Below are 42110 nucleotides of genomic sequence, written 5' to 3'. Positions count from 1 at the left end.
AGTCCCACCACCGGGACAACAACGAGTCCCACCACCGGGACAACAACGAGTCCCACCACCGGGACAACAACGAGTCCAACACCAGCGACCACAACTCCCACACCAGCTACTACAACTCCCACACCAGCGACCACAACTCCCACACCAGCGGGGACAACAACGAGTCCCACCACCGGGACAACAACGAGTCCCACCACCGGGACAACAACGAGTCCCACCACCGGGACAACAACGAGTCCCACACCAACAACGGGGACATTGCCGACACAGGTTCCGAGTCCGAGTCCGACTCCGACTTCGGGCGGGACAACTCCGAGTCCGAGTCCTTCCATAGTCCCGACTCCAACTGCGACAACCCCAACTCCTCCACCTTTCGGCGGGGGGCCGACTCCGCCCGGTTTTACATCTCCGACTCCTAACGAGCCGCCGATCGTGGAAACTGGGAAGACGTTGACTGGTTTGCAAAATTTGCCTCTGTCTCTGAGCATTTCGGCCCCCAGCGACCCGGAGGGCCAGCAACTGTCGATCGGGGTAGTAGGACTGCCCAATCCTACTTTCGGTCAGGTAATTACGGGTACGAACCCGATCGCCCTGAACCAAAAATTGACCGTTCAGGAATTGCTCGGGCTGACATTTCAACCTGCAACTAACGCGATCGGGCAAGCGGGCTCTTTCAGCTACAGCGTAGCTGACGACCAAGGCGGCACGGCAGCAGCGTCAGTGGCGATTAACATCAACTCTTTCGATACCTCCGTAAGTGTTCCAACTATCCTGTCGCCGATCGTTGTTGATGACGGCATCGTATTTACAAATACGAATAATTTGCTGCCCACTTTCATCGACGTACTGGCGAACGATTCCAGCCCGCAAAAAGGGCCGCTCAACATTATCAATGTCAGCACACCGCAACTGGGGATAGCTGTAAATCTTGTCTCTCAGGTGCAGTTCATCCCCGGCAACGTAGCCGGTACAACTGCTTTCGCCTACAGTGTCAGCGACGGATTCGGGACAATTCCGGGCGTAGGTACTGTCACCGTTCAAATCTTGCCTGCAGATAGCGGGCCTAACAAGTTGATTGGGGGCTCTTTGGCGGACAATTTCAACGGTTTGCTGGGTAGCGATACTGTTGACGGTCAAGGCGGTAACGATACGATTAACGGCGGTTTGGATAACGACGTGCTTGTAGGCGGCCCCGGCGCAGATACCATGACGGGGGGCGGCGGCAGCAATCAATTCCGCTATACCAGTCCTGCCGAAGCTGGGCCGGCGTTTGATGCTGCTTCTTCGGCGGCAATCAATGCTGCGATCGCGGCGGGCGGATACGATGTGATTACTGATTTTAACGGCCTCGGTGTGCCGATCGCCGATCAGTTTAATTTTGCCCCCGGATTCCCCAATCTCAGCAATGGCAGTCAAGTTCTGCTGAATGTGCAGACAACTGTGTCTGCAAATATTCTCGGAGGAACTGCTTTCTTGTTTGCCTACGATTCCGGCGGCAATACTTACATCATTTATGACGGCAATGGTAATAATGTCACCGGCGGCGATTCTCGCATTTTGGCGAAGTTAAATGGTGTAACTGGGGTTTCTTCTCTGTCTGGATTTGACTTTACTTTTATCTAAAAAGATAAGAGGTTTGAAACCGCAGGTAAACGCAGATAAACGCCGATTTCGTTGGCAATTTATCTGCGTTTATTTGCGTTCATCTGCGGTGAAAAATTAAAGCTGATTATCTTCAGAAAACAATCCTAATAAAGGGTCAAGCAGAGCACAGAACTTTGAGAGAATTTAGAGGTTTGAAACCGCAGATCGACGCCGATAAACGCAGATGTAACCCACCTTCGGCATCCTCTACTTTCACAATCGGTTTTTTCGGAATTTTGAGAACAAATTAAGTTACGTTTTAAACAACGTACAAGGAAATCATTGTGGCCATCGCCAGTCCAAAATACTCACTTATTCCAAAATTAGTGGTGTGACACGCTCGCGAGTGCCGAAGGTGGGTTTTAACTACAAGCCCCACAGGCTGGGCAGATAAAGCTTCTAGTATCTTTATCACTCCGACAAGGGATTGCTAATAAGTTTCTACCGAAAATGCGCTCGACCGATCCTACTTGTCGATCGTACCATGAGTTAAGAATATCTAAATCAGAGAGTTTGATGTATGGGTAACGCTCGCTACACTTGCCACAAATTCGCATTCCCCACTCCGTTCCGCAATCCTTGCCACTCTTACAATCACAACGGAAGCACTGGCTATCTAGAGGCTCAAAGCGATCGCTTTTCTTGTAACAGGTTGGACAAGTTAACAATGGCTTAAATCGTTCTTCTGTTCGAGCCGAGAAGTTATTCAGATTCTGTAATTCAATTAGTTCTCCTTTAGCTCTCGGTCCACGAGATTTAGCTTGATTAATTAGTTGTGAGAAACGATTATCAAAATCCACCTGTTCTTCTGGTTTAGGTGAACAAAGTAATTTATATCGCTTCAACCATAAGTCAATGGTGTTCCGACTGATATTGAACAGTTGGCTGACTTCACTTTTCTTCATACCATCTTGCGTGTGGGGCTTCGATCACTTTTTTTCGCAGGTCGTAACTATAGGGTTTGGGCATGGGGGGCGATCGCAACACAGAAATCTCGACTACAAAATTAGCAACTTTTTGATGTCTTGTCTGTTTAATTGAGGATGATCTTGCGGAACTGGTGGCGACAAGTGATTCTAGTGCAAACCTCGCGGACTCTTGCTCTCGTGAGCCCCTAACCCTCGCCACGTTAATGCAGCCAACTCGATCGCCTGTCTGCGAGCGCGGGATTGTGGACTCTGGGTAACCACCCTCACACTTAAGCGAGTCCGTCTCTGTTTCAAGGAGAGCGAACGTGAGCCTCAACCCACATTCTATGTCCGGCGGCGGTTGCTATAATTGCAAGTATTTTTAGTTTTTTTTGAAACAAAAATAAGCTAATACCATTTTTTTAAAGATGTGCTAAAGATAAAGAATGTAGAATCCAAGACCATCCTGTAAGAAAACCAATGACATGATTTGTTAAAGATGATAAGATTTCCTGAAGTTTTACACGGAGTTCGTCAAGATTACTAAAGACTAACCTACCTAAAAATTCTTTGATGTATTCCCATACTCTTTCTGTGGGATTGACTTCAGGACAATGAGGAGGTTGAAATAGTAAAACAATATTGTCTGGTAATTCAGATGTGCTTAAAAGATGACCGGGAGCATTATCGACTTGAATAATATGGAATTCATCGGGATATTGAAGCGACAATTGTTGCAAATATGCTTGAAAACAAACTCGATCTAAATGGGAAAAATCCCAAAAAAAACTTCTCCCAGTAGATGGGGATACGGCTCCATAAAGCCAAAAACATTTAAATTTCCATTGATGTTTGCCTACGGGTTTTACACCCCGCAGTGTTAGCCTTCGTCTCTGAATTGTATGTAGTCCTAATCGAGTTTTGTCACTACACCAAAACAGATAGTTTTTGTAGTTTTTTACTCGGTCATAAGCCTTGTCCAGTAAAAGTTTGATTTGCTGATACAGGCTATTTTTGAATTCATTGATGGCCGTTAATTTTTGTTCACTACTCCGAGGTCTTGGGATTGTTAATTTACTTTTTAACTCCTCTTTGACCAAGGAGTATACAGCTTGATAACTACTAGGTATCTCTTTGATTAACCACAGCCAAAGATGAACTTCTTTATAACTGGAAAATCTGGGAGGGTCTCTCAATTCTTGTTGTAACGAAGCCGCTACTTCAACTGAAAATTTTTTGGGTCTGCCAAAAATCTGCCGATTTTTTAACAAGTTTTCTATACCACCCTCTTTATATTGAAAGAGCCAGCGATGAATTGTGGTTTCACTTTTACCCAAAAGCGACGATACTTCTCGGACTTTTTCTACTTGTTTTGACTGAAATAAATAAAGCATTTGAACTTTATTATATGCTAAAATTCTTTGCAAGTTGTTTCCTAATCTCTAGCAATACTTCTACAGATTCGGTAATCGTTATATGAGGACGACCAGACATTTTAATGTTCTCCTTTACTTTTCATATAAGTCTATCATAACTTTATAAAAATGGTATAATTATGTCTCAATCAGAAAGAGTTGTTAAATAAAATAGTTATACTTTTGCAAATTGCGGATATTCTCCGATAGAATTATTGATTCTATACAAAACTTTTTAAAAGTCTATAGTTTGTAACTCTTAAAAAAGACATATAGCGGTTCTCAAGCGTGGTGAGGTATGCCCTATGCCCTATGCCCTATGCCCTATGCCCTATGCACGTCGGGTACCTCATGTTACTGAGAAAGGGTATAATTAAAGTATTTAAGTGTGAATTTTTGTTTCAAAACATTTACTTTTTTTGCAATTTGTGGCAAACTATACTCGGTCAAAAGTGCTGAATGTTCTGTTTTCGGTTTTCTCCTGCTTTTTAGTTTGATTCAAAGGAGGTATATATGTCCGTAAGTTTGTTTGAAAGGCTGAAAGAATTTTTGGTAAGATTGGTTAAAGACCAATCCTTCCGCACTGAACTTGATAACGGCACAGTTGAGGAACGTCAGCAAATATTGAAATCGGCTGGCTACATTTTTTCAAAAGAAGAATTTGAAACTGCTGCTATCCATGTATTAGAGTCAAAAGAGCGGGGCGAATTCACTGAACTCAATGAAGAGGAATTAGCTGGAGTCCTCGGGGGATTTGTGGGCGTAGAATTAAGTTTTAAAGCCCCTCAACCCGTTCAACCCATGTACGGGGTCGTGTTCCCTGAGCCACCAACCGTCTCGTTCTCAGCCCAAGAAGGGATTGTCTAACTGATGTACGGAGTAATTGTCTCATCCGACGAATAATTACATTTTTCATCTGCCGCTTTGAGGATGGCAAGGGCGATCGCTATATTTTAAGCAAGTATTTGTTGCCACACCGAAATTTATTCCTCAAGCGGCAACGATTTAAACTAGGAGCTTACTAATGATAAATTTACTTTCTTTCACTCTAACAGATTCAATCATTTAAATTAAGAGTAAATTACGCCTGGCGAGCATCACTATATCTGACGTGAAGCCTGGGAATTCTAAATTGTTTCAAGGAGTGAGAGCTTCCTAACTAACCTAAGGGATTACAAGCAATTGTATATCGCTGGTGGTTTTATTAGCATTAGTGGCATTAGCGTCGTCAGAGTTCCCAGATTTGACAATATTTACTCCGTCTCTATTTTTTTTGTGTTCAGATGCTAAATAAAATAGAGGCTTAACGTTTTGAGTCTGTCTTCTAAAGGGTTTTTAAGAAATTAACTTACCCGTTTATATCCCAAAAAAACTAAAGGTTTTTATGACATACCGTCGCACGAGTTATGCTGTTTGGGAAATTACTCTAAAGTGCAATTTGGCTTGTAATCACTGCGGTTCGCGAGCGGGACACGCACGCACCACAGAGCTTACTACAGAAGAGGCGTTTGACCTCGTTCGGCAGATGGCAGAAGTCGGGATTAAAGAAGTTACATTGATTGGTGGCGAAGCATTTATGCGTCCAGATTGGCTGCAAATTGCTGAAGCGATTAACCAAGCTGGGATGCTTTGCAGTATGACGACTGGAGGTTATGGCATCTCGCTAGAAACAGCACGTCGAATGAAAGAAGCAGGCATTGCAACCGTCTCGGTTTCTATTGATGGCTTAGAGCAAACGCACGATCGCTTGCGCGGACGGCAAGGCTCTTGGAAATATGCGTTTAAAACCATGAGCCATCTCAAAGAAGCTGGCATAAAATTCGGTTGTAACACCCAAATTAACCGCCTGTCAGCACCAGAATTTCCTTGCATCTACGAACATATTCGCGACGCCGGGGCGATGGCTTGGCAAATTCAACTAACCGTGCCGATGGGTAATGCGGCAGACAACGCCCATATTCTCCTGCAACCCTGCGAACTACTGGATATTTATCCCATGCTAGCCCGTGTAGCTCGTCGGGCAAAGCGCGAGGGTGTTCAACTCCAACCAGGTAATAACATCGGTTATTATGGCCCTGACGAACGGTTGTTGCGGGGACGCGGTAACGAAAACGAGTGGGCATTTTGGCAAGGCTGTTCTGCGGGGCTTTCTACTTTAGGAATTGAGGCAGATGGTGCGATTAAAGGCTGTCCCTCTTTACCCACATCAGCTTATACTGGCGGCAATATCAGAGACCATTCACTCCGTAAAATTGTTGAAGAAACTGACGAGTTGCGTTTCAATTTAGGAGCGGGAACGCCTCAAGGAACAGCGCACTTATGGGGCTTTTGTAAAACCTGTGAGTTTGCCGAGCTTTGCCGGGGGGGCTGTACTTGGACTGCCCATGTTTTCTTTAACCGTCGCGGAAATAATCCTTACTGCCACCATCGGGCGATCGTACAGGCAGCAGAGGGAATCCGGGAGCGCGTTTCTCCTAAAGTTTCCGCGCCAGGGCTGCCGTTTGATAATGGTGAATTTGAACTAATTGAAGAGCCTATTAATGCTCCTTGGTTGGAAAATGACCCGCTTCATTTTACAAGCGATCGCATCCAATGGCCGGCAACTTGGGCGGATGAACTGGAACCTTCCGAATCCCCATTAGTTGAAGTTTAATGAGTTGTAGTTGTAAGGAGGTATAAGTTATGACAGAAAATCTCAATCCCTTCAATGATAATTCTCAAATTTCTATCCTTCCTCGCAGCGCATGGAGCAGCGAGTTAGCCTTTTTAAAAGCCATGTTGAAAGCCAAACAAGCCTTAGATAGAAGAGAAAAAGCTTTGAGCAAAAACTAAATTCTAACGTTTACAGATTAGCTATGCTTTCTAAATTGAGTATATAGCGTTTTTCATAGCTATGAGGTACACTTAGTAAAGTAAAATTATTTAAAGGTAAATTATTAATGCAACCCTATTCAATAGACTTGAGAAAAAAATCATAGAAGTGAGAGAACAAGAAAATATTTCAATAAGAAAACTAGCAGAACGTTTTAAAGTAGCCAAGAGCTTTGTTCAAAAATTACTAAAAAGATATGAAGAGACAGGAGATATCAGTCCTATTGCTCAAGTCGGAAGTCCACCCACAAAATTAACAGGGCGAACAATTAGTGACGAAGAGTGGAAATAATAGAAGAGAATAATGATGCAACTTTAAAAGAGTTAACTGAATTGCTTGAGTCAAAAACCGGAATAAAAGTAAGTATATCGACTAGGGGAAGAATTAGCAATCAACTGAATTACACTAAAAAAAAAACACTCTATGCGGCAGAGAAAAGAAGCGAACGAGTTCAAAAAGCCCGAGTGGAATTTTGGGATAAAATCAGGGATATCAGGGCGCAAGACCTGATTTTTATAGATGAATCAGGGGTTAATCTAGCAATGGTACGACTATAGGTCAGAGCATTAAAAGGTCCAAGAGCGAGCGGAGAAAAACCACTAAAAAGGGTCACAAATATTTCTTTGATATCTGCTTTGTCGAGCGCAGAAGTAGTGGCTTCAAGAAATATTTATGGTGCAGTAAATGGAATAACATTTGAAGCATTTATCCTGGGAGAATTAGTCCCTAAGCTTTGGAAAGGTACTTGTGTAGTTATGGATAATGCTAAAATTCATTACAGAGAAATGGTGAAATAATTTATCGAAGAGGCAGGAGCAAAGTTAATTTATTTATCTCCTTACTCTCCCGAGTTTTCCCCCAGAGAAAACTTTTGGTCAAAAGTGAAATCTATCTTAAGAGAACTTAAAACCAGAAATTATTTAGACTTAATTGATGCCATTGCAGATGCTATGCTACAAGTTACTAAAAAAGATATTCATAACTGGTTTGCTCATTGTTGCTACTGTACCTCATGACTATAGGAAACGCTATAAGTTATTTTAATATGCTGCATGGAACCTGTGAATAAACCTCCAAAATATAGGGTTCTATAATTTTTTCTTCCCTTAACTCAAACTCCTCGCAGGATTTGTTCCGCCTGTATAGCGGGTCTTTGAGCATTTTTGACTGGCGATCGCCACAATAAATTTATTGTACGTTGTCTAAAAGGTAACTTGGTTAGTTATAAAAATTCCTAAAAAACCGATTGTGACAGTATAGGGTGCGGAATGTGAGATGTAAGAGTTGGCACTTGATCTGCGTTAATTTGCGTTCATCTGCGGTGAAAAATTAAATCTCCTTATCTTCAGAAAACAATTCCAACAAAGAGCCAAGCATAGCACCAAAATTGGAAAAAAATTAGAGTTTTGAAACCGCATATAAACGCAGATAAACGCAGATTGTGTTGGTAGTTTATCTGCGTTAATTTGCGTTCATCTGCGGTAAAAAATCAAATCCGATTATCTTCAGAAAAAAGTCCCAATAAAGGGCCGAGAATAGCGCCGAAAACAAAGCCGCCGGCGTGGGCCCAGTAGGCAACTCCCCCGGATTCCATGCCGACACTTGCCGGGGCATTCAAGGAAGCCAAGCCACTCAATGCTTGCTGTGCAAACCAAAATCCTAGAAAGAAGAAAGCGGGGACTCTGACGGTGGTAATAAAGATTCCCAAGGGCAGGAGTGTCAGAACTTTGGCTTGGGGATATCTCAGAATGTAAGCTCCCATGACGCCTGCGATCGCGCCGCTAGCACCCAGAGACGGAATGGCAGATGCTGAGGAAAAATACCACTGAGTTAGTGATGCTAAAACGCCACAAGTAAGGTAAAATATTATAAATTTGACGTGTCCTAAACGGTCTTCTACGTTGTTGCCAAAAATCCACAGAAATAACATATTTCCGGCAATGTGGAGAAAGCCTGCGTGCAGGAATTGGGAGCTAATTAGTGTCGTCCATTCGGGAAATGGCGAAACTGGCAGCGCTACCCGACACATATTGCTTAACTGGCAAGGAACTACAGCCCAAGAGTAGAAGAATTGGGTTAATTGTCGATCGGGCAAACTGAGTTCGTACAAAAATACTAATATGTTGGCGGCAATCAGCCCGTAGGTGACGTAGGGAGTGATACTGGTGGGATTGTCATCGCGTAAGGGAACCACAGCCTTTTTTTCCTCATCAAAATATTGGCAACACAATAGCGCATTTATCGCCCAGGTGTCTCCTGTCTAAAGGAAGAGGGAACAAGTCAATCGATTTTAGATTTTAGATTTTAGATTTTAGAATTGAAGAATTGAAGAATTGAAAAAAACGACCTCACGGATGAATCCGGGGGGTTGTTATCGGATACTATGTTTTTTATTTGTGCGCGGATGAATCCGGGGGATTGTACTCTGGCAGCTTTCAGTTATTAGTCAATCGATTTTAGATTTTAGATTTTAGATTTTAGATTCAAGAATAGAAGAATTGAAAAAAGCGACCTCACGGATGAATCCGGGGGATTGTACTCTGGCAGCTTTCAGTCATTAGTCATTAGTCATTAGTCAGAGTGAAGAGAGAAGGAAGAGGGAAGAGGCGCTTGGCTGCGGTTGCATTGATCTTTGTCTAGGGAAAGTTAGCCAAACTAATACCAGTTTAAAAAAAGAATGCAACTGTAGCCTTGCTCGGACTTTTATGGAAGCAATCATTCTCAATCTCAAATCTCCTATTTAACATAAAATTAATCTCATATTTCTATGAAAACTCCTACACTTTCTACTGCCATTATGCTCACCGCACACAGAGCGTAAACTCCCGTTCCTACCGCTACTTGTACTGTGTCTGCATTGAGAATTTTGATCAGATTCCAGTTATTGCCATTGTTTTGATAAAGCGTCCAAGAACGGATGTTCTGATTGGCTGGATTTTTCCACTGCAAAACATTGCTATTTCCCACTTTTTTTACTTCGATTCCTGTCGGAGGGGGCGGCGGAGTACCATTTTGCCACGGCATCGCGGGAACGAGTGCTGGTTTTGCATAAGTAGTCGATTTGAAATTATCGTAAATTTGCTGCCGATTTTCGCTAAAAGCTTTCATACTGAAGAAAACATTGCCCAAAGCTAAGTTTTTTTGAGAGTTTCGCGTAATCTCAATTTGTTTGTTAATCTCGTTTACCGTCCACTTATCCCCGTCTAGTCTGCCTAAGTTATTTCCCGGGTAAATATGTCTGTTTTGGGGGTTGTTTTGTAGCCACCATTGCAACAAAACAGGATAGCTTTGAGCTGTTTGGTCGATACGCCAGTAAAGTTGGGGATTTAGATAATCTACCCAACCTGATTCTAACCATTTTTTGGCGTCGGCATAAAGTGTTTCGTAGGCGTCTAAACCGCGACTTTGGGGCGGCTGTCCGGGGCGATAAATTCCGAAGGGACTAATGCCGAATTTAACGTTGGGTTTTGTCGAGCGAATTCCTTCTCCTAGTCTTTTAACTAACTTGTTAACATTTTCCCGACGCCAGTCTCCTAAACTCATTTGCCCTCCTCTAGCTCGATAACTATTGTATGTTTTGCTGTCGGGAAATTGTTGGCGGGCAATCGGATAAGGATAGAAATAATCGTCGAAGTGAACGCCGTCTATATCGTAGCGCTTTACTACGTCTAAAATTACGTTGTAAGTCTTATCTTGAACTAAAGAAATTCCTGGGTCCATCCACATTTCGTCCCCCCACTGATAAACGCATTCGGGATTGGTAACAGAAAGGTGGGGGCTGACGTTGGCGGGGGTTTTGGTGGAAACTTTGGCGCGGTAGGGATTGAACCAAGCGTGAAATTCGATGTTGCGTTTGTGGCTTTCTGTAATGGCAAATGTTAAAGGGTCGTAATAAGGTTGCGGCGGCTTTCCTGGGGTTCCTGTCAGCCATGCGCTCCAAGGTTCTAATTCCGAGGGGTAAAGGGCGTCGCCTGCGGGTCGAAGTTGGAGGATAATAGCATTAAAATTCATTTCTTGTAGCCTGTCAAGAATTCTCAGGAGTTCGATTTTTTGCTGTTCTGCTGAGAGTTTGTTGCTGAAGGGCCAGTCAATATTCCACACTGATGTTATCCAAACTCCGCGAAATTCTCGCTGGTGGCTGACGCTAACAGTCGGTCGCGGAACTTTACTGAGAACTATAATATATTGAGAATAGATTTGCGGCGCTCTTTTGAGATGGACCAAAGCTTGATAAACCCAGGCGACGACATCGGCGCGAGTGGCGTTTCCGGCGGGATTTAATAAGTTTAAATTTGGATAGTTGACGACTATTTCGGATTGGGTGGCTAGGACGATCGCACTTTTGGCATAGTTGGGAATTTCTGTACTGTCTTGGTAGATGTTTGATAAGATTAGATTAGTTGTCGGTGCAGCATTTGCCCCAAAAATTCCGCTCACTAAGGCAACTAATGCCTCCGTTCTGGTAATCATATTTTCTGGTTTAAATAGCTTGTCGGGATAGCCGGATATGAACCCTCTTTTAAATGCTGTTTCAATGGCGGCGGCGGCCCAGTGGGTGGCGGGAACGTCGATAAAGGGAATGTAGGGCCGTTTGTCGGGTATGGGAAAGGCTTTGCTGACAATGGCGGCAAATTGGGCGCGGGTTAAGTTGGTGTTGGGGCGAAAAGTGCGATCGGGAAAACCGCTAATCACCGCCCGTTCTACTAAGCCGTCAATGAATATTTTTGCCCAATGATTTTGAATGTCTGAGAAGTGATTTGTGCTGGAAACCATAATTATATTGATTTGTTTTAAATGGATATATTCAGGACTTACCCAAAAGTGATTTGACGCCCTAATTATGGGCGTAAGGTGCGCAGTGCGCACCCTACAGAGGCTCTGTGTAAGTTATGATGCAAATCCCGAAAGCTTATAACAAACCTGCTGTTTCGTATAAAAGGCGGATTGTATTGATAATTTTTTGTCCGTATAAGGGGTCGGAACTCCAGCGGCCTGCAAGTTCGTTGACGGTGGGGGCGATGCCGCGCTTGACAAAGCGAAAACGCACGTTTTCTTGAACTAAAGGTTGGTTGATGGGTTCTGTGCTGCCGTAAGCTTTTAGGTGCTGAATTTGCGCTCTAATTCCTGTTCTGGCATCGGGAAATGAGATGCCGGAATTTGTAGGGCTGATGATTCCCATGTCGGCAAAGTTAAATTGTTCTGGTTTGACTGCACCGCCAAAGTTGAGATAATTTGTTTCTAAACACATTTGGCAAAAAGCTAGGTCGTGGTTGACGCCTTCTGCGGCTGCTTCTTGCACGTAAATTTGAGGTAAATTGGGAAATGCTGCTAGCGCTTTGCTGTTAGTTTTGGTGAGAAATACTGTCATGTGTTGGGCGGTAGTTAGACCGCGACCCATGATTTTTCCGACGCCTGAGAGGATATCGCGGCGCGATCGCAGCGATACTGATGTTGTGGCCTGATCCCAAGTTACGGAAATGTCGCGATCGCGCAGGTCGATCGCCCGCACAAATACTACTCCGTTATACGTTACTCGCCTGTCAACTGCTGCGGGTGGGATATTGAAAACGTCCAGAACTTCCGAGGGGACGAAGGCATTTCCGTTCACCAAAATGCCTTTGTCTTCGTGCGGGGAACCGTTGATGTTGATATTAATTAGCGGATAAGTTACAGGCTTTGGTGCAGGTGTCGGTGTCGGTGTCGGTGTCGGTGTCGGTGTCGGGGTCGGTGTTGGCAAGGGTTTCAAATTCGTATTTTTTAACCAAGCTTCTAGTCCGTCAGCGAGTCCGAGTGCTACATCGCGACGGCGATTTTGAATGATTTTCAAATCATCGGAATTGGTCAAAAAACCGAGTTCTATCAGCAGCGAAGGGATGTTAATGCGCCGGCAAAATCCAAGACTACCAACACCGGCCTCAGTGTCTGCTTTTGCGCCGCGGCTGACCATTTCTGGTATCCGCCGCAAATAGCCATTTAAGATTAATTCAGCGTTGGCTTTTCGAGCCGGGTTACTGCCAATATAAAACGCGGTTGCACCGCGAACTAGGGGATTGGAAAAAGAGTCGCCGTGGATTTCTACCGCTACATCTCCCGCGTCGCAGCGGTCGTTAATCCAATCGATAGTTTGCGCTAAACTGAGAGTATCCGGAACCGAGAAAACTTCTATCTTTCGCTGCCGCAGTTCAGCTACTAAGGCATCCCGAGTTAAGATCATTTCTTGGGCTTCAGTTGTACCAAAAGCGCCCGCGCCGACATCGCGCACGTTGCCTTCAATCCCGCCGTGTCCGGCTGAAACAAAAATAGAACCCATTTAATAAAACCCTCCACCTTGCAGTTATTTTAGTGCCTGCTTTTCAGTCTTGGGTTTTATTTTACCGCAAATTGTATATTTTATTTTTGCATTAAAAATTTGCAGTTGCGCCGCCGTCTGAGTCAACGCGCCACTGCAAATATTTTTAACCGCCAGCAGATTACATTTTTACAGCGGGGCTAGTCGAAGGTTTGGGTGCTTTAATTTCCTGGGAAACTGCACGGGCGCGGTAGAGTTTAGCAACGACTTGCTCGCACTTGGCCAAATCCGATTCTATTTCTGTAAAAATGGCAGTTGATACCGGATCTGTGAACTTGACCCGCAGGTTGTTGATATCGACAACACCTGTTTGCAAATCACCCAGAGTGCTCCGCAGCAAGAACGTTTCATCGGTTCCTTGCATCGAGGCTTTTAATTTAGCGTATTTGTCAGCAATTTTAGCGGGAATTGAGGGTTTTTCGCCGAGATCGTTGAGGCGACTTTCGAGAGCGAGGATGTGGTGCTGTTTGTTTTGAATCATTTCTTTCAAGAGCGATCGCAAATTGCTATCTTGCGTTTTTTCCGCATAATGTTCAAATGCTTCGCAAGCATAGCGTTCCCCTGCAAGTGCGGTATTCAAACCTTTCACAATGTCGCCTTGCGTGGAGCCGCCCCAGGCATTCGCTAATTTCCACCATTCTGCATTTGTGTCAGTTTCTTCTGGCAAACCGACTTCTTTTCCACCGTAACCGAGGCGAGCCAGAATGGCGGCGGTAAATATTGCTAAATCTCCCGGTTGTCGGGAAGTAATTAAGTTGCCGTCAACGACTAAAGCTTCGTTGATGTAGTTAGCTCCGGCATTGATCATGTCTTTTTTGATTGCCAAGAAACCTGTGGCATTTTTGCCTTTTAACAAGTCGGCTTCAATCAAAACTTGCGGGCCGTGGCAAACAGCAGCGACGATTTTTCCTTGTTCAAACGCTTCTCGTACAAATTGCACTGTATTGGGGTTAGTCCGCATCTTATCGGGAGCCATACCGCCGGGAATGACTACTGCATCGAATTCGGCGGGCACTGCTTCAGTGGTAGTTCCGTCAGCTTGCTGAGCAACTTTTCCTTGTTTCCCTGCATATTTTTCGTTTGTCCGCGAACCGAGGACAACTACATCAAAGTTTGCTTGTTTTAAGGCGTTGTAAGGAACTAGAAATTCCGAATCTTCAACTCCATTTTCGATGAGTATGGCAACTCGTTTGGTGTGGGTGCCGTTATCTGTTGTCATAATCAAATTTCCTCAGACTATCTTTTCATCTAACACTAAGTCATTTATGATGTTTTTAGCGTCTTGCTAAAGTGATAAATTAGTGAGTTTGAAAAGGTGTCAGCGTGAGCCTTGAGAGGTATTTTACAGAACTGTCTCAATGCACGTAAGAGGCTCCATTAATGTCGATCGTCGTCCCGGTAGCGTGCGCAGCCAAACCCGACGCTAAAAACGCTATAACATTGGCAACATCTTGAGGAGGAGCGATTTTGCCGATCGGAATATCGCGAATAATATCAGCTTCGCCGAACTCTTGAATAAACTGATTAGACATTTCTGTACTGACAAATCCCGGTGCAACTGTAAATGCCAAAATATTATCAGCCGCAAACCCTCTAGCAATGCTGCGAGTTAAAGCAACAATAGCACCTTTTGACGCAGCGTAATGCAGATAATTCGGGTCATCGCCGCGAAAAGCAGCGCGACTTGCTATATTAATAATTGTACCGACTCTGCGAGTTTTAAAATAAATAATTGCTTCCCGGCACAAGTCGGCAACGGCAATTAAATTAATTTGTAGAGTTTGCTGCCAAACTGACGACCAAATATCGAATTTGTCCTCGATACCCGCTGACTGCATAATCCCCGCATTATTAACTAAAATATCAATATGACCCCGCCATTTTAAAGCATCTCGCCACAAAATCGAGGCCGCATTTTCCACCATCAAATCGGCTGCCAATAAATAACAGCGATCGCCCGCAACACTTGCTGCTACCGCTTCAGCTTCTTTCTGACTGCGACAGTAATGCAAAATCACCTCAGCCCCAGCATTAACTAGAGTCCGCACCGTGACTGCACCAATCCCTTTCGAGCCACCAGTTACTAAAATTACCTTTCCGGTTAAATCAATCATTTCTCTCTCTCTTTTCTCTTTCTCTGCGCCAAGAGCACCCTCTGCGTTTAATAAAAAAAATAAATCCCCTTGACACCAAAAATATAATTGCTATATGATACAGCACATTCCATCGAATGTATATGCCATTGCCTCCTGCTAATGGATATCTGCAACAGACATCTCCAAAAACTTGCAAATCCTTTCCCGTGTAGGTTTCTATTGGAAATATAGCCATTGCTGACAGCACTATAGCTTTTTTGTCCTTAAACTCGATAACTACAGTGGATTCGGCAGCAGAGGTCGAATTAACTCCATAATCCGGTCAGAATTAAAATTATTGATATAATCAGTTAGTGCCTTGGACAAACCTGCTTTAGATTCGGGAATTTGTACAATTAATTCGTTCATAACTTCGGTATCGAGATAGTAAGCGGCGTGATACATTTGTTCTAACCACTGAGGGGACATCACGGATATATCTTCTACAGACAGGGTTTCAACCAATAGTTTTTTGCAAGTTTGTTCTACGACTTCGTAGATATATTGCACTCCCAAATATTGAGCGATTTTGTCAAAGATGTCTCTCTGCTGAAATGGCTTGCTTATAAAGTCGTTACAGCCCGCCATAAGAACTTTCTCTCGCTCTTCTTCAAAAACACTGGCAGTTAAAGCAATAATCACTGTTTCTTGGCTCTGAGGGCGTTTTCTAATATATTTAATAGCAGTGTAGCCATCCACGATCGGCATTCGCAAATCCATCAGAATCAGGTGCGGCCGCCAACTCTCCCACAGTGAGAGTGCCTCCACTCCTTGTTTTGCCTCTCTCACCTCAAAACCAACCGAGGTAAGGCTATCGACTAACAAGCGGCGATTTTCTTCTAAATCTTCAACAACAAGAATGCGGTAAGTCGGTTGTCCGGGAGCTAAACCAATTACTCTTTGATTAATTGATTCTGGGGGTAAGGATTCTGTTTGAGGTAACTGTACGCGAATCTCAAAGGAAAAAGTGCTACCTCGGTTTAAAGTGCTTTTAACGCGAATTTTACCGCCCATGAGTTTGACGAGTTTTTGACTGATCGCTAAACCAAGCCCGCTGCCTTGACTCAAATTATTCCCAGCTTGGGCTTGCACGAATACCTTAAATAATTTATCCATTTCTGTGGGGGCAATTCCCACGCCTGTATCCTCAACTTCAAAACATAGGTGACAAGATGTTTGGTCTCTTTGTGTTGCTCTTACTCGTAGGTTGACGCTTCCTTGCTTGGTAAACTTAATCGCATTACTAAGTAGATTGGTCAAGACTTGATATAGTTTTTTCTCATCAGTATGCACAAATCTGGGTAGCTCGGGATCTTGCTCGACAACTAGCTGTAATTCTTTAGATTGGACTCTAAATTGCAGCATTTCTTCAATAGATGTCAGAAAGTTTGTCAAATCAAAGTCAGAAAGATTGAGAGTCATCCGTCCGCTCTCTATTTTGGATAAATCTAAAATATCGTTAATCAAGTCTAATAAATGTCTACCGCTACGATTGACAATCTCTAAACGTTCTTGGAGAGAACGAGTCAGATTGCTCTCATAGCTCATCAATTGCGTGAATCCCAAAATTGAGTTGAGGGGGGTGCGGAGTTCGTGGCTCATATTGGCTAGGAAGACAGTCTTGGCTTGGTTTGCTTCATTTGCCTGGTGAAATTCCAACTCAGCTTGTTTGCGATCGCTAATGTCAATTAAATATCCCAAGATTTCTACTGGTGTACCTGAACCATCTCGAATTAGCCTAAGCTGACCCAGCATCCAGCGATAAACCCCATCTGAGCGACGAAAACGGTATTCGTGGAAGTAAAAATCATTAACGAATAGATTTGCTAAGCCATTCACCACTGGTTTTACATCATCGGGATGTAAGTGATTCACCCAAAATTTTGAATCTTCTAAAAACTCCCTGCTTTCGTAGCCCAATACATCTTTGATATTTTCGCTGATGAACGTTACTCCATAATCGCCGGCAGATTTACTGCTAAAAATGACAACGGGGCTGTAATTTAGGAGAAAGTTGAGGCGATTTGTGGTAGCGTGCAAGGCTTGCTCAGCCAGTTTTAGCTCTGTTGCGTCCTCCTGAACGGCAACATATACAGTTCCGTATTCAGGATGTTCAAACCTGGATGTATGAACTCTGCACCAAAAGAGAGTTCCATCTTTCTTTTTATTTTGGACTTCATATTTCGCTTCCCCGGTCTGTTGAATTTGAGTGACGATATCTAGAACGGTTACATCTGGTGTAACCTTTGTATCGACATAGTTCAAGACACTAACGGATTGACCTGCGAGTTCGCCATCTGTGTAGCCAAACATAGCGTCAAAGGTAGGATTGGTGTAGACGACCGTGAGGTCTGAGGCTTTGATCAAACACACTCCTCCTGCCATGTTATTCATAATAATGCTTTGAATTTCTAGCGTTTTTTGAGCTTCTTTTCTATCGGTAATTTCTTGGATTTGATAAATAAAGTGCAGGGGGTTTCCCTCTTCATTTTGTACTAGCGATACATTAAGGAGAATCCAAATAATATGTCCTTGCTTGTGGAAATACCGTTTTTCTAGTTGGTAAGTTGAAATTGTTCCTGCTAATAGCTGAGCTAAATAACTAAGATCCACTTCTAAATCGTCAGGATGGCTAATCTCTTGGAAAGTTAACGCTAACAACTCTTCTGAGGAGTAGCCAATAATCTGACATAAGGCAGGATTGACTTTAATCCAGTGCCCATCAAGTGAAACGAGCGCCATTCCGATAGAGGCATCTTCAAAGGCATGGCGAAACTGCTCTTCACTGTTTCGTAAAGCCATCTCAATTTGTTTGCGATTTATTTCAGCTCGTTTGCGCTCTGTGATGTCGCGTTTAATTACAGAACACCCAATAATTATGCCTTTTGCGTCCTTCAGAGGTGATATGGTACAAGATATGTGGATAAGCTGTCCATCTTTGCGGACACGCACGGTTTCATAGTTTTCAATCGTTTCTCCTTGTCGAAGAGTTTCTAGGATTTGTTGTTCTTCGTAGGTAAGATTGGATGGAATTAGAATGAGGATCGATTGTCCTATGATTTCTTCAGCCTTGTAGCCAAAGATTTTTTCTGCTGCATTGTTCCAGCTTAAAATGATGCCGTCTAATGACTTGCTAATAATTGCCTCACCAGAGTATTCCACAATCGCTGCCATGTGAGCCAGCGATGCTTCTACTTGCTTGCGATCGCTAATATCGCGCAGAATAACAGTAAATACCGTTTCGTCTCCCATTTCCAGCCTAGAAATAGAGGCTTCAGCCGCAAACTGCGTTCCATCTCGACGACGACCCAAAATCTCGCCTCGTTCTCCCATTCTTCGCGCTCTGGTAGAAGAGTGTGCAAATTGTTTGATATGCTGCGGATGTGCATCTCTAAACTGTTCTGGCAGCAGTAAATTCAGTGGCTCCCCTAAAATATCCTCCATTTTATAGCCAAAAATCTTTTCCGCCCCTTGATTAAACAGGGTAATGCGTTGAGCGCGATCGACTGAAATGATTGCATCATTGGCTATTTCTAGCATTCCGGCAAAACGAGCCTGCGATTTTTGTAAAGCATCTGTTCGTTGAGCCACCTGAATTTCTAAAGTTTCGTTAAGTTTTTTAATTTCTGCTTCGGCTTGTTGGCGCTTGTAATCTATCTGGTTCAAAAATCGAGCCGTCCCCAAGATCAGAATTGAGAACGTGAAAACCATAATAGCTGAACGCAATGTATAGCCAAAATTAGCGTTATACCAGCCTAATTTTTGTCCCTGAAGAGTGAACCAGTTCAGTGTGACGGGAAAGATCGTCCCCCAAGGCAGCAACCACCGAACCATTACTCCGCCGACCTGGGGACTGGTTACCACTTGCATTAATCCTTCCTTGGGGCGGAGCAATAAAATTCCTCCATAGAGGATGAAAAAGGTGGCGATCGTGTTTATGGGTTGAGTCGTCGTAATTGTGACCAACCGTTCAAAAATATCGACAGTGAATATGTGTCCAAATAAAGCTAGTAGAGAAATTAAAGCTGCAACACTACTACAAATCTGAGCCAACCAAGTGTGTCGTTGGGAATTTTGCCCTAACAGTAACAATCCTACTCCCATCAGCACAAAATTTAGGGCGGTATTTACTCCCATTCTTCCCGGATCAGGAGTCGCTGAAGACTCGAAATCTCGGAAAAGCCACTCATCAATACCCAGCTTCCAACCAAAAATATACTGGCTCAGCGTCAGCATACCGATGATGATTATAAATCTTGCCATCCATTGAGCGATACGATCGTCGAGTCTGGTTCTTTGGTACTGCAACAATCTCAAAGAGACTCCAGCCAACAAAAAGCAAAGTGCTGTGTTTGCTTTCATGGTCGAAGTCATACCCGGAAAACCGCTTTTGAGTAGGGAGATGTCAAATTGCCAACCAAGCAGCACGAGACACCCGATCGCAATGACGAGTAGGCTTGCCATTTGAGAAATGCGCTTGTTCATAAATCGGCTGCTTGGGTTGAAATACTCTTCTTCTGATGTTAGGCGAAGCGAAGAAGGGCAACCACGGGGGGACTGCCCCTAACCGAACTATTCAGATTTTGTAGGGCTGCGTCCCCTTGCCACCCCAAGATCTCGGGGATCGCGGGACTTCTTTCTGCGTCAAGTGAGCTTTATAACCTAATAATTCAACTATACTATTTGTGCATATGTTTATAGTCGTCTAGCAAGAAACTATGGAAATCAGTATGATTATCGATAGAACTAGCGATCGGGGTAGCGATGCAGCTACAAACTACCGAGGCAATATTTTAATTGTTGACGATTTGCCTGATAATCTGCGTCTTCTCCGGGATACTTTGATAGCCGAGGGTTATAAAGTTCGCAGTGCTATAACAGGGGCAATGGCGATCCGAGCCGCCCAATCGCCATCGACGGAGCTAATTTTACTCGACATTAAATTGCCCGATCTTGATGGCTATGAAGTTTGTAAACAATTAAAATCTGACCCTCGCACCGCAGACATTCCAATAATTTTTTTGAGTGCGCTGAATGAAACTTTTAATAAGGTTCAAGGGCTGGCCGCGGGAGGGGTAGATTATATTGCTAAGCCATTTCAAGTCGAAGAAGTATTAGCTCGTGTCGAAACCCACCTAACTATCGGAAGGCTGCAACAAAGACTCCAAAAGCAGAATTTACGTCTTTTGAAAGAAATTGAAGAACGGCAACGTCTCGAAGAGTCTCTTTTTGCCGAAAAGGAATTGGCTCAAGTAACACTGCAATCAATTGGCGATGGGGTCATTACTACAGATGCCCAAGGTAATGTCAGATATTTCAATCCTATAGCTGAGCGACTGACAGGCTGGAAGACTCATGAGGTTAAAGGAGTTCCTTTCTCTACAGTGTTCATAATTGTCGATCAAGTAACGCGACAGCCAGTAGAGAATCCTATAAACAAGGCTCTATTAGAGGAGCGAATTGTGGGCTTAGCTAACAATACTATTCTGATTGCCCATGATGGAAACGAGTATCCGATTGCTGACTCGGCAGCACCGATTCGAGACCGCCAAGGTAAAATTATCGGGGCCGTCATGGTCTTTCATGATGTTACTGAATCGCGCTATCTCACCCGTCAACTCTCTTGGGAAGCCAGTCACGATTCCCTGACAGGGTTAATCAACCGTCGAAGATTTGAGCAGCACCTAGTTGAGGCGATCGCTTCTGTTCAAGATAGCAATCAGCAGCACGCTCTCTGTTATTTAGATTTAGATCAGTTCAAAGTCGTTAACGATACCGTAGGTCATATTGCTGGCGATGAGCTACTGCGCCAAATCACCGCACTTATTCAAAAGGGAGTCCGTGCTAATGATATGCTGGCTCGCTTGGGAGGTGATGAATTTGGTATTTTGCTCTCTCAATGTCCGATCTCTCAAGCAGCTCAGATTGCGGAAAATCTCAAAGACCTAGTGCATCAGTTTCGGTTTATTTGGAATGGCCAAACTTTTATCATCGGAGTCAGCATTGGAGTTGTTGCCATTGACGAAACCAGCCAAGATTTGATGGAGCTTCTGGGAGCTGCTGATGCAGCTTGTTATGCCGCCAAAGCCAGAGGGCGCAACTGTGTTCATATTTATCGTCTAGATGATGGCGAACTAATTAAACAACGTGGTGAGAGGCAGTTGGTTTCCAAAATCAGCCGAGCGCTAGAAACAAATCGTTTTTGTCTCTACTACCAAAAGATTGTCTCTATTAAGTCTCAACCATTAGTAGAGCATTATGAGATTTTGTTAAGAATGCTGGATGAAAATGGAAAAATAGTATCTCCAAATGAGTTCATTCCTGCTGCCGAGCGTTACGGCTTGATAACTGAAATAGATTGTTGGGTAATTGAAAATTTTTTCTCAAAGTATCACAATTTGCCGGAAAAATATCTTGTCGGTCGAGGCTTGTATACGATAAATCTTTCTGGTGCTAGCATTAGTAACAATCAGTTTCTGAGGTTTTTAATCGAACAGTTTCCTCGCTACCAAGTTCCCCCACACACCATTGGTTTTGAGATCACAGAAACCGCAGCGATCGCTAACTTTGAGCAAGCCAGATATTTCATAAGCGAACTTAAAAAAATTGGCTGTCGCTTTGCTTTAGATGATTTTGGGAGTGGATTGAGTTCATTTGCGTATCTGTTCAATTTACCAGTTGATTATCTAAAAATTGATGGTGCTTTTGTCAAGAATATTAATCATAATTTGATTTCTCAAGCGATAGTTGAAGGCTTTAATCGCATTGCCCATTCCATGAATATTGAAACTGTGGCTGAGTTTGTCGAAGACGAGACTATCTTAGAAAAATTGCGGGAGATAGGAGTAGATTATGCTCAGGGTTATGGGATCGCCCGCCCTGTTCCTATTAACTTTAATCGCTAGCCGTCCAATTATCTCTCTTGTGTCAGTCTGGGATAAAACCTCGATCGCGAGCAAGGCATGGGTATTTTTCGCATCAAGAATATCCTGATATTTTGCTCGATCCTTGAGAAAAATTCGTTGCGGGCGATCGTTAAATCTGATTCTTTTAACAGGTAATGACCCATAAACTAGGTTTATTGCCGATCGCCAATCGGTAGGATGAGGTAGAGCCGGTCGATCGCACTCAGCCAGTGGAGTGATTGTCTCACGGTTGCGCCCTGTCAGGAGGCCTGCAACTCCAACAGTCGATCGCCCGCTGCTACAAGGCTGGCTCAATTTACTATGTCACATTTAGATGGAATGTGCTGTAATTGTAAAGGATTGAGTGTTCTATTACAAATAGACCGGAAAGTTTGCCATGAAAGCAGTTGCGTTCGATCGCTACGGTTCCGCCGAGGAATTGCAGTACCGAGAATTGTCCAAGCCGATCGCCAAATCCAACGAATTGTTAGTGCGAGTTCGCGCTAGCAGCGTCAATCCCGTAGACTGGAAAATCCGGCAAGGACACCTGCAACTATTGACAGGATTTAACTTTCCTCGAATTGTCGGTTCTGACATATCGGGAGTTGTGCTAGAAGTCGGCAGGGAAGTCACCCAATTTCAACCCGGAGATGAAGTTTATACTTTCTTAAATCCCCTGAATGGCGGTGCTTGTGCCGAATACGCCGCCGTCGCAGAATCGAGTGCGGCAATTAAACCTAAAAACATCACTCATACAGAAGCAGCAGCAGTACCGATTGCAGGTTTAACGGCTTTGCAATCGCTCAGGGATTTGGGTCAAATTCAAGCAGGAAATAAAGTATTGATTAACGGCGCTTCCGGCGGAGTCGGCACTTTTTCCGTGCAATTTGCGAAAGCAATGAATGCGGAAGTAACGGGAGTTTGCAGTGCTAAAAATAGAGAAGTTGTCAAGAGTTTGGGAGCCGATTTTGTCCTGGATTACGAAGAAATTGACTTTACTGAACAAACCGATAAATATGATATAATTTTAGATGCTGTCGGGACAAGAACATTTGCTGAATGCGAAAAAGTGCTGCTATCCGAGGGAGTTTATATCTCGACTTTGCCGAGTTTAGACAACCTCGCACCGATGTTAACGAGCTGGTTTATATCGGGTAAAAAAGCTAAATTAATTGTTGCCAATGCCAACACCAGCGATTTAGGAAGTTTGCGGGAATTAATAGAATCTGATAAAGTTGAGCCGATTGTCGATCGCACTTACAGCTTAGCAGAAGTAGCAGCAGCCCACGCTTACAGCGAAACGGGCCGCGCGATCGGCAAAATTGCGATCGTGATTGAATAATCAAGGCACGACACGGGTTTTGACACCGCTACACGGATTAATGATCGATCGTTCCTTCTGCTGCTGAAGTCAGAATCAAGAATGAAGAAGGAAGTCGGAGCAATTATGAAATAACTATTCTCATTTACCCCTTTCCAATTACCAATTACCAATTTCCAATTACCCCTTACCAATTACCCATTCCCTATGACTGCTCCCTCAAACTTGGAGACATCCGAACAAGGTTCCGACAACAACCTAGAAGCAATTAGCCCGGAAAACAGCATTGCACCAATCGCAGGCGGTGCGATAGGTTCCCGCAACTTAGAAAACGAATTTCTCGACGAACTTCCCGACGAAGTTGAGATGTCTTTGTTCGAGCATTTAGAAGAATTGCGTATGCGACTTTTCTACTCGCTAATTGCAGTAGTAATCGCTGTAATCGGTTGCTTTTTCACAGTAAAACCCATCGTGCAACTGCTAGAAGTACCGGCAGGGCCAGTGAAGTTTCTGCAACTAGCTCCCGGCGAGTATTTCTTTGTTTCTATCGAAGTAGCCGGATACAGCGGTTTGCTGATCGCCAGTCCGTTTATTTTTTACCAGATAGCGCTGTTTGTTCTCCCCGGTTTGACTCGCAAAGAACGCAGGTTGCTGGGGCCGGTGTTTTTCGGTTCGAGTTTCCTATTTTTGGGCGGTTTAGTATTTGCTTACATCGCTCTGATTCCGGCGGCGCTCAACTTCTTTGTTAGCTATGGAGCGGATGTTGTAGAGCAGTTGTGGTCGATCGACAAATACTTTAAATTTGTGCTGCTGTTAATGTTCAGCACCGGCTTAGCTTTTCAAATCCCGATCGTCCAAGTATTGCTCGGCGTTTTGGGCATAGTTTCTTCCAACCAAATGCTCTCCGGCTGGCGTTATGTAGTCTTGGGAGCGGCAGTTTTGGGAGCGGTGTTAACGCCTTCTACTGACCCTTTAACGCAAAGTCTTTTAGGAGGTGCGGTGCTGAGCTTGTATTTTGGCGGGGTTGGTTTGGTAAAGCTTTTAGGACGGTGATTTCTTAATGATGTAAATAAACACTATCGAGTTATAAATCATTGAAAAAATGCGAGAACTTTACCCGCCTAGACAACCTTATAACGAAGGAGAACTCAAAGTTTCTGACCTCCATACCATTCATTTTGAAGAGTCTGGCAACCCAGAGGGAAAACCTATTGTGTTGCTACACGGGGGACCAGGAGGTGGATGTCCGCCTTTTTATCGACAATATTTTGACCCGGAAAAGTGGCGTTTGGTGATGTTTGACCAACGCGGATGCGGTCAAAGTAAACCTCATGCAGAATTGCAAGAAAATACCACTTGGGATTTAGTCAACGATATTGAGAAACTTCGAGAATATTTAAATATTCATCAATGGGTTGTTTTTGGTGGTAGTTGGGGAAGCACTCTATCTTTAGCTTACAGTCAAACCCATCCCGACCGTTGCAAGGGTTTAATCTTGCGGGGCATTTTTATGTTGAGACAAAAAGAAATTCGCTGGTTTTATCAAGAAGGAGCAAGTTATATTTTCCCGGATGCTTGGGAGGAATATGTTAAACCTATCCCCATAAATGAAAGGGACGATCTGGTAACAGCTTATTACCAACGCTTGACGAGTCCAGATGCTCAAATTAGATTAGAAGCGGCTCGTGCTTGGTCAATTTGGGAAGGGAGTACGAGTAGATTATTTCCAGATTTAGATTTAAAGCAAAGGTTTGGAATTCATGCTTTCGCGGAGGCGTTTGCCAGAATAGAGTGCCATTATTTTATCAATAAGGGATTTATCGATCCGGAAGATAAATTGCTTTTAAATATCGATCGCATCCGCAAGATTCCGGCGGTTATCGTTCAGGGAAGATATGATGTTGTTTGTCCGATGATGTCGGCGTGGGAACTGCATCGTGCTTGGCCTGAAGCTGAGTTCATTGTAGTTGCCGATGCCGGACATTCGATGAGCGAACCGGGAATTCGCACCTGTTTAATTGAGGCAACAGATAAGTTCGCAGACTGGTAGTCATCCAAATTGCTAATGGTTAATTGCTAATTTTACATTAGTCCTATAAATATTTTCCGCGTGATGGTAATTTCTTGCTGAGTATTGGGCGATCGCTCAATTTTAAGGTTGATAAAAAATATAGAGACGCGATCGCCCGCGCCTCTATAATTACTAAAAGTTAAAATTCAACACCAAAGTTTTGTCAAAACTTTGACTACATTCGGAACTGTTCTACTTCGGGAGTGTAGCCGATCGGCAAAATGTAATCGAGATTCTCGTGGGGACGAGCAATTATGTGATACGATAGCAACTTTCCGCCATCGACCTTTTTAACTGATTCAATTCCAGCAGCAACGGCTGCTTGGACTTCAGAGATATCTCCTCGAACTATAATTGTCCAGTAAGCGCGGGTTATCTTTTCATAGCGAACTAAAGTAACTCGGGCTGCTTTCACCATTGAGTCTGCAACTTCTACGGCAGCGGGAAATCCTAAGACTTCAACCATTCCAACTGCAACACCCATTACAACATTCTCCTAAATTTCACAAGATATCTGACACTCATTGTATGTGAAATTGTTGACAGAAATTGGTTCCGATGATTTTGGTCAGCGTCGCAAGTCCGATCGCCCAAAATTAAAAAAGCCTCACAAACTGTTGCGGCATTTAAATCCAACAGCAGGGGGCACACCGGAAAGACCGCCACCCTCACGGTTTCAATCACAACAACTGTGTAAATTAGATGCGCGACAGGTTGATTCGTTACCGCCGGCAAGTCGGCCCACAAGCTGACCGATCGATTTTCGGGACTTTGAGATCGCAAAATCCAGCCTCTGCCGGACACAAAACTTTAGGGAACGCCCCTGTTTCCGGCTGTGGAGTCAGTTATTTAATCGCAAATCGCAAATTGACTGACAGTGGCAGCGCCCCCGGTTTGCCGCTGTGGAGTCAATTCTTTAATATTTAATCTTTAATCTTTCATAGACTGACGGCTCAAAACTCGTCTAGCAACCACTCCGAGGCTCTTTCACCCAAATCTAAGGGAACGCTGACAGCTTTGCCCAAGCGGGGGCGATCGCGGGTAGTGGCGATATACTCTTTCACCTGTTCGGTGCTCCCCCAGGCGTTGAGGTAATTGGCCACCGCCTCCAAATGCTCCAAATAATCAGCCTCCGTCATCGGAAAAGACGCCTGTTCGAGATACTTCCACATAACTTGGACAAAAATCTTGCCCCGCGTCCGCCGCAATCTGATATCGTAAGATTTTCCCCATTTCTCAAGCATTAGCTGGTGTAAATCCTGACCCGTCATGGTGGCTCCTGAGTTAATTCCTTAAACAATAAAAGACAAAGTTCAAAAAATGTAATAATACTCTAATAAAAGCTGGAAGGCGCATTCTTAAAAGGAATTTTCGCGGCCTAAAATTTGTGCTAGCAGATTAACGGCAATTATCCTCCTTCCTCTGCACGTACAGGTTCGCTAACAGCTAACAAACAAACGTAACTTAAAACCGTAAAGGCAGGTCATGGCTCAATCTTCTGCTGGAAATCCCGATGTTCCCGATATGGGGCGTCGCCAATTTATGAATTTGCTGACGTTCGGTACAGTCACAGGTGTGGCACTGGGCGCACTCTATCCCGTTGTCCAGTATTTTGTTCCTCCGTCGAGTGGGGCAGTTGGCGGCGGGGTGACGGCTAAAGATGCCTTGGGCAACGACATCATCGTTAGCAAATATTTGGAATCGCACCCTGCGGGCGATCGCACCTTAGCCCAAGGTCTCAAAGGCGACCCCACTTATCTTGTGGTGGAAAAAGACCAATCTCTCGCCGACTACGGCATCAATGCAGTTTGCACTCACTTGGGTTGCGTCGTGCCTTGGAATGTTAGCGAAAACAAGTTTATCTGTCCTTGCCACGGTTCTCAATACAACAATGAGGGCAAAGTGGTGCGCGGCCCCGCGCCTTTGTCTCTGGCCCTGGCCCACGCCACTGTCGCAGATGACAAGATCGCTTTTACCCCTTGGAAAGAAACTGATTTCCGCACCGGCGAAGCACCTTGGTGGTCTTAAACTATTTTGGATTTTAGATTTGAGATTTTAGATAGGGGGTGAATGGTGAAAACCACAGATAATTGCATCCCTAAAGCAGTCTCAAAATCCAAAATCCAAAATCCAAAATCCAAAATCCAAAATCCAAAATTGTCTGACCTTTGAGATTGAATACTCTAATGCCACAAACTAATTTATCTGCGATATTTCGCCGCAGTGCCAGGACGATCGCGAAAACAGCCTTAATTGCGATCGCAGCCGCAGCATTTTTCCTCACCAGCGACATCGCACTTCCCCAAGCAGCATTTGCTTACCCTTTCTGGGCTCAGCAAACAGCACCCGCTACTCCCCGCGAAGCAACAGGCCGCATTGTTTGCGCTAACTGTCACCTCGGTGCAAAACCGACTGAAGTTGAAGTACCGCAATCTGTTTTGCCAGATACGGTGTTTGAAGCTATTGTCAAAGTTCCCTACGATACTAGCGTGCAGCAAGTTGTCGGCGATGGCAGCAAAGGCGGCTTGAATGTCGGCGCAGTTGTGATGTTGCCCGAAGGTTTCAAAATTGCTCCCGCTGACAGAATTCCCGAAGAAATGAAGGAAAAAGTCGGCGATCTTTACTTCCAACCTTACAGCGAAACCCAAGAAAATATTGTTTTAGTGGGCCCAGTACCGGGAGAACAGTACAAAGAATTGGTATTCCCAGTTTTGTCGCCGAATCCGGAAACAGACAAGTCTGTTCACTACGGCAAATACCAAATTTATGTTGGTGGCAACCGCGGCCGCGGTCAGGTTTATCCTACTGGCGAAAAGAGCAATAATACTGTTTACAATGCTTCGGTAGCTGGCAGCGTTTCTAAGATTGCCCAACAGGAAGCTGGCGGTTATGAAGTGACAATTCAACCGGCAGAAGGTGCAGCAGTTGTTGATACGATTCCTGCTGGCCCAGAACTGATTGTTTCCGAAGGACAAACAGTTGCAGCAGGCGAACTTTTGACGAGCAATCCTAATGTGGGCGGCTTCGGTCAAAAAGACGTGGAGATTGTGCTGCAAAGTGCTACTCGCATTCAAGGAATGATCGCTTTCGTGGCTTTGACCATGTTGGCTCAAATTATGCTGGTTCTCAAGAAGAAACAGGTCGAAAAAGTTCAAGCTGCTGAAATGAATTTCTAAGTGCGGCTGTAATTAGTTGGGTAAGGTACTATGTGTGCACCCAACTATTAGGTAAGTAGGGCGGGGAATACCCGCCTTATTGTTTAATAAATAACAAGTAAAATAATGTTAATTGATGAGAAAATAGTTGAAGTAGGCCCGCTGCAATGGTTTTATCGGGAAACAAATCCGGTTAACGAAACTGAGAAACCGCCCGTACTGCTGCTGCACGGTTTGCCGTCCCAGAGTTTTACCTGGACTGTAATGATGCCGGATTTGGCAGCAAGCGGATTTAGATCGATCGCCCCAGATTGGGTGGGTTACGGGCGATCGACAAAACCAGACAAGCGCGACTTTGCCTACACTCCCGATGCTTTTGTTGAGTCCCTCGCTGGTTTTATTGAAGCTATAGAATTAAAACGGTTTCACCTGGTTGTCCAAGGATTTTTAGCTTCGGCCGGCATTCAGTACGCTTTGCGAAATCCCGATAAAATAGAGCGTTTAGCTGTCATCAATACACCAGTTTCAGCAGATATCAAATTGCCGTGGAAAATGCAGCAGTTGGGACTGCCTTTTATTGGCGACATGATGACGCAAGACCCGCTTTTGGTAGACAGAACTCTCGAAGGCGGCAGCCGGCAGACGATATCAGACAAGGATTTAGATGTTTACCGCCGCCCGTTTTTGAAGAGTTCGGATGCAGGTCGATCGCTGATGAATACTGTCCGCAATATTCAATTGCCCCAGTCAATGGCCGAAATTGAATCCGGCTTGAAAGCATGGACTCGACCAACTTTATTTGTCTGGGGTTTGACAGATCCTTGGCTGAGTGTTGAACCAGTTCAAAAGCTAGTGGGTTCCCTGCAAAATGCAGAGTTAGTCACACTGGAACAAGCGGGGCATTATCCTCAAGAACATTGGTCAGAAAAAGTTGGCGATGCTCTGATAACTTTTCTGCGCCGCCAGGAGGTAAAATAATATTTTGTACATAAGTCTCGGTGCTAGGTCAGCGAAGCAAAGCCTCGCCGATCTGCATTCCCAGGCCAAGCCTGAGAACGAGAAATCTAAAATCTAAAATCTAAAATCGATATGACTCGTCCCCGTTCATTTTTGGCCTTGATGATGGCGTTTTTGATGGCATTTCTGGTCAGTTGCAGCAGTGTCGAAGCAAAAATTCCCACGACTTACACAGCAGCCCAAATCCAGCAAATTGAGCGCTATGTTCCTACCCTGACAGAGTTCCGATCGCGCATGGACAAATTGGGCACCCTAATTCAAAACCGAAATTGGGTTGATACCAGAACTTACATTCACGGGCCTCTAGGCGACTTGCGCAACACCATGAAAACGGTCTCTGCGAGTTTATTGCCTAAGTCTCAACAACAAGCTGTTGATTTGACCAAGAGTTTGTTTGCAGATTTGGTTAACATCGATCTTGCTGCTAAAGACCTTGACTATGCAAAAGTCACGGCCAGCTATCAAAAAGCTGTCAATGATTTCGATAGCTTCTTGCAGCTAATTCCTAAAGCTTAATTAGCCTTAACTCACATCTTGTATCATTGTCAAGAACAGGCAAGATGCCTGTTCCACAAAGAAAGAATCAGTTTTCTTGTGGGGCGGGCATCTTGCCCGCCCGAAAAAGGCTTATATGGGCAGAACCTAGGAAGCAGTTAATTTAAAATCTAAAATCTAAAATCTAAAATCTAAAATTGAATGGTTCGCGTTGCAATTATTGGTTGCGGTATTATTGGGGCGTCGATCGCCTTTGAACTAAGTCAATTTCCCGAACTGAAAGTTACTGTATTCGACAAACAGCCGCCGGCACAAGGTTCTACTGGCGCTGCACTCGGTGTTTTGATGGGAGTTATCAGCCACAAAACTAAGGGCAGAAATTGGCAGTTGAGGGAAACCAGCCTTCAGCGCTACGAAACTTTGGTTCCAGAATTGGAAGCAGTTACGGGGCGAAAAATTCCTTTTAACAAACAAGGAATTTTAATGCTTTGTTCGGAGGGAGAGGATTTAAGTAAGTGGGAAAAATTGATAGCAACGCGCGAATCTCAAGGTTGGCAATTGGAACTTTGGGATGTGGAACGAGTGCGCGAACTCTGCCCTCATCTCTATTTAAACGATCGGATTATTGCTGCGATTTATTCGCCTCAAGATCGGCAAGTCGATCCGACGGCGCTAACTTTGGCTTTGGTTGATGCTGCTAAACTCAAAGGAGTTAATTTTGAGTTTGGGGTGGAAGTTGAAGGCATTACTGAGTTGAATTCTCAGGCGTCTGGGATTCAACTCCCATCTTCCATTGCTGTCAATAAGTCTTGTGGAACAGGCATCTTGCCTGTTGCTGAAAATTTCGATCGACTAATTGTCTGCGCTGGTTTGGGTTCTGCTGCTGTGACTGCATCGTTAAATCAGTTGGTTGACATTCGCCCGGTGTTGGGACAAGCGCTGCATTTGCTGACGCGCAATCCTGTAGGAAACCCAGATTTTAGCCCGGTAATTACTTGCGATGACGTTCACATTGTGCCTGTGGGCGATCGCGAATTTTGGGTGGGGGCGACGGTGGAGTTTTCCGAAAATGGCGGGGAAATTCAGGCAAATGCTGATATGTTGGCGCAAGTGATGGCGAGGGCGAGATCACTTTGTCCGGCCTTAGCATTCGCCTCAATCATCAGGAAATGGTCTGGATTGCGCCCGCGGCCGGAAGGGCGGCCGGCCCCAATTATCGAGACGCTTCCCGGTAACGATCGCATTCTCATCGCCAGCGGCCACTATCGCAACGGTGTTCTGCTGGCCCCTGCAACAGCGCGATCGATTCGAGAAATGATTTTGCAATAATTAACAAATGTTAATACAATCAAGACAGCCATTCATATCTTACATCTAAATATGTCCGACAAACCTTTAGGTAAACCGCGCTCTTTGTGGCGAGTAATTTTGCTGTCTGGAGTCAGCTTGCTGATATATTACGGATGGTACAAATGGATTATTCAAGAAGAATTGCGTCGCTATAACGGCAGCGGTTGGTCGGGAACTCTTTGCTTGCTTCCCTTTGTTTTAGGAGTAGCCGTCCCCCAAGCTTTGCGGATATTCGATCCTGACGTTCCCGGATGGTTTGGTTGGTTTTCCCTCCTCGGTATTGCTTGGATTTACATCGTGCAGTTCAAACTTTACAACACAGTTAACGAATTGTACCGCCAAGAAGGAATCAAAGAACCGCTAACAGTTTGGTGGCTTTTTGTACCCGGTTTAAATTTAGTTGTCGGCTTGCGGCAAATTCACTTTTTGAGTCAGTTTTGGGCTAAAAAACAGGGAATTGAAGTTAAGGATAACTTAGCCGAAAGTATTCCTTTCCTCTCAGCTAACGCTTAAATAAATTAAGCTCCAATCGCTTGGCGCTGCGAGTAAATTTCTTCTATAAGCAGGTCACGCAGTTCATCAGCAATGTCCCTGGGAGGGTTGCCTGCGAGGGCGCGTCCAATCAGCCGTTCTGCTTCCCGGAGTTGGGTACACTCAATGGCAAGTACGGCGGCGCTCCGATGCAGTATAGAACGAGTAGGCTCAAAATCCCATTCGTTTGCTACTAAATCCGCTGCCGCCCGTTCTTTTGCAAAGGCGGCTCTGGTGAGTGCAGTCACTTGGTCGATATCACCGCACTGACGGGCGAGAACGGCTCGATCGACCAGTTCCATTGCTTCGTGGTGAAGGGCTTCTACGGTCTGCATTTTTTGACGATCCGTGCTTTGGGAGTACCGAACTCAATTACAGATACATAGCCAGGAGCTACGTCATCTGAAGGGCGGATTTGTTCTAATTTGATGTTAACTCTGGCTTGAATAATGCTGTCAGAACCTTTACGAATCCCGGAGACTTCTAAGCGGGCTTTGCGCTGAAATAGCGTGCCTGGATCTTCGAGCGAACCAAGCCAAAAGTCAAAACCTAACCCTTTACCTTTGACAGAGCGTTCGATGATGGTGAGTCCAGTGAGGTGAGGCATGATGAGCGCCGCGATACCGTAGGCTCCATATTCAGTGGCAACTTCCCGATCGGCGTTGAACCGACGGATAGTATCATCGATCGCATCCCATTGAATTTGGATTTCACAGGGTTGAATCCCCTCGATTGTCAGCGTCACAGGGATAGAGTGTCCTCCATCGTCGAGGCAAACGGCGGCTGCATCTGCACAGATGGCTCCGAAGGTGAGTGACCAGCCTGGACGTTCTGGCTTGTTATCGCGCAGGTCATTGAGGGAGAGAATTTTAATTGGGTTAAGGTTGGTCATCTCAGGAGATGGCTCCGGGCGATCGCATCTCCAGAATCTTACAGCATATAGTCTTCAGTCAAGTTGTTCTTTTAGCGAGTTCACCCGAATTTATGGTTGAAAACCAAAGTATTGGTAAGCCCGCCCTTACCGATTACTCTTCACCAGAACCGATTCGGCAAATCCCCCAAAATGAGTTTGAGTTCCGGTTCATTAACCCGCTTAATTGCTTTAGGAATACTTACCCACTCACGCTTTCTCTTGCTAGCTTCCGGCCAAATTTCTAGAACTGCTTGCACTTGCATTAAAAATACTCCTACCTGACAAGTACAGCCGGACTTTTGATACTCGTAAGTTCCAAGCAAATCCGGGAATACTTTACCCAACAAACCTGCTTCTTCCCAAGCTTCCTTGGCAGCGGAATCTTGGGGAGTCATATCAGGTTCAATTAATCCTTTCGGAATCACCCAGCGCTTGCTAGCAGAAGAAGTAATCAGCATTACTTCAATTTGTCCGTCTTGAATGCGATAGGGAATTACCCCCGATTGAGCGACCAGTAAAGCGATTTTTATACTCATGATTTCTGCAAGAATTCGAGGTGCAAAAGCTGCTGTAACCTCATGAACGGTTGACAACTAAAAAATAAAAACTGCATCCTGATTCTAGATAATTCCCCAGTTGAGACAACAATAAAGTGGAGAATAGAGAGAGTTGGCTTTTCCCATCTGTGAAAAGTAGCCAATTTAAATCCACTCCCACTGAATAACAATATTATTGTAATAACCGCGCACAATCCTCTACCGAAACGCAGATAAAAGCCGATCGCCAATATCTGCCTCGATCTGCGCCGGTCTGGGGTTTTACACCTAATCTTTCTTCGCCTTAGCCTCCAAATTTTCCATCCGACTCCTCAAATCTTGATTTTCCTTTTTCACCTGGTCTAATTCCTCCCGCAACTGCTTTACCGCTGCATCAGAACCAGCATTTTTCTGCACTCTTTGCACAGCTTCATCAGCCATGCGGCGGACTCTGCCGTCGGGAGTTTGGTCAGCTAAAGAACGCAAAATGCGAATTGCTTTGCGAGTTTGCATTTGTCCTAATCCCGCTACTACAGAAACTTGAGTCAAGAAAAATGTCTCTTTAGATAATTCTGCCAATCGCTGCAAAATCCGTTCTAAATTGACCTTGGTTTGACCAGTCGAAATTGTGCCCAAAGATCGAATTGCAGCCAAGCGCAAAGCTTGCGGAGTACCAGCGGCTGTGTATTTCAAAATTAGATTCAGCGCGTCTTCAGAAGTTTTCATTTGCGCCAAACCGGAAATAGCACCAGATCGCACTACCTCATTCCAGCCCTGACGCTCTTTCAGCACCAATTTTAACTCTTTCAGTACCTGTTCGTCTGTCGGTTTTTCGTCGGGGTTAGCCCCTGCAATCGAGCCCATAGCACTCGCCGCAGCAGCTTCTACATAATAGCTGTCGTCGCCTTTTTCGACGATCGACCTCAGCGCTTTATAAGTTTCGTGAGTTTGGATTTTACCCAGCGCATTCACCACAGCGCGGCGCACACGAGCATCTTTATCTTTTAAACCACTTACTAAACCTTCAAAAACTTGGTCGAGTTTAATTTCAACTAACTGACCGGCAACTTCCGCCCTAACTGCCCAGAACGGCTCTTTCTTGAGAACTTCTGACAGCGTTTTCACTGCTTCCAGCCCTCCTTTTTTCGCCAAAGCTTGGGCCGCGTAAATCCGGGAAACCGGGTCTGGATCGAATTGTAACTGAGCTTTGAGTTCCGCAATTCCATACTCTAAAACAACTGTTTTTAAGTAACTATTGCCGACATCGAAACTGATAAACGCCGGCTTCTCTTCTAGGGGGAAATAGAAGCTTTGCTCGCGTTCGTATATTCTGACGGTGAAAGTTTTTAGGTTAGCAGTAGAACGGGCATAACTGTTATCTTCTGCCTCTTTTTCCGGCTTGTAACCGAAGCCTATGGGAATTTTTAGGTCAAAGACCTCTTTGCTGTTGCCGTTGCCATTTTTGCTATCTTTTACCTGAGTTTGGGTCACAGTAACTTTTGCTAATTTGCTGTCGCCATCCCAGGAATAACTAACTTTATAATCTGGATGACCGCCACGATAAACGTACTGGTCAAACAAAAACATGAGATTGCGACCGGTAGCCTTTTCTATCGCCCTGAGCAAATCGATAGTTTCTACAGTTTTGTGAGCGTTATCCCGCACAAAAGTATGAATTGCTTTGTAAAATAATTCGTCGCCCAACTCGGCGCGAATCATGTGATAAACGCAAGCACCTTTTTCGTACAAATGGCGATCGTACAATTCGATTGCTTCGCGGTAAACGTGAGTAACGATCGGGCGGCGGTAGCGGGAACTATCTTCAGCTAAATAATTGCGGGCTTCATTTAACATATAGTAAGCCGCGTCTTCTTTACCGTATTCTTTGTCAGTCCACAGCACCTCGGAATAAGAAGCCATGCCTTCTTTTATCCAAGCATGAGACCAATGTTTAATTACTACTAAATCCCCGAACCACTGGTGAGCTAATTCGTGAGCAACTAAGCTTTCAGTACCTCGATTGTCGAGGGTGGCACGTTCATCTAACAAGCACCTATCTGTTAGCAAAGTTGTCGAAGTATTTTCCATACCGCCGAAGATAAAATCATCGACGCAGACTTGAGCGTATTTGGGAAAAGGGTAAGGATAGCCAAATGCTTTAGAGAAGAATTCAATCATTTGAGGCGTTTTGCCCATGCTGCGCTTAGCGTCTGCTTCGCGGCTTCTTTCCACGTAATAATTAACTGGTTTGCCGTTCCATTCGTCTTTAATTTCGGCAAAATCTCCGACTGCTAATGTCATTAAATACGTCGGGTGTACCTGGGTTTGAGACCAGTGATAAATTTTATCGTCGCCTTCGTTTTTTGTACTAATTAATTCGCCGTTGGAAATAGCAAATAGTTGTCTCGGAACTTGCACTCGAATTTCCGAAGTTGCCAACTGTCCGGGATAGTCGAAACAGGGAAACCAGAAACGGGAATCTTCGTCTTCGCCTTGAGTCCAAACTTGAGTTGGTTTGTCTGGGTAGTGTTTCTCCGGGCCGACGAAATAGAGACCGCGCTGGGGTTTTTCGACCGAATATTCGATCGCAATAGTAATTGGTTGGTAAGCTTCTGTTGGTTCGTGCAGTTGAATTTGCAGCACTTCGCCGTCGCTGTCGAAATTTTGATCTTTTTCGCCAATTTTTACCGATTTAATATTGAGGTTTACTGCATCTAATGTTAATTTGTCAATGCCGCTGCGGACTGGATTGAGGCGGATGCTGCAAGTGCCGCGAAAGCTTTGTTTGGGAATATCCAGCACTAAATCGAGGAAAATATGCTCTACTTGACCGGGGCGATCGGGGTTGTAATGCGGCCGAGCACCGGGCATCTCGAAGGATTTGTGACCGTTTTCAGAATCAAAGTAAGTGTGTGACATTGTGATGGCAAAGTTGTGAATCGATCGGCGATCGCTGGCAGCGCCGATCCGGCTGAACTGCCAGCTTATTATAGAGTAGCGCGTCCTAGTTGCTGTTGTCGCTAACTTGTTAAAAACTGGGTCTAGCGTTGACGGGATGGAAAATATGATTTTTTCGCTACAATATCAGCAAGGTTAATGTTTGCAATCATCAGCCTGCAATTGAAATTGAGAGGGAAATCTGTATGACAGCTACACTATCAGTTCCCAGTTCGATCGAATCTTGGCTTGGCGACGAAGCCGAAGACTTGCTCGCCCATCAAGCGAAAGTTTCTAAAGATTTGTTGCACCTGCCGGGCCCGGATTGGGTCGATCGCATTTTTGCTCAAACCGATCGCTCTCCCCAAGTTTTGCGATCGCTTCAGCAACTCTATTCTAGCGGACGCTTGGCGAATACCGGCTATTTATCCATCCTGCCGGTAGACCAAGGAATCGAACACTCTGCCGCCGCTTCTTTTGCACCGAATCCCATCTATTTTGACAGCGAAAATATCATTAAATTAGCAATTTCGGCTGGCTGCAATGCTGTCGCAACTACCCTAGGAGTTTTGGGAAGCGTATCTCGCAAATACGCGCACAAAATCCCTTTTATTGTCAAGCTCAATCACAACGAATTGCTGACTTATCCCAATCAATACGACCAAATAATGTTTGCTTCTGTCGAGCAAGCTTGGAATTTGGGAGCAGTTGCAGTCGGAGCAACAATTTATTTTGGTTCGCCGGAATCGACGAGGCAAATCCAAGAAGTCAGTCAGGCTTTTGCACACGCTCACGAATACGGAATGGCGACAATTTTATGGTGCTATCTCCGCAACGATATCTTTAAACAAGACAAAGATTATCACGTTGCAGCAGATTTGACCGGGCAAGCAAATCACTTGGGAGTGACAATTCAAGCTGATATTATCAAGCAGAAATTGCCCGAATGCAACAACGGCTACGAAGCTGTTGCTAAAGCTAGTGGCCACAGTTACGGGAAAACAGACAAGCGCGTTTATTCGGATTTGACAACGGATCACCCGATCGATCTAACTCGCTATCAAGTGCTCAACTGTTATGCGGGAAGGATGGGTTTAATCAACTCCGGGGGTGCTTCCGGGAAAAGCGATTTTGCAGAAGCAATTCGCACGGCGGTAATCAACAAGCGCGCTGGCGGCTGCGGCTTAATTTCCGGGCGCAAAACTTTTCAGCGTCCTTTTGAAGAAGGCGTAAAATTGTTCAACGCCATCCAAGACGTTTATTTGTCGCCAGAAATCTCGATCGCCTAAAAATTCCCAGCACAGAGATTTGCCTCTATATCACAACCTAAACATAGGGTGCGCACTGCGCAGAAATCTTCCTAAACGTAGGGTGCGCACTGCGCACCTTACCTTCTTGAGATTGGTTAATATAAGTTGCAACTTAGCTGTAATCTTAATACTAGCTGAACATTTCTCAAGACACAGTATATAATTTAAAAATGCCCCACAGCCTTGTTTTAAACCTGCTGCCAGTTGCACCAATTCCATCCCAGTTTTTAACGGGACGGCACCTCCACGCTTTATTTCTCAACTTGGTGAGTGCTGTAGACACCAATTTGAGCGCGTACCTGCACGACCAATCTCATGAAAAAGCTTTCACTTTAAGCCCTTTTCAAGTAAGCAGAAAAGAGGCTTACAAAAGCAGTACGCCACAGCTACAAAAGAGAGTTTTGCCTCCGGCTTCCCGCACAATTTTGCAGGCTGTACAGTGGGAACACAAGCAAGCAATTCAGAAAAATACGCCTATTTGGTGGCGAATTTCTCTGCTGGATGACGGTTTGTTCGATCGCCTAACTCTACTTTGGCAGCAACTCAATTTCGATCGCCCTTGGCATCTTGGCCCGACTAATATATACATTACTAATATTTTGAGCGAACCGCAATCACACGAGCCTTGGGTGAACTTTTGTACTTACGCCGAATTGTTCGATAGAGCTTCGGAAACTGAGCGCCAAATTGCTTTAACTTTTTGCACTCCTACTAATTTTCGGCAAGGTGTGTACGATAGTGCTATGCCCACTCGTGAGAGTATTTTTGGCAGTTTAGCCAATCGCTGGAACAAGTACAGCAGGATTGCGATCGAACCTACTTTTACAGAAGCTATTTTCCCTAGTTTCTTCGATATCCGAACAGAAGTTAGTACGGATTCTCGCAGTAAATTTATTGGCTGCGTCGGCGATATTAGTTACCGAATTATGGGAGATATAGCTCCTACTACTATCAAGCAAATTAACACTTTAGCAGATTTTGCGCTTTACAGCGGAGTCGGGCGAAAGACGCCGATGGGTATGGGAATGACGCGCCGGTTGCAGGATTTTTAATCATTCACTTTTCGGCTGAATTTCACTGACGATTTCATAAACATCAGTGTCGGGAATTTTGGCAAATAAAGGCGTCATCTGTTTCAATATTTCCTGATAAGCTTGGCTTTGATTGGCGGTCATCTCTTCTACGCTTTCCCAAAAAATGATGGCAATACCTTTGTCTGTATTGGGCAATTGCAGCAGGTATGCTCCCTTAAAACCTGTCGCATAAGTTGCAACAGCTTTTTCAAAAAGTTCTTCTGCTGCTTTAAATTTTCCTGGTTTAAATTCACCAATGGCAACGTAAGCAAACTGATGTCTGAGAAAGTCGAGAAATTCTGACATATCTTTTTCCTCACTTAATACCGATACACCAAGTTATATTTTACCCGATCGCCCAAAATTTGTGAACTTCGCATTTTGTAGTTTTGCGCTCAGATCATCGGCGAATTTATTAATTACACCTAGCTGCGTGCCCAACTCAAATAGAAACTTTTTGAGTCAGGCGGCTGGAATCTCTATTAAATAAACTGTTGAATCCCAAATTTTAGACCTTCACAATCCTAGGTAGGCTGGAGCGAGTTCGAGCGCTACAACAAAAGGTAAAGCTGCCGAGCGATCGAATAAGCGTGCGTAGCTGCGATCGCACGCTTTGAAGTAAAAAGTAGCCCGTAAAAGTGGGTTTTTGCAATAACCCTATTGAATTTCTTAAAACTCAAATGCCAGAATCATAACATACAAATATAAACAAAGTAAAGAGGAAACTAAAACAAATGAAAAAAATATTAGTCATAGAAGACGACGACTTAATCCGAGAAACCGTATTAGAACTTCTGAAATCGCGAGGTTTTGAAGCTGTCGGCGCCGAAAACGGAGAAGTCGGTATCGAGTTAGCTGCCCAAATTCCAGATTTAATTTTGTCTGATGTCATGATGCCCGAAGTAGACGGTTTAGAAGTTTTCGCGGTTTTGCGATCGCAACCTGCAACCGCCAGCATTCCGTTTATTTTTATGACTGGTTCAGAAATGGAAGGGGTTCTAGAACTTAAAGCAGACGGCTATCTCAAGAAACCTTGCAGCGCCGCCAAAATACTCGGGGCGATCGCCACTCAACTAGAAAAACAGACAATTACCAACCCAAAATATCAACAAGTACAGGACAATTTTGCACCATCAAATCTCAGCTTGCGGGGCTGGAATCAAAAATTTCGATTTGAGATTGCGTCGCTTTGCTCGCAATAACACGCACAGTAACGTTATTGATACGTAAGTTGAGGGAATTTAAAATTGGTTCCACCCAGGGGTGGCTTAGACTGGGTATGTTGAATTTGGTTAAAAATTTATGAACGCACAACCCAAAGGCCGCCTAGTTTGGAATCACTCTACCCACCTTCCCGGTTTGATACCAATTTTAGAGCGCCTCACCCTAAAACTCGGCATTCAAACCGTCACTCCGGGCGTCATCAACAAAGTTAAAGGACACATCCCCCGCATGACATTAAGAGTGTCGGTACCGATTCGCGGGGGATTTAAAATCATTGCCAGACAGGGCACAACCGTACAAGAAGTCTTTATATTAACCACTCTCAGTCAAAGGGACTTGGAAGAGACGATCGCCCTAACCCTAGCCAAGTGACAATCTTTGTTTGGCTAGCAAAGCCCGGGCTCTAATTGAAGCAGTTTCGTCGCGATCGACAATTTCGTCCAACCTGGCCGAAACTTCCGCTAAGCAATCTGGTTTAACAGTCGCAGCGCCCGCCAAAGCTTCCAAGCCCCCCACTGCTGCGTAGCGAACCACCCATTCCGGGTCTCGGGACGCTTGCAGCAGCGTTTTAAGAGCGCGAATTTGAGCATCTAAAACTTGTTCTGCTGGCATCAGTTCCCAGCAAATCGTCCCCAAACCCCTAGCCGCGGCCCGCCGCACACTCAAAGCAAAGTCATTCGCCGCCGCATCCAGCAAAATCTCCAAACCCCTGGGGTCGCCAATTCCCGCCAAAGCCCGAACAGCCCAAGCTCTCGCTCCGTAATTGTAGCCGTCAAGCTGTTCTAGAAGCGGCAGCACCGCAGGTTCTCCGAGTTGAATTAGCCCATCAACGGCGGCAACAGCAGCCCCTGGGTTGTTGTAACCGAGCACTGTAATTAACGTAGGAATTGCTTGTTTTGAGGAAGCTGCAGCCAGTGCTTTGACTGCATTTAACAAGCCTTCGGAAGAATCTGCTTGTTCGACAGCGCGAATTAGTTCTAATGCCATTTATTTGTAAGCTTTACCGTGACCATTGTAATTCTAGGTTGGGTCGATCGCGCGATCGAACTTTTTGCCATCTCACCCACCAACACTCTCATCTAAATAGGTAGGGACACAGCAGTGCTGTGTCCTAAATGTACTCAAATACTATGCCGTAGGGACACAGCACTGCTGTTTCCTGAAATGTGCTGTTTCCTAAATTTACGCGAGACAATTGAGAATCGCTACAGCAATCCTATTTCAGTTGTGACTAATTTTTTTTAAAGTAAACTATCCATTAAATCCATAACACGGATAGCATCATCTGACAAAGATAGTGATTCTTGTTGATTGAGGTGATGCTCCAAAACTCCTTTGAGCGCAATCAATTTCATGCTATTTTCTGCTAAAGTCTCTGAAATAGCTTGCGCTCCCGGCAAATAGCCGATCGCCCCCAAGTCCATCAAAGCCGATCGCCTCAACTGCAAATTATCCCCATTCAAAGCACTTACCAACCGTTCTCCGTAAACCCGCTCACCAGTTAACTGATACATCGCGCGCGCCGCAGCGTACTGCACCCGCTCCACAGAGTGTTCTAAAAAAGGTGAAATTAGCGGTATTGCTTCTATCGCTTGCAGCGTTCCCAAAGCTTCAATTACCGAGTCGTAAGGCTGCACTAGATGCGATTTTCCCGGCACTCGCACCGCCGCAGAAATTCCCCCCTCTAAGAGTTTCATTAGCCGTGGAATAGAATCGCGGTCGCCCAGCATTTCTAGAGCTTGAGCCGCCGCTTCCCGCACGTAATAATCCGCGCATTCTAAACAGCTAATTAGCGCCGGCAAGGCTTGTTTATCTCCCAATTTTCCCAGAGCTCGCGCCGCATTTCTCAGTAGGGAATAATCGCCGATTTTGGTTTGTTCTGATTCTTCTTGCAAAGCATCAATAAGAGCTGCAATAACAGCCGGTTCCTTGACTCTAAACCGGCCAAC

General features: G+C 44.7%; 36 protein-coding genes and 2 pseudogenes (1 of these 38 cut by a window edge). 20 read left to right on the top strand and 18 right to left on the bottom strand.

What is annotated here, in order from left to right; all coding sequences use genetic code 11:
- On the bottom strand, positions 1 to 488 hold a 488-nt coding region (locus tag QUB30_RS09930), incomplete at its 3' end, for a hypothetical protein (protein WP_333332567.1).
- On the opposite strand from QUB30_RS09930, the gene QUB30_RS09925 reads away from it, so the two are divergent.
- On the top strand, positions 451 to 1623 hold the full coding sequence (locus tag QUB30_RS09925; protein ID WP_333332565.1) for an Ig-like domain-containing protein: 1173 nt from the start codon (positions 451 to 453) through the stop codon (positions 1621 to 1623). The genes QUB30_RS09930 and QUB30_RS09925 overlap by 38 nt on opposite strands.
- A gap of 383 nt (positions 1624 to 2006) precedes the next feature.
- Here QUB30_RS09925 and QUB30_RS09920 read toward each other — a convergent pair whose 3' ends face one another.
- Both QUB30_RS09920 and QUB30_RS09915 read right to left on the bottom strand, forming a co-directional pair.
- The gene (locus QUB30_RS09920) at positions 2007 to 2549 is read right to left on the bottom strand and encodes a hypothetical protein (RefSeq protein WP_333332562.1); all 543 of its coding nucleotides are present in this window, start codon (positions 2547 to 2549) and stop codon (positions 2007 to 2009) included.
- 425 nt (positions 2550 to 2974) lie between these two features.
- Positions 2975 to 4046 (bottom strand): annotated as a pseudogene (locus QUB30_RS09915) (IS630 family transposase).
- Between the two features lie 434 nt (positions 4047 to 4480).
- On the opposite strand from QUB30_RS09915, the gene QUB30_RS09910 reads away from it, so the two are divergent.
- The 4 genes and pseudogenes from QUB30_RS09910 (at position 4481) to QUB30_RS09895 (ending at position 7855) form a co-directional block, all read left to right on the top strand.
- Positions 4481 to 4834: a Nif11-like leader peptide family RiPP precursor gene (locus QUB30_RS09910; RefSeq protein WP_333332559.1), complete on the top strand. Its 354-nt coding sequence runs from the start codon at positions 4481 to 4483 to the stop codon at positions 4832 to 4834.
- A gap of 517 nt (positions 4835 to 5351) precedes the next feature.
- Positions 5352 to 6620 carry a nif11-class peptide radical SAM maturase 3 gene (locus QUB30_RS09905; protein WP_333332556.1) on the top strand — a complete coding sequence of 423 codons (1269 nt, stop codon included), beginning with the start codon at positions 5352 to 5354 and terminating at the stop codon, positions 6618 to 6620.
- 29 nt (positions 6621 to 6649) lie between these two features.
- A complete protein-coding gene (locus tag QUB30_RS09900; protein ID WP_333332553.1) occupies positions 6650 to 6799 on the top strand; it encodes a hypothetical protein in 150 nt (49 codons plus the stop codon).
- Positions 6800 to 6906: 107 nt separating this feature from the next.
- A pseudogene (locus QUB30_RS09895) lies at positions 6907 to 7855 on the top strand (IS630 family transposase).
- Between the two features lie 473 nt (positions 7856 to 8328).
- On the opposite strand, the gene QUB30_RS09890 reads toward QUB30_RS09895, so the two are convergent.
- From QUB30_RS09890 to QUB30_RS09865, 6 genes are all read right to left on the bottom strand, one after another.
- Positions 8329 to 9033, bottom strand: coding sequence for a rhomboid family intramembrane serine protease (locus QUB30_RS09890; protein WP_333332550.1), 705 nt, complete (start codon positions 9031 to 9033; stop codon positions 8329 to 8331).
- A gap of 563 nt (positions 9034 to 9596) precedes the next feature.
- Positions 9597 to 11612 (bottom strand): family 10 glycosylhydrolase, encoded by a 2016-nt coding sequence (locus tag QUB30_RS09885; protein ID WP_333332547.1) that lies wholly within the window; start codon positions 11610 to 11612, stop codon positions 9597 to 9599.
- Between the two features lie 136 nt (positions 11613 to 11748).
- Positions 11749 to 13149, bottom strand: coding sequence for a hormogonium tapered terminus morphoprotein TftA (gene tftA, locus QUB30_RS09880; RefSeq protein WP_333332544.1), 1401 nt, complete (start codon positions 13147 to 13149; stop codon positions 11749 to 11751).
- Positions 13150 to 13309: 160 nt separating this feature from the next.
- Positions 13310 to 14407 carry a DJ-1/PfpI/YhbO family deglycase/protease gene (locus QUB30_RS09875; protein WP_333332541.1) on the bottom strand — a complete coding sequence of 366 codons (1098 nt, stop codon included), beginning with the start codon at positions 14405 to 14407 and terminating at the stop codon, positions 13310 to 13312.
- 136 nt (positions 14408 to 14543) lie between these two features.
- On the bottom strand, positions 14544 to 15302 hold the full coding sequence (locus tag QUB30_RS09870; RefSeq protein WP_333332538.1) for an SDR family oxidoreductase: 759 nt from the start codon (positions 15300 to 15302) through the stop codon (positions 14544 to 14546).
- 258 nt (positions 15303 to 15560) lie between these two features.
- Positions 15561 to 19808, bottom strand: a complete 4248-nt coding sequence (locus QUB30_RS09865; protein WP_333332535.1) for a PAS domain S-box protein — start codon at positions 19806 to 19808, stop codon at positions 15561 to 15563.
- A gap of 245 nt (positions 19809 to 20053) precedes the next feature.
- Between QUB30_RS09865 and QUB30_RS09860 the strand changes: the two genes are divergently transcribed.
- The 4 genes from QUB30_RS09860 (at position 20054) to pip (ending at position 25599) form a co-directional block, all read left to right on the top strand.
- Positions 20054 to 22228 carry an EAL domain-containing protein gene (locus QUB30_RS09860; RefSeq protein WP_333332532.1) on the top strand — a complete coding sequence of 725 codons (2175 nt, stop codon included), beginning with the start codon at positions 20054 to 20056 and terminating at the stop codon, positions 22226 to 22228.
- A 397-nt stretch (positions 22229 to 22625) separates the two neighbouring features.
- On the top strand, positions 22626 to 23570 hold the full coding sequence (locus QUB30_RS09855) for an NAD(P)-dependent alcohol dehydrogenase (RefSeq protein WP_333332529.1): 945 nt from the start codon (positions 22626 to 22628) through the stop codon (positions 23568 to 23570).
- 186 nt (positions 23571 to 23756) lie between these two features.
- Positions 23757 to 24602 (top strand): twin-arginine translocase subunit TatC, encoded by an 846-nt coding sequence (gene tatC, locus QUB30_RS09850; RefSeq protein ID WP_333332526.1) that lies wholly within the window; start codon positions 23757 to 23759, stop codon positions 24600 to 24602.
- Positions 24603 to 24651: 49 nt separating this feature from the next.
- Complete coding sequence (gene pip / locus QUB30_RS09845) at positions 24652 to 25599, top strand: prolyl aminopeptidase (RefSeq protein ID WP_333332523.1); 948 nt, start codon at positions 24652 to 24654, stop codon at positions 25597 to 25599.
- A gap of 196 nt (positions 25600 to 25795) precedes the next feature.
- Here pip and QUB30_RS09840 read toward each other — a convergent pair whose 3' ends face one another.
- A complete protein-coding gene (locus QUB30_RS09840) occupies positions 25796 to 26104 on the bottom strand; it encodes a carbon dioxide-concentrating mechanism protein CcmK (RefSeq protein WP_106149684.1) in 309 nt (102 codons plus the stop codon).
- Positions 26105 to 26322: 218 nt separating this feature from the next.
- Between QUB30_RS09840 and QUB30_RS09835 the strand changes: the two genes are divergently transcribed.
- Complete coding sequence (locus QUB30_RS09835) at positions 26323 to 26547, top strand: hypothetical protein (protein ID WP_333332520.1); 225 nt, start codon at positions 26323 to 26325, stop codon at positions 26545 to 26547.
- 26 nt (positions 26548 to 26573) lie between these two features.
- On the opposite strand, the gene QUB30_RS09830 is transcribed toward QUB30_RS09835, so the two are convergent.
- Positions 26574 to 26891: a DUF3067 family protein gene (locus tag QUB30_RS09830; protein ID WP_333332517.1), complete on the bottom strand. Its 318-nt coding sequence runs from the start codon at positions 26889 to 26891 to the stop codon at positions 26574 to 26576.
- Positions 26892 to 27105: 214 nt separating this feature from the next.
- Here QUB30_RS09830 and petC point away from each other — a divergent pair, with 214 nt between their 5' ends.
- The 6 genes from petC (at position 27106) to QUB30_RS09800 (ending at position 32150) form a co-directional block, all read left to right on the top strand.
- Complete coding sequence (gene petC, locus QUB30_RS09825; RefSeq protein ID WP_333332514.1) at positions 27106 to 27648, top strand: cytochrome b6-f complex iron-sulfur subunit; 543 nt, start codon at positions 27106 to 27108, stop codon at positions 27646 to 27648.
- Positions 27649 to 27806: 158 nt separating this feature from the next.
- Entirely contained in the window at positions 27807 to 28796 is a 990-nt protein-coding gene (gene petA, locus QUB30_RS09820; RefSeq protein ID WP_333332511.1) for a cytochrome f, read from the top strand.
- A 105-nt stretch (positions 28797 to 28901) separates the two neighbouring features.
- Positions 28902 to 29753, top strand: coding sequence for an alpha/beta fold hydrolase (locus QUB30_RS09815; RefSeq protein ID WP_333332508.1), 852 nt, complete (start codon positions 28902 to 28904; stop codon positions 29751 to 29753).
- A gap of 111 nt (positions 29754 to 29864) precedes the next feature.
- A complete protein-coding gene (psbQ, locus tag QUB30_RS09810) occupies positions 29865 to 30308 on the top strand; it encodes a photosystem II protein PsbQ (RefSeq protein ID WP_333332506.1) in 444 nt (147 codons plus the stop codon).
- Between the two features lie 180 nt (positions 30309 to 30488).
- Positions 30489 to 31616: an FAD-dependent oxidoreductase gene (locus QUB30_RS09805; RefSeq protein WP_333332503.1), complete on the top strand. Its 1128-nt coding sequence runs from the start codon at positions 30489 to 30491 to the stop codon at positions 31614 to 31616.
- Positions 31617 to 31667: 51 nt separating this feature from the next.
- Positions 31668 to 32150 carry a hypothetical protein gene (locus tag QUB30_RS09800; protein ID WP_333332500.1) on the top strand — a complete coding sequence of 161 codons (483 nt, stop codon included), beginning with the start codon at positions 31668 to 31670 and terminating at the stop codon, positions 32148 to 32150.
- 5 nt (positions 32151 to 32155) lie between these two features.
- On the opposite strand, the gene QUB30_RS09795 is transcribed toward QUB30_RS09800, so the two are convergent.
- The 4 genes from QUB30_RS09795 to QUB30_RS09780 all read right to left on the bottom strand — a co-directional run bounded on the left by QUB30_RS09795 (position 32156) and on the right by QUB30_RS09780 (position 36536).
- Positions 32156 to 32503 carry a hypothetical protein gene (locus tag QUB30_RS09795; protein WP_333332497.1) on the bottom strand — a complete coding sequence of 116 codons (348 nt, stop codon included), beginning with the start codon at positions 32501 to 32503 and terminating at the stop codon, positions 32156 to 32158.
- Positions 32491 to 33060: a hypothetical protein gene (locus tag QUB30_RS09790; RefSeq protein ID WP_333332494.1), complete on the bottom strand. Its 570-nt coding sequence runs from the start codon at positions 33058 to 33060 to the stop codon at positions 32491 to 32493. The genes QUB30_RS09795 and QUB30_RS09790 overlap by 13 nt, the downstream gene beginning before the upstream one ends.
- Positions 33061 to 33200: 140 nt before the next feature.
- Positions 33201 to 33617, bottom strand: coding sequence for an NUDIX hydrolase (locus QUB30_RS09785; RefSeq protein WP_333332491.1), 417 nt, complete (start codon positions 33615 to 33617; stop codon positions 33201 to 33203).
- 288 nt (positions 33618 to 33905) lie between these two features.
- Entirely contained in the window at positions 33906 to 36536 is a 2631-nt protein-coding gene (locus QUB30_RS09780; protein ID WP_333332488.1) for a M1 family metallopeptidase, read from the bottom strand.
- Between the two features lie 224 nt (positions 36537 to 36760).
- On the opposite strand from QUB30_RS09780, the gene QUB30_RS09775 reads away from it, so the two are divergent.
- Positions 36761 to 37843, top strand: a complete 1083-nt coding sequence (locus QUB30_RS09775; protein WP_333332484.1) for a class I fructose-bisphosphate aldolase — start codon at positions 36761 to 36763, stop codon at positions 37841 to 37843.
- Between the two features lie 191 nt (positions 37844 to 38034).
- Positions 38035 to 38916 (top strand): CRISPR-associated endoribonuclease Cas6, encoded by an 882-nt coding sequence (gene cas6 / locus QUB30_RS09770; RefSeq protein ID WP_333332481.1) that lies wholly within the window; start codon positions 38035 to 38037, stop codon positions 38914 to 38916.
- Here cas6 and QUB30_RS09765 read toward each other — a convergent pair whose 3' ends face one another.
- Positions 38917 to 39243 carry an antibiotic biosynthesis monooxygenase gene (locus QUB30_RS09765; RefSeq protein WP_333243287.1) on the bottom strand — a complete coding sequence of 109 codons (327 nt, stop codon included), beginning with the start codon at positions 39241 to 39243 and terminating at the stop codon, positions 38917 to 38919. It lies immediately after the preceding gene.
- A gap of 428 nt (positions 39244 to 39671) precedes the next feature.
- Here QUB30_RS09765 and QUB30_RS09760 point away from each other — a divergent pair, with 428 nt between their 5' ends.
- Together QUB30_RS09760 and QUB30_RS09755 are read left to right on the top strand one after the other, a co-directional pair.
- Positions 39672 to 40139, top strand: coding sequence for a response regulator (locus tag QUB30_RS09760; protein ID WP_333332478.1), 468 nt, complete (start codon positions 39672 to 39674; stop codon positions 40137 to 40139).
- 100 nt (positions 40140 to 40239) lie between these two features.
- The gene (locus QUB30_RS09755; RefSeq protein WP_333332475.1) at positions 40240 to 40533 is read left to right on the top strand and encodes a DUF2103 domain-containing protein; all 294 of its coding nucleotides are present in this window, start codon (positions 40240 to 40242) and stop codon (positions 40531 to 40533) included.
- Here QUB30_RS09755 and QUB30_RS09750 read toward each other — a convergent pair.
- Together QUB30_RS09750 and QUB30_RS09745 are read right to left on the bottom strand one after the other, a co-directional pair.
- Positions 40522 to 41148, bottom strand: a complete 627-nt coding sequence (locus QUB30_RS09750; RefSeq protein ID WP_333332472.1) for a HEAT repeat domain-containing protein — start codon at positions 41146 to 41148, stop codon at positions 40522 to 40524. The genes QUB30_RS09755 and QUB30_RS09750 overlap by 12 nt on opposite strands.
- Before the next feature lie 254 nt (positions 41149 to 41402).
- On the bottom strand, positions 41403 to 42110 hold the 3' portion of the coding sequence (locus tag QUB30_RS09745) for a HEAT repeat domain-containing protein (protein WP_333332469.1). It continues 126 nt past the right edge of the window; 708 of the gene's 834 nt are visible here — the last part of the coding sequence; the start codon falls outside the window, past its right edge; the stop codon is at positions 41403 to 41405.

Origin of the sequence: Microcoleus sp. BROC3, from assembly GCF_036702515.1 — a bacterium.
Taxonomy (GTDB): Bacteria; Cyanobacteriota; Cyanobacteriia; order Cyanobacteriales; family Microcoleaceae; genus Microcoleus.
The sequence above is the reverse complement of the archived record's forward strand: the minus strand, read 5'-3'. Positions and strand labels throughout refer to the sequence as shown.

Excerpts from the sequence above, each read along its gene's own strand:
- QUB30_RS09920 (WP_333332562.1), bottom strand. The coding sequence starts at position 2,549 with ATGAAGAAAAGTGAAGTCAGCCAACTGTTCAATATCAGTCGGAACACC.
- QUB30_RS09910 (WP_333332559.1), top strand. The coding sequence starts at position 4,481 with ATGTCCGTAAGTTTGTTTGAAAGGCTGAAAGAATTTTTGGTAAGATTG.
- QUB30_RS09905 (WP_333332556.1), top strand. The coding sequence starts at position 5,352 with ATGACATACCGTCGCACGAGTTATGCTGTTTGGGAAATTACTCTAAAG.
- QUB30_RS09900 (WP_333332553.1), top strand. The coding sequence starts at position 6,650 with ATGACAGAAAATCTCAATCCCTTCAATGATAATTCTCAAATTTCTATC.
- QUB30_RS09885 (WP_333332547.1), bottom strand. The coding sequence starts at position 11,612 with ATGGTTTCCAGCACAAATCACTTCTCAGACATTCAAAATCATTGGGCA.
- tftA (WP_333332544.1), bottom strand. The coding sequence starts at position 13,149 with ATGGGTTCTATTTTTGTTTCAGCCGGACACGGCGGGATTGAAGGCAAC.
- QUB30_RS09875 (WP_333332541.1), bottom strand. The coding sequence starts at position 14,407 with ATGACAACAGATAACGGCACCCACACCAAACGAGTTGCCATACTCATC.
- QUB30_RS09870 (WP_333332538.1), bottom strand. The coding sequence starts at position 15,302 with ATGATTGATTTAACCGGAAAGGTAATTTTAGTAACTGGTGGCTCGAAA.
- QUB30_RS09865 (WP_333332535.1), bottom strand. The coding sequence starts at position 19,808 with ATGAACAAGCGCATTTCTCAAATGGCAAGCCTACTCGTCATTGCGATC.
- QUB30_RS09860 (WP_333332532.1), top strand. The coding sequence starts at position 20,054 with ATGATTATCGATAGAACTAGCGATCGGGGTAGCGATGCAGCTACAAAC.
- QUB30_RS09855 (WP_333332529.1), top strand. The coding sequence starts at position 22,626 with ATGAAAGCAGTTGCGTTCGATCGCTACGGTTCCGCCGAGGAATTGCAG.
- tatC (WP_333332526.1), top strand. The coding sequence starts at position 23,757 with ATGACTGCTCCCTCAAACTTGGAGACATCCGAACAAGGTTCCGACAAC.
- pip (WP_333332523.1), top strand. The coding sequence starts at position 24,652 with ATGCGAGAACTTTACCCGCCTAGACAACCTTATAACGAAGGAGAACTC.
- QUB30_RS09840 (WP_106149684.1), bottom strand. The coding sequence starts at position 26,104 with ATGGGTGTTGCAGTTGGAATGGTTGAAGTCTTAGGATTTCCCGCTGCC.
- QUB30_RS09835 (WP_333332520.1), top strand. The coding sequence starts at position 26,323 with ATGCGCGACAGGTTGATTCGTTACCGCCGGCAAGTCGGCCCACAAGCT.
- QUB30_RS09830 (WP_333332517.1), bottom strand. The coding sequence starts at position 26,891 with ATGACGGGTCAGGATTTACACCAGCTAATGCTTGAGAAATGGGGAAAA.
- petC (WP_333332514.1), top strand. The coding sequence starts at position 27,106 with ATGGCTCAATCTTCTGCTGGAAATCCCGATGTTCCCGATATGGGGCGT.
- petA (WP_333332511.1), top strand. The coding sequence starts at position 27,807 with ATGCCACAAACTAATTTATCTGCGATATTTCGCCGCAGTGCCAGGACG.
- QUB30_RS09815 (WP_333332508.1), top strand. The coding sequence starts at position 28,902 with ATGTTAATTGATGAGAAAATAGTTGAAGTAGGCCCGCTGCAATGGTTT.
- psbQ (WP_333332506.1), top strand. The coding sequence starts at position 29,865 with ATGACTCGTCCCCGTTCATTTTTGGCCTTGATGATGGCGTTTTTGATG.
- QUB30_RS09805 (WP_333332503.1), top strand. The coding sequence starts at position 30,489 with ATGGTTCGCGTTGCAATTATTGGTTGCGGTATTATTGGGGCGTCGATC.
- QUB30_RS09800 (WP_333332500.1), top strand. The coding sequence starts at position 31,668 with ATGTCCGACAAACCTTTAGGTAAACCGCGCTCTTTGTGGCGAGTAATT.
- QUB30_RS09795 (WP_333332497.1), bottom strand. The coding sequence starts at position 32,503 with ATGCAGACCGTAGAAGCCCTTCACCACGAAGCAATGGAACTGGTCGAT.
- QUB30_RS09790 (WP_333332494.1), bottom strand. The coding sequence starts at position 33,060 with ATGACCAACCTTAACCCAATTAAAATTCTCTCCCTCAATGACCTGCGC.
- QUB30_RS09785 (WP_333332491.1), bottom strand. The coding sequence starts at position 33,617 with ATGAGTATAAAAATCGCTTTACTGGTCGCTCAATCGGGGGTAATTCCC.
- QUB30_RS09780 (WP_333332488.1), bottom strand. The coding sequence starts at position 36,536 with ATGTCACACACTTACTTTGATTCTGAAAACGGTCACAAATCCTTCGAG.
- QUB30_RS09775 (WP_333332484.1), top strand. The coding sequence starts at position 36,761 with ATGACAGCTACACTATCAGTTCCCAGTTCGATCGAATCTTGGCTTGGC.
- cas6 (WP_333332481.1), top strand. The coding sequence starts at position 38,035 with ATGCCCCACAGCCTTGTTTTAAACCTGCTGCCAGTTGCACCAATTCCA.
- QUB30_RS09765 (WP_333243287.1), bottom strand. The coding sequence starts at position 39,243 with ATGTCAGAATTTCTCGACTTTCTCAGACATCAGTTTGCTTACGTTGCC.
- QUB30_RS09760 (WP_333332478.1), top strand. The coding sequence starts at position 39,672 with ATGAAAAAAATATTAGTCATAGAAGACGACGACTTAATCCGAGAAACC.
- QUB30_RS09755 (WP_333332475.1), top strand. The coding sequence starts at position 40,240 with ATGAACGCACAACCCAAAGGCCGCCTAGTTTGGAATCACTCTACCCAC.
- QUB30_RS09750 (WP_333332472.1), bottom strand. The coding sequence starts at position 41,148 with ATGGCATTAGAACTAATTCGCGCTGTCGAACAAGCAGATTCTTCCGAA.